General features: G+C 71.7%; 42 protein-coding genes (1 of these 42 running past the window's edge). 28 read left to right on the top strand and 14 right to left on the bottom strand.

The window, feature by feature from the left end; genetic code table 11:
• Positions 1 to 132: 132 nt before the first annotated feature.
• The 5 genes from rlmN to ACYUD3_RS34510 all read left to right on the top strand — a co-directional run bounded on the left by rlmN (position 133) and on the right by ACYUD3_RS34510 (position 5,983).
• Positions 133 to 1,239, top strand: coding sequence for a dual-specificity RNA methyltransferase RlmN (gene rlmN, locus ACYUD3_RS34490; protein ID WP_470979014.1), 1,107 nt, complete (start codon positions 133 to 135; stop codon positions 1,237 to 1,239).
• Positions 1,240 to 1,367: 128 nt separating this feature from the next.
• Complete coding sequence (locus tag ACYUD3_RS34495; RefSeq protein WP_470979237.1) at positions 1,368 to 2,444, top strand: thiamine ABC transporter substrate-binding protein; 1,077 nt, start codon at positions 1,368 to 1,370, stop codon at positions 2,442 to 2,444.
• Entirely contained in the window at positions 2,420 to 4,075 is a 1,656-nt protein-coding gene (locus tag ACYUD3_RS34500; RefSeq protein WP_470979017.1) for an ABC transporter permease, read from the top strand. Before ACYUD3_RS34495 ends, ACYUD3_RS34500 begins: the two co-directional genes overlap by 25 nt.
• Positions 4,076 to 5,092 carry an ABC transporter ATP-binding protein gene (locus ACYUD3_RS34505; protein WP_470979020.1) on the top strand — a complete coding sequence of 339 codons (1,017 nt, stop codon included), beginning with the start codon at positions 4,076 to 4,078 and terminating at the stop codon, positions 5,090 to 5,092.
• A 99-nt stretch (positions 5,093 to 5,191) separates the two neighbouring features.
• Complete coding sequence (locus tag ACYUD3_RS34510; RefSeq protein ID WP_470979023.1) at positions 5,192 to 5,983, top strand: maleylpyruvate isomerase N-terminal domain-containing protein; 792 nt, start codon at positions 5,192 to 5,194, stop codon at positions 5,981 to 5,983.
• Positions 5,984 to 6,022: 39 nt separating this feature from the next.
• Here the strand turns inward: ACYUD3_RS34510 and ACYUD3_RS34515 are convergent, their stop codons facing one another.
• The 6 genes from ACYUD3_RS34515 to ACYUD3_RS34540 form a co-directional block, all read right to left on the bottom strand.
• The gene (locus ACYUD3_RS34515; RefSeq protein ID WP_470979026.1) at positions 6,023 to 6,730 is read right to left on the bottom strand and encodes an LAETG motif-containing sortase-dependent surface protein; all 708 of its coding nucleotides are present in this window, start codon (positions 6,728 to 6,730) and stop codon (positions 6,023 to 6,025) included.
• A gap of 191 nt (positions 6,731 to 6,921) precedes the next feature.
• Positions 6,922 to 7,341 carry a VOC family protein gene (locus ACYUD3_RS34520; protein ID WP_470979029.1) on the bottom strand — a complete coding sequence of 140 codons (420 nt, stop codon included), beginning with the start codon at positions 7,339 to 7,341 and terminating at the stop codon, positions 6,922 to 6,924.
• A gap of 107 nt (positions 7,342 to 7,448) precedes the next feature.
• Positions 7,449 to 8,897 (bottom strand): hypothetical protein, encoded by a 1,449-nt coding sequence (locus ACYUD3_RS34525; protein WP_470979031.1) that lies wholly within the window; start codon positions 8,895 to 8,897, stop codon positions 7,449 to 7,451.
• On the bottom strand, positions 8,879 to 9,619 hold the full coding sequence (locus ACYUD3_RS34530; RefSeq protein ID WP_470979033.1) for an ABC transporter ATP-binding protein: 741 nt from the start codon (positions 9,617 to 9,619) through the stop codon (positions 8,879 to 8,881). The genes ACYUD3_RS34525 and ACYUD3_RS34530 overlap by 19 nt, the downstream gene beginning before the upstream one ends.
• Positions 9,620 to 9,808: 189 nt before the next feature.
• Positions 9,809 to 11,170, bottom strand: coding sequence for an aspartate aminotransferase family protein (locus ACYUD3_RS34535; protein ID WP_470979036.1), 1,362 nt, complete (start codon positions 11,168 to 11,170; stop codon positions 9,809 to 9,811).
• A complete protein-coding gene (locus ACYUD3_RS34540) occupies positions 11,167 to 11,655 on the bottom strand; it encodes an Lrp/AsnC family transcriptional regulator (protein ID WP_470979039.1) in 489 nt (162 codons plus the stop codon). The genes ACYUD3_RS34535 and ACYUD3_RS34540 overlap by 4 nt, the downstream gene beginning before the upstream one ends.
• A gap of 184 nt (positions 11,656 to 11,839) precedes the next feature.
• On the opposite strand from ACYUD3_RS34540, the gene ACYUD3_RS34545 reads away from it, so the two are divergent.
• On the top strand, positions 11,840 to 13,279 hold the full coding sequence (locus ACYUD3_RS34545; RefSeq protein WP_470979042.1) for a gamma-aminobutyraldehyde dehydrogenase: 1,440 nt from the start codon (positions 11,840 to 11,842) through the stop codon (positions 13,277 to 13,279).
• Complete coding sequence (locus tag ACYUD3_RS34550; protein ID WP_470979045.1) at positions 13,280 to 14,464, top strand: polyamine ABC transporter substrate-binding protein; 1,185 nt, start codon at positions 13,280 to 13,282, stop codon at positions 14,462 to 14,464.
• A gap of 15 nt (positions 14,465 to 14,479) precedes the next feature.
• On the opposite strand, the gene fahA is transcribed toward ACYUD3_RS34550, so the two are convergent.
• A complete protein-coding gene (gene fahA, locus ACYUD3_RS34555; protein WP_470979048.1) occupies positions 14,480 to 15,655 on the bottom strand; it encodes a fumarylacetoacetase in 1,176 nt (391 codons plus the stop codon).
• Positions 15,656 to 15,847: 192 nt separating this feature from the next.
• On the opposite strand from fahA, the gene ACYUD3_RS34560 reads away from it, so the two are divergent.
• From ACYUD3_RS34560 to ACYUD3_RS34585, 6 genes are all read left to right on the top strand, one after another.
• On the top strand, positions 15,848 to 17,041 hold the full coding sequence (locus ACYUD3_RS34560; RefSeq protein ID WP_470979050.1) for a sensor histidine kinase: 1,194 nt from the start codon (positions 15,848 to 15,850) through the stop codon (positions 17,039 to 17,041).
• On the top strand, positions 17,038 to 17,727 hold the full coding sequence (locus ACYUD3_RS34565; RefSeq protein ID WP_470979052.1) for a response regulator: 690 nt from the start codon (positions 17,038 to 17,040) through the stop codon (positions 17,725 to 17,727). The genes ACYUD3_RS34560 and ACYUD3_RS34565 overlap by 4 nt, the downstream gene beginning before the upstream one ends.
• An 85-nt stretch (positions 17,728 to 17,812) precedes the next feature.
• Positions 17,813 to 18,733 carry an SGNH/GDSL hydrolase family protein gene (locus ACYUD3_RS34570; protein ID WP_470979055.1) on the top strand — a complete coding sequence of 307 codons (921 nt, stop codon included), beginning with the start codon at positions 17,813 to 17,815 and terminating at the stop codon, positions 18,731 to 18,733.
• A 239-nt stretch (positions 18,734 to 18,972) separates the two neighbouring features.
• A complete protein-coding gene (locus ACYUD3_RS34575; protein ID WP_470979058.1) occupies positions 18,973 to 21,252 on the top strand; it encodes an MMPL family transporter in 2,280 nt (759 codons plus the stop codon).
• A gap of 92 nt (positions 21,253 to 21,344) precedes the next feature.
• Positions 21,345 to 22,076 (top strand): response regulator transcription factor, encoded by a 732-nt coding sequence (locus ACYUD3_RS34580; RefSeq protein WP_470979061.1) that lies wholly within the window; start codon positions 21,345 to 21,347, stop codon positions 22,074 to 22,076.
• 713 nt (positions 22,077 to 22,789) lie between these two features.
• Complete coding sequence (locus ACYUD3_RS34585) at positions 22,790 to 24,481, top strand: RNA polymerase sigma factor (protein WP_470979064.1); 1,692 nt, start codon at positions 22,790 to 22,792, stop codon at positions 24,479 to 24,481.
• A gap of 41 nt (positions 24,482 to 24,522) precedes the next feature.
• On the opposite strand, the gene ACYUD3_RS34590 is transcribed toward ACYUD3_RS34585, so the two are convergent.
• Positions 24,523 to 25,206: a glycerophosphodiester phosphodiesterase gene (locus ACYUD3_RS34590; RefSeq protein WP_470979067.1), complete on the bottom strand. Its 684-nt coding sequence runs from the start codon at positions 25,204 to 25,206 to the stop codon at positions 24,523 to 24,525.
• A 466-nt stretch (positions 25,207 to 25,672) separates the two neighbouring features.
• Positions 25,673 to 26,731 (bottom strand): adenosine deaminase, encoded by a 1,059-nt coding sequence (locus ACYUD3_RS34595; RefSeq protein WP_470979070.1) that lies wholly within the window; start codon positions 26,729 to 26,731, stop codon positions 25,673 to 25,675.
• 1,898 nt (positions 26,732 to 28,629) lie between these two features.
• Here ACYUD3_RS34595 and ACYUD3_RS34600 point away from each other — a divergent pair.
• Positions 28,630 to 28,893: a DUF4190 domain-containing protein gene (locus ACYUD3_RS34600; protein ID WP_470979072.1), complete on the top strand. Its 264-nt coding sequence runs from the start codon at positions 28,630 to 28,632 to the stop codon at positions 28,891 to 28,893.
• A gap of 889 nt (positions 28,894 to 29,782) precedes the next feature.
• On the opposite strand, the gene ACYUD3_RS34605 is transcribed toward ACYUD3_RS34600, so the two are convergent.
• Positions 29,783 to 30,340, bottom strand: a complete 558-nt coding sequence (locus ACYUD3_RS34605; protein WP_470979074.1) for an NADAR family protein — start codon at positions 30,338 to 30,340, stop codon at positions 29,783 to 29,785.
• 211 nt (positions 30,341 to 30,551) lie between these two features.
• Between ACYUD3_RS34605 and ACYUD3_RS34610 the strand changes: the two genes are divergently transcribed.
• The 7 genes from ACYUD3_RS34610 (at position 30,552) to ACYUD3_RS34640 (ending at position 38,133) form a co-directional block, all read left to right on the top strand.
• Positions 30,552 to 32,054, top strand: coding sequence for a gamma-aminobutyraldehyde dehydrogenase (locus ACYUD3_RS34610; protein ID WP_470979077.1), 1,503 nt, complete (start codon positions 30,552 to 30,554; stop codon positions 32,052 to 32,054).
• Positions 32,055 to 32,077: 23 nt separating this feature from the next.
• The gene (locus tag ACYUD3_RS34615) at positions 32,078 to 33,247 is read left to right on the top strand and encodes an ABC transporter substrate-binding protein (protein ID WP_470979080.1); all 1,170 of its coding nucleotides are present in this window, start codon (positions 32,078 to 32,080) and stop codon (positions 33,245 to 33,247) included.
• A 5-nt stretch (positions 33,248 to 33,252) separates the two neighbouring features.
• On the top strand, positions 33,253 to 34,398 hold the full coding sequence (locus tag ACYUD3_RS34620) for an ABC transporter ATP-binding protein (protein WP_470979083.1): 1,146 nt from the start codon (positions 33,253 to 33,255) through the stop codon (positions 34,396 to 34,398).
• Positions 34,398 to 35,303 (top strand): ABC transporter permease, encoded by a 906-nt coding sequence (locus ACYUD3_RS34625; RefSeq protein ID WP_470979086.1) that lies wholly within the window; start codon positions 34,398 to 34,400, stop codon positions 35,301 to 35,303. The genes ACYUD3_RS34620 and ACYUD3_RS34625 overlap by 1 nt, the downstream gene beginning before the upstream one ends.
• Positions 35,303 to 36,094, top strand: coding sequence for an ABC transporter permease (locus tag ACYUD3_RS34630; protein WP_470979089.1), 792 nt, complete (start codon positions 35,303 to 35,305; stop codon positions 36,092 to 36,094). Before ACYUD3_RS34625 ends, ACYUD3_RS34630 begins: the two co-directional genes overlap by 1 nt.
• A gap of 47 nt (positions 36,095 to 36,141) precedes the next feature.
• Positions 36,142 to 37,566 carry an NAD(P)/FAD-dependent oxidoreductase gene (locus ACYUD3_RS34635; RefSeq protein ID WP_470979092.1) on the top strand — a complete coding sequence of 475 codons (1,425 nt, stop codon included), beginning with the start codon at positions 36,142 to 36,144 and terminating at the stop codon, positions 37,564 to 37,566.
• Between the two features lie 114 nt (positions 37,567 to 37,680).
• Positions 37,681 to 38,133, top strand: coding sequence for a hypothetical protein (locus ACYUD3_RS34640; RefSeq protein ID WP_470979095.1), 453 nt, complete (start codon positions 37,681 to 37,683; stop codon positions 38,131 to 38,133).
• A 185-nt stretch (positions 38,134 to 38,318) separates the two neighbouring features.
• Here the strand turns inward: ACYUD3_RS34640 and ACYUD3_RS34645 are convergent, their stop codons facing one another.
• From ACYUD3_RS34645 to gabT, 3 genes are all read right to left on the bottom strand, one after another.
• Positions 38,319 to 39,764, bottom strand: a complete 1,446-nt coding sequence (locus ACYUD3_RS34645) for an aldehyde dehydrogenase family protein (RefSeq protein WP_470979099.1) — start codon at positions 39,762 to 39,764, stop codon at positions 38,319 to 38,321.
• 2 nt (positions 39,765 to 39,766) lie between these two features.
• Positions 39,767 to 40,561, bottom strand: a complete 795-nt coding sequence (locus tag ACYUD3_RS34650; protein WP_470979101.1) for a phosphatase PAP2 family protein — start codon at positions 40,559 to 40,561, stop codon at positions 39,767 to 39,769.
• Between the two features lie 507 nt (positions 40,562 to 41,068).
• Positions 41,069 to 42,403 carry a 4-aminobutyrate--2-oxoglutarate transaminase gene (gabT, locus tag ACYUD3_RS34655; RefSeq protein WP_470979104.1) on the bottom strand — a complete coding sequence of 445 codons (1,335 nt, stop codon included), beginning with the start codon at positions 42,401 to 42,403 and terminating at the stop codon, positions 41,069 to 41,071.
• Positions 42,404 to 42,715: 312 nt separating this feature from the next.
• On the opposite strand from gabT, the gene ACYUD3_RS34660 reads away from it, so the two are divergent.
• Together ACYUD3_RS34660 and ACYUD3_RS34665 are read left to right on the top strand one after the other, a co-directional pair.
• The gene (locus tag ACYUD3_RS34660) at positions 42,716 to 45,103 is read left to right on the top strand and encodes an ATP/GTP-binding protein (protein ID WP_470979107.1); all 2,388 of its coding nucleotides are present in this window, start codon (positions 42,716 to 42,718) and stop codon (positions 45,101 to 45,103) included.
• 88 nt (positions 45,104 to 45,191) lie between these two features.
• The gene (locus ACYUD3_RS34665; RefSeq protein WP_470979110.1) at positions 45,192 to 46,757 is read left to right on the top strand and encodes a PucR family transcriptional regulator; all 1,566 of its coding nucleotides are present in this window, start codon (positions 45,192 to 45,194) and stop codon (positions 46,755 to 46,757) included.
• Between the two features lie 34 nt (positions 46,758 to 46,791).
• Here ACYUD3_RS34665 and ACYUD3_RS34670 read toward each other — a convergent pair whose 3' ends face one another.
• Positions 46,792 to 49,623 carry a glycoside hydrolase family 3 C-terminal domain-containing protein gene (locus ACYUD3_RS34670; protein WP_470979112.1) on the bottom strand — a complete coding sequence of 944 codons (2,832 nt, stop codon included), beginning with the start codon at positions 49,621 to 49,623 and terminating at the stop codon, positions 46,792 to 46,794.
• 331 nt (positions 49,624 to 49,954) lie between these two features.
• Here ACYUD3_RS34670 and ACYUD3_RS34675 point away from each other — a divergent pair, with 331 nt between their 5' ends.
• The 5 genes from ACYUD3_RS34675 to ACYUD3_RS34695 form a co-directional block, all read left to right on the top strand.
• A complete protein-coding gene (locus tag ACYUD3_RS34675; RefSeq protein WP_470979114.1) occupies positions 49,955 to 51,649 on the top strand; it encodes an extracellular solute-binding protein in 1,695 nt (564 codons plus the stop codon).
• A 21-nt stretch (positions 51,650 to 51,670) separates the two neighbouring features.
• Positions 51,671 to 52,702 carry an ABC transporter permease gene (locus tag ACYUD3_RS34680; protein WP_470979117.1) on the top strand — a complete coding sequence of 344 codons (1,032 nt, stop codon included), beginning with the start codon at positions 51,671 to 51,673 and terminating at the stop codon, positions 52,700 to 52,702.
• A gap of 23 nt (positions 52,703 to 52,725) precedes the next feature.
• Positions 52,726 to 53,655 carry a carbohydrate ABC transporter permease gene (locus ACYUD3_RS34685; protein WP_470979239.1) on the top strand — a complete coding sequence of 310 codons (930 nt, stop codon included), beginning with the start codon at positions 52,726 to 52,728 and terminating at the stop codon, positions 53,653 to 53,655.
• 486 nt (positions 53,656 to 54,141) lie between these two features.
• Entirely contained in the window at positions 54,142 to 56,355 is a 2,214-nt protein-coding gene (locus tag ACYUD3_RS34690; protein WP_470979121.1) for a WD40/YVTN/BNR-like repeat-containing protein, read from the top strand.
• Positions 56,355 to 57,671, top strand: the 5' portion of a protein-coding gene (locus tag ACYUD3_RS34695; protein ID WP_470979124.1) for a beta-galactosidase. It continues 645 nt past the right edge of the window; only the first 1,317 of its 1,962 coding nucleotides appear in the window; its start codon is at positions 56,355 to 56,357; its stop codon lies off the right edge, out of view. The genes ACYUD3_RS34690 and ACYUD3_RS34695 overlap by 1 nt, the downstream gene beginning before the upstream one ends.

Genomic DNA, 57,671 nt, shown 5'->3' on the forward strand with positions numbered 1-57,671 from the left:
GTCCTTGCGGGTTTCGAACTCCATCGCATCCCCTGAGCTGGGGTGTTGCGACGACCACTAGAACGGAAGCCCGGGCGGGGGCTTTTCACGTCGGCGCGGGCATCGTCGTGCATCTGCGACACTGGACGGGTTATGCCTAAGCCCGGAGAACTCACTTTCATCGCCCCCCGCGGAGCCAAGAAGCCGCCGCGGCATCTCGCCGACCTCTCGCCCGCCGAGCGGAAGGAAGCGGTCGCGGAGATCGGTGAGAAGCCGTTCCGGGCCAAGCAGCTGTCGCAGCACTACTTCGCGCGGTACGCGCACGACCCCGAGCAGTGGACGGACATCCCGGCGGGCTCGCGCGGCCGGCTCCAGGAGGCGCTGCTGCCGGAGCTGATGACCGTCGTCCGGCATCTCTCCACCGACCAGGGCACGACCCGCAAGACGCTGTGGCGGCTGTTCGACGGGACGCTCGTCGAGTCGGTGCTGATGCGCTACCCGGACCGGGTCACCATGTGCATCAGCTCGCAGGCCGGCTGCGGGATGAACTGCCCGTTCTGCGCGACCGGGCAGGCGGGCCTCGACCGCAACCTGTCGACCGCCGAGATCGTGCACCAGATCGTCGACGGCATGCGCGCCCTGCGCGACGGCGAGGTGCCCGGCGGGCCCGCGCGGCTGTCCAACATCGTCTTCATGGGCATGGGCGAACCCCTCGCCAACTACAAGCGGGTCGTCGGCTCCATCCGCGCGCTGACCGACCCCAACCCCGACGGCCTCGGTCTCTCGCAGCGCGGGATCACCGTCTCGACCGTCGGACTCGTCCCCGCGATCCACCGGTTTGCCGACGAGGGCTTCAAGTGCCGGCTCGCGATCTCCCTGCACGCCCCGGACGACGAACTGCGCGACACCCTCGTCCCCGTCAACACCCGCTGGAAGGTCCGCGAGGTCCTCGACGCCGGGTTCGGGTACGCGGAGCGCTCCGGGCGGCGGCTGTCCATCGAGTACGCGCTGATCCGGGACATCAACGACCAGCGCTGGCGCGGGGACCGGCTCGGGCGGCTGCTCAAGGGGCGGCCCGTGCACGTCAACCTCATCCCGCTGAACCCGACGCCCGGCTCGAAGTGGACCGCGTCGCGGCCCGAGGACGAGAAGGCGTTCGTCGAGGCGATCGCGGCGCACGGGGTGCCGGTGACCGTCCGGGACACCCGCGGGCAGGAGATCGACGGGGCGTGTGGACAGCTCGCCGCCACCGAGCGGTAACCTGAGCCCGTACGGCTGTACGTACATCTGCATATCCGACAGGGGAGCGCATCAGCGCTGAGAGTGCGGCGAACGGGCCGCAGACCCTCTGAACCTCGCCCAGGTCATTCTGGGTAGGAAGTTCGGTCATCATCGTGAAGAAGTATTTCGCTGTTGTCGTAGGACTGGGTCTGATCTCGCTGTCCGCGTGCGGATCGTCCGACAGTCAGACCTCCTCCGGCAGCTCCAAGACGGTCACCCTCGTCAGCCACAGCTCCTGGGCCGTCTCCAAATCCGTCCTCGCCGACTTCGAGAAGACCTCCGGCTACAAGGTCAAGGTCCTCACCGACGGCGACGCGGGCCAGGCCGTCAACAAGGCGATCCTCACCAAGGACAACCCCCAGGGTGACGTCTTCTTCGGCGTCGACAACACCCTCCTCTCCCGCGCCCTCGACAACGGTCTGTTCCAGCCGTACGAGGCGAAGGGTCTGGCCGGTGTCGATGCCAAGTACCAGCTCGACGCGGCGAAGCACCGGGTTACGCCCATCGACTACGGCGACATCTGCGTCAACTACGACAAGAAGTACTTCGCCGACCACAAGCTGACCCCGCCCGCGTCCTACGCCGACCTGGCCAAGCCGGAGTACAAGAACCTCCTGGTCACCGAGAACGCGTCGACCTCCTCGCCGGGGCTGGGCTTTCTGCTCGGTACGGCTGCTCAGTACGGGGACGACGGCTGGCAGGGGTACTGGAAGAAGCTCAAGGCGAACGGCGTGAAGGTCGTCGACGGCTGGGAGCAGGCGTACAACGAGGAGTTCTCGGGGTCCGCGAGCGGCAAGAAGGCGGGCGGGGACCGGCCGTTGGTGGTGTCGTACGCGTCCTCGCCGCCGGCCGAGGTGATCTACGCCGATCCCAAGCCGGCGTCGGCGCCGACCGGGGTGGCCGCTGGGACCTGTTTCCGGCAGATCGAGTTCGCAGGGCTGTTGAGCAACGCGAGGAACACCGCCGGGGGCAAGGCGCTGATCGACTTCCTGATCGGCAAGGAGTTCCAGCAGGACATGCCGCTGAACATGTTCGTGTACCCGGTGCTGACCGGGGCCGCGGTGCCCGCGGAGTTCACCGAGTACGGGCCCGCGGCGAAGGACCCGGAGACGATGGCTCCGGCGAAGATCGCCGCGGATCGCGACAAGTGGGTCAAGGCGTGGAACGCGCTCGTACTCAAGTAGCGACGCGCGCCCAACTGGCCGCGCAGCTCGGGCTGTTGGCGGTGCCGCTGGCCTTCTTCGGCGTCTTCTTCGCCTACCCCGTCGCCGCGATCCTGCTGCGCGGGCTGCACGACGGCGGGACCTGGCATCTGGGCCGGCTCCGGGACGTCGTCGCGCAGCCCGACATCCGGCACGTGCTGTGGTTCACGACCTGGCAGGCGCTCGCGTCCACCGCGCTGACCCTGGCGGTCGCGCTGCCGGGCGCGTACGTCTTCGCGCGGCTCGACTTCCCCGGGAAGCGGGTGCTGCGGGCGGTCGTGACCGTGCCGTTCGTGCTGCCGACGGTCGTGGTCGGGACGGCGTTCCTGGCGCTGGTCGGCCGGGGCGGGCTGACGGACGAGCTGTGGGGGCTGCGGCTGGACACCACCGTGTGGGCGATCCTGCTGGCGCACGTCTTCTTCAACTACGCCGTGGTCGTGCGCACCGTCGGCGGGCTGTGGGGGCAGCTCGACCCCCGGCAGGAGGAAGCCGCGCGGATGCTGGGGGCGTCGCGGCTGCGGGCGTTCCGTACGGTCACGCTGCCCGCGCTCGGGCCCGCCGTCGCCGCCGCCGCGCTGATGGTGTTCCTGTTCACGTTCACCTCCTTCGGGGTGGTGCAGATCCTCGGCGGGCCCACCTTCTCCACGCTGGAGGTGGAGATCTACCGGCAGACCTCCGAGATCTTCGACCTGCCGACGGCGGCTGTCCTCACGCTGGTCCAATTCGCGGCGGTGGGAGCTGTGCTGGCGGTGCACGCGTGGACGGTGCGGCGCAGGGAGGCGGCGCTGAAGCTGGTCTCCCCGGTGCCGCGCCGGCCGCACGGGGCCGGTCAATGGGCTTTGCTGGGCGGGGTGTTGGCGAGTGTGGCGGTGCTGATCCTGCTGCCGCTCGCGGTGCTGGTCCAACGGTCGTTCGGGGGAACGGACTTCGCGTACTACCGGGCGCTGACGTCGGATACGTCGAACGTGTTCCTGGTGCCGCCGATCGAGGCGGTCGGCAACTCGCTGGAGTACGCCGTCGTCGCGACGCTCATCGCGGTGGCGGTCGGGGGGCTCGCCGCCGCCGCGCTGGCCCGGCGGGACGCGGGGCGGCTGGTGCGGGGGTTCGACGCGCTGCTGATGCTGCCGCTCGGGGTGTCGGCGGTGACCGTCGGCTTCGGGTTCCTGATCGCGCTCGACAAACCCCCGCTGGAGCTGCGCAGTTCATGGATCCTGGTGCCGCTGGCGCAGGCGCTGGTGGGGGTGCCGTTCGTGGTGCGGACGATGCTGCCGGTGCTGCGGGCGGTGGACCAGCGGCTGCGGGAGGCGGCGGCGGTGCTCGGGGCGTCGCCGTGGCGGGTGTGGCGGGAGGTCGATCTCCCGTTGGTGCGGCGGGCGTTGCTCGTCGCGGCCGGGTTCGCGTTCGCCGTGTCGCTCGGGGAGTTCGGGGCGACCGTGTTCATCGCGCGGCCGGAGAATCCGACGCTGCCGGTCGCCGTGGCCCGGCTGCTGGGGCGGGCCGGGGAGCTCAACTACGGGCAGGCGATGGCCCTTTCGACGATCCTGATGCTGGTGTGCGCGGCTTCCCTGCTGGTGCTGGAGCGGCTGCGGGCCGAGGGGAGCGGGGAGTTCTAGATGCTGGCGCTCGAGGGTGCGACGGTCCGCTTCGGCGGCCGGGCCGTGCTGGACGGGGTGGATCTGGCGGTCGCCGGGCACGAGGTGGTGTGTGTGCTCGGGCCCAGCGGGAGCGGGAAGTCGACGCTGCTGCGGGTGGTCGCCGGGCTCCAACCCCTCGACGCGGGGCGGGTGTTGCTCGACGGGCGGGATCAGGCCGGGGTCGCGGTGCACCGGCGTGAGGTCGGGCTGATGTTCCAGGACCATCAGCTGTTCCCGCAGAAGGACGTCGCCGGGAACGTGGCGTTCGGGCTGCGGATGCACGGGGTGGCGCGGGACGAACAGGCGTCCAGAGTAGGGGAGTTGCTGGAGCTGGTGGGGCTGCCGGGCGCGCAGCGGCGGGCCGTTGGTTCGCTGTCCGGGGGCGAGCAGCAACGCGTCGCGCTGGCACGGGCGTTGGCTCCCCGGCCCCGGGTGCTGATGCTCGACGAGCCGATGGGGCAGCTCGACCGCTCGCTGCGGGAGCGGCTCGTGGTCGAACTGCGGGAGCTGTTCGGGCGGTTGGGGACGACCGTGCTCGCCGTCACGCACGACCAGGGGGAGGCGTTCGCGCTCGCCGACCGGGTGGTCGTGATGCGGGAGGGGCGGATAGCCCAGTCCGGTACGCCACTTGAGGTGTGGCAGCGGCCCGCCGACGCGTTCGTCGCGCGGTTCCTCGGCTTCGACAACGTCGTCCGGGCGAGCGTCGAGGGGGAGACCGCGCTCACCCCGTGGGGCAAGGTGCCGGTGCCCGCCGGGTCGGCGCAGGGCGAGCGGGACGTGCTGGTGCGGCCGGCCGGGGTGCGGCTGGGGGAGGGGGTGCGGTGCGCCGTCGTGGGCAGGACGTTCAAGGGGACGCATGTCGCGGTGCAGCTGGAGCCGGCGGACGGGGGGCCGCGGCTGGAGGCGGCGGTCGCGCTGCGGGCGGCGCCTGAAGTGGGGGCGTCGGTGGGGGTGGGGTTCGAGGCGGAGGACGTGGTCGTACTGGGCTCGGAGTGAGGCGTCGGCTGCTTGAGGTGTCCGCCCCCTGCTGCTTGAGATACCCGGCGTCCGTCGCTTGAGGTGCTTGCCACCCGTGCCGCCCGTATCGTGAGAAGCGTGACGCTTCTCCCGTACGAGCGGTACTGCTCCGAAATCGGGCTCCGGGTCGGGGAGTTGAGGGAGCTGGTGGGCTCCGGCGCCGATCTGGACGTCCCCGTGCCGACCTGTCCCGGCTGGTCGCTCGGTGATCTGCTGCGGCATGTCGGGGGTGCGCTGCGGTGGGTCGAGGCGCTGGTGCGGGCGCGGGCCCAGGAGTATCCGCCGGCCGGCGCGGACGAGCGGCTGCTGGAGGACATCGGGGTCGTCGAGGCGCTGCTGGCGGCCGGGCCCGGGGTGCGGGTGTGGTCGTGGGCCGGGCGGCGGGACACCGGGTTCTGGGCGCGGCGGATGGCGGCCGAGGTGACCGTGCACGGCGCGGACGCGGCCTTCGCGGCGGGGCGGCCGTACGCGGTGGCGGCGGAGGTGGCCGCCGATGTCGTCGACGAGTGGCTGGACATCGTCGTGTGGGTGCAGCGGAACATGCCGCATCCGGCGGCGCGGGAGCTGTACGGGGAGCGGGTGCGGTCGGTGCGGCTGGTGACGCCCGAGGCCGAGTGGCTGGTGGGGTGGGGGCCCGGCGGGGTGGAGTGGCGGCGCGGGGGCGCGGACGCGGTGCTGTGCGCGGCGCCGGACGGCGTGCCCTGCGCGGCGGCCGTGCACCACGAGAGCGCGGACGTCGTCCTGCGCGGGCCGCTCACCGACGTGATGCTCGCCTTCTACCGCCGGCTGCCCCTGGACTCGCCCGGCCTCCGGATCTCCGGCGATCGGGCGGTGCTGGAGTACTGGCTGGAGCGGGCGCGGATGGGGTGAGCCGCCGGTGTCCGGCGGCTCACCCCTGCCGGCCGGGGGTCAGCGGTTGCTGCTGCCCCGGCGGCGCATACCGAAGAAGATGGCTCCGCCGCCTACGACGACCAGGGCCGCCGCGACGCCGGCGATGAGGCCGGTGTTGGAGTTGGCGCCGGTCTCGGCGAGGTGGGAGTCACCGACGGCCGGGGTCGGGGCGTTGCCGGTGACCGGGGTCGCGGAGTCGCTGCCGGAGGGCGCGGGGGTGGGCGTCTGCTCCGGGGCCGACTCGGAGGGGGCCGGGGACGGGGAGTCCTCCGCCGGCGCCGAGGGGGTCGGGGAGGGGCTCTCCTCCTCGGTCTTGCAGGCCTTCGACGGGGTCGTCAGGTTGGGGCTGATGTCCTCGTCGACCAGGACGCGGCTGCCCTGGGCGGCCTTCACGTGGACGCGGTAGACCGCGCCCGGCTGCCAGTCCTCGGAGAACTTCACGGTGACGCCCTCACGGGTGCCGGTCACCTGCTGCGTGTCGCCGACCTTGCGGACGTCGGCGTTGTTGTTCTCCAGGAAGACACTGATCTCGGCCGGGGTGCCGGAGGCGTCCTTGTCGACGACCGTGATGACACCCTGGTCGCCTTCGCATCCTGCGGCGGCCGAGAACTCACTGATGTTGCAGGCGAGAGCGCTGCCGGAAACGCTGACGACGATGGCCGCCGAAGCGGCGGCGACACCGAGGAGACGCGCCGTACGGGCGGTGGTGCGGCGGGATATGGACACTTTTGTCCTTACGGGAAGCGCAACTGCGGGGGGTTTTCGGGGAGTTGGGCGCCCCGGAGAGGGGAGCACCAAGGACCCCGTGAGGCTCACAGGTCTATAAGTGCGCCATAAGGAGTGTCAATGCGCGCATCCCATATGACCGTTGGCTTTGCCCGCTTATTAACCGGCCGCGTGTTTCAGGGAGTTGGGGGTCAGCCCTGGACCGCCGCCGGGTCCATCCAGACGATCTCCCACGTGTGGCCGTCCAGGTCGTCGAAGGCCCTGCCGTACATGAAGCCCATGTCCTGCGGGTCCCTCGGTTCCGTCGCGCCCAGGCTCAGCGCGCGGTCGACCAGTTCGTCGACCTTCTCCCGGCTTTCCGCGCTCAGCGCGACCAGGACCTCGCTGGTCTTCGTCGCGTCCGCGATCTGCTTCTTCGTGAAGGTCGCGTAGAACTCCTTCTTCAGGAGCATCGCGACGATCGTGTCGCTGATCACCACCGATGCCGCGTTGTCGTCGCTGAACTGGGCGTTCAGGGGGTAGCCCAGCTCCGTGAAGAACTTCTTCGTGGCGTCCAGATCGGCCACCGGGAGGTTCACGAAGATCATCTGCTGGTAGGGGGTGGCGGTCATGGGTGCTCCTTGGGTGTCGGGCTCGGTGTGTTCGGTGGGTAGACCTCGGGGGGTTCGCGGACTCATCGGCCCAGCGGGGATTTTTTCGTACAGGTTTTCCGGTCGGCTCAGTGGCTGAGGGGGAGGGTCGCCAGTTGGGCCACCAGCAGGGTCAGGGGGGTGAAGACCGCCGCCAGGGCCGCGCCGCGCAGTGCCGCCGCGCTGCGGAGGGTCGTCGCGGGGGCGCCCAGGCGGATCAGCGCCGCCGTCGTGTCCGCGCGGGACTGTCTCGCCTCCACCGCCGCCATCATGAGGGTGCCGATCGCGCAGCCGGTGACCAGGAGGGCGCCCAGGACGGAGAGGGGGCCTGAGGTCTTGTCGCCGCCGAGGGCCGTCATCGCGTAGACGCCGGAGGCCACCGCGCAGAGGATGCCCAGGGGGCGGCCGATCCGGGCGGACTCCTCCATCAGGCCCCGGCCCGCGAGGAGCCGTAGCGCACCCGGGCGGACGGCTTGGAGGAGGCGGCCGCAGAAGTGGGTGAGCCCGGGGCCGGCGAAGGCGAGGCCCACCGCGGTGAGGGTCCAGCCGAGGAGCACGGCGGCGGGGCCGGTGGGGAGGCCCGCGGGGAGGGTGAGGAGGGCTGAGGAGGGGGTGGTGCGGGCGGCGTAGGACTCGATCGCCAGTCCTGCGGCGAGGAGGGCGGCGCCCCAGGGGAGGGCGGTGGCGGAAGGGGGTTGGGGGTGCGAGTCGGTGGGGGCTGGGGCGGCGGGTGGCTCGGGACGCGTGGTCTGGTGCCGGCCGGTGGGGGCTGAGCTGGGCGGGGTTTCGCTTGCCCGCGCTTGCGGGGTGCCGTCTCTCTTTGGGTCGGTCGCCGCCCTTGCGGCACGAATGCCCGCAGGCTGGATGGGGTCCGGGTCGGCGGCGTCGCTGTCCGCAGACTGCGCCGGCTTCTCCTCCGGCTTCGCCTCCCGCCGCGCCCCGAACCTCCCGTACGACCCGAACGTCTCCCGCCCCCGCCCCCTCCCGAATCCCCCCAGCATCCGCGTCGCCCGCCCCGCCCCCCGCGTCTCCCTCGGGTGCAGCATCCACGCCACCGCCGCCGACGTCGTCACCGGGATCAGCGCCAGCAGTGTCAGCGCCGCCGGTAGCGGCAGAGGTTGCCCTGCTGCCAGGAAGTCCGATGCCGCCCCCGCCAGCGGGACGCCCGTCACGTCCCCCCGCAGGTGCAGGAACACCAGCAGTGCCAGACCCGAACCCGCCAGCGTCGACAGGGCCGTCGTCAGCGTCGAGATCGCCATCAGTTTCGCCGGGCCCAGGCCGATCGCCGAGAGGCCGGGGCGGGGGCGGGTCGACGGGTCGGTGCGGGCCACCGACATCGAGAAGTACGTCGTCGCCGCCAGCGGGATCGCGCACCAGGCCAGCCGCAGGGCCGAGTCCGCCGTGGAGTCGGGGTGGCTCAGTGCGTGGCCCAGGGTGGAGAGGAGGAGGAAGCCCGTGCCGGTCGCCGCCGCCGTCACCGCGAAGCGGCGTGCGTGGACCGCCGGGTGGGCGGCTCGGGTCAGGCGGAGAGCGAGCACGCGGGGCGGCCTTCCGAGTCGGCGGGCGGGGGGAGGTGGACGGTCTTCACCTGGCGGCCGTCCAGCAGGGTGACCGTGCGGTCCGCGAGCGCCGCCGTGTCCTGGTCGTGGGTCGCGAGGATCACCGTGATGCCGTGGGAGCGGGCCGCTGTCGTCAGGGTGCGCAGGACGTGCGCCCGGTCCGCGCGGTGCAGGGGGGCCGTCGGCTCGTCCGCGAAGAGGATCGACGGGGCGGGGGCCAACGCCCGGGTGATGCACACCCGTTGGCGTTCGGCCTGGGTCAGTTCCCGCGGGTTCTTCTTGGCCTTGTCGCCGACGTCGAGGCGGTCCAGCCACTCCAGGGCCGCCGCCTTCGCCCGGCGCCGGCTCGTGCCGCGCAGCATCAGGGGCAGGGCCGCGTTCTCCCAGACGTTCAGCTCGGGGACGAGCACCGGCGCCGGGTCGATCCAGGAGAAGCGGTCGCGGCGCAGCCGTTCGCGGGCCGTCGGGCCCATCGTGTGGACGGGGACGCTGTTGAACCAGACCTCGCCGCGCTGGGCGGGGACGAGGCCGGAGAGACAGTGCAGCAGGGTCGTCTTGCCGCTGCCGCGCGGGCCGCCCACGGCGAGGATCTCGCCCTCGCGCACCCCCATCGAGATACCGCCCAGGCCCGAGGAGCCGTCGCGGTGGGTGAAGTGGAGGGAACGTGCCCAGAGCACGTCGTTGTCCGGCGGGGCCTCCATGGGCGTACACCTTCGTTCTGATCCGTGATTCCCGTGCCGTTCGCTTCCCCCGAATTCCCCCGACCGGGGGAACGAAGGCAGGGGCTGTCGGTCACTGCACGCTAGGCAGCAATTCCACGGGGGCGGACGGCACACGGCCCCGGAGCGCCGATTCTCACTCGAACGGGCGGCTGCCGGGGCCGTCGTAGATCAGATTTTTGTCCATGCCTCCGTCAACGTCGTGCGCAGGATCGCCTCGATCTCGTCGAAGGTCTCCTGGGTGGAGATCAGCGGCGGGGCCAGCTGGACCACCGGGTCGCCGCGGTCGTCGGCGCGGCAGTACAGGCCGTTGTCGAAGAGGGCCTTGGAGAGGAAGCCGTAGATGATGTGCTCGGACTCCTCGGGGGTGAAGGTCTCCTTCGTGGCCTTGTCCTTGACCAGTTCGATGCCGTAGAAGAAGCCGCTGCCGCGGACGTCGCCGACGATCGGGAGGTCGTGCAGCTTCTCCAGGGTGGTGCGGAACGCCGCCTCGTTGTCGAGGACGTGCTGGTTGAGGCCCTCGCGCTCGAAGATGTCGAGGTTCGCCAGCGCGACCGCCGCGGAGACCGGGTGGCCGCCGAAGGTGTAGCCGTGCAGGAAGGCGTTGGAGCCCTGGTAGAAGGGCTCGGCGATGCGGTCGGAGATGACGCAGGCGCCGATCGGGGAGTAGCCGGACGTCATGCCCTTGGCGCAGGTGATCATGTCGGGGACGTAGCCGAACTTCTCGCAGCCGAACATCGTGCCGAGCCGGCCGAACGCGCAGATCACCTCGTCCGAGACGAGCAGCACGTCGTACTGGTCGCAGATCTCGCGCACCCGCTGGAAGTAGCCGGGCGGCGGCGGGAAGCAGCCGCCCGCGTTCTGGACCGGCTCCAGGAAGACGGCGGCGACGGTGTCGGCGCCCTCGAACAGGATCTGCTGCTCGATCTGGTCGGCGGCCCAGCGGCCGAACGCCTCCGGGTCGTCGCCGTGGATCGGGGCGCGGTAGAGGTTGGTGTTGGCGACCTTGTGCGCGCCGGGCACCAGCGGCTCGTAGGGGGCCTTCAGGCCCGGCAGGCCGGTGATGGACAGGGCGCCCTGGGTGGTGCCGTGGTAGGCGACGTGCCGGGAGATCACCTTGTGCTTGGTGGGCTTGCCGGTCAGCTTGAAGTACTGCTTGGCCAGCTTCCACGCCGTCTCGACGGCCTCGCCGCCGCCGGTCGTGAAGAACACCTTGTTCAGATCGCCGGGCGCGTGGTGCGCGATCCGCTCGGCCAGCTCGATCGCCTTGGGGTGCGCGTACGACCACACCGGGAAGAACGCCAGCTCCTGGGCCTGCTTCGCGGCGGTCTCGGCGAGTTCGGCGCGGCCGTGCCCGGCCTGGACGACGAAGAGGCCGGCGAGCCCGTCGATATAGCGGCGGCCCTCGCTGTCGTAGATGTCCGTGCCCTGGCCCCGCACGATCGTCGGCACGGGGGCGTGCTCGTACGACGACATGCGGGTGAAGTGCATCCACAGGTGGTCGTAGGCGGTGCGGCTGAGGTCCTTCGTCATCGGGTTCCCCACATGTAGGTCTGCTTCTTGAGCTTCAGGTAGACGAAGCTCTCGGTGGAGCGCACACCGGGGACGGCCCGGATGCGGCGGTTGATGACCTCCAGGAGGTGATCGTCGTCCTCGCAGACGATCTCCACCATCAGGTCGAAGGAGCCCGCGGTCATCACCACGTACTCGCACTCGGACATGGCCGCGATCGCGTCCGCGACGGCGTCGACGTCGCCTTCGACGTGCACCCCGACCATCGCCTGCCGGCGGAAGCCCACCGTCAGCGGGTCGGTGACCGCGACGATCTGCATCACGCCCTGGTCGAGCAGCTTCTGCACCCGCTGGCGCACGGCCGCCTCGGAGAGGCCGACGGCCTTGCCGATCGCCGCGTAGGGGCGGCGGCCGTCCTCCTGGAGCTGCTCGATGATCGCGAGGCTGACGGCGTCGAGGTGCCGGTCCTGCTTGTCGGGGGTCTTGTCGGTGCTTCGGTTGGCCACGCGCTTCACTGTGCATGACGTCTCATCCGTTTCGCAAGGCGTGGGCGATGAAATCCGTTGTTTACGCGCTCTTAGTCTGCGGATTTCGTAATCGGCTTAGGGTGCGGGGGTGTCGAAGATCCGATCACCCGACTAGGGTGGGTATCTCAGCAAGTGGACACCTGATGACCTTGGAGGAGTAGCCGTGAGCAGCGAGCCGCGCCGTCTGCGCAACTACATCGGCGGGGAGTTCAAGGACGCCGCCGACGGACGGACCACCGAGGTGGTCAACCCCGCGACCGGCGAGCCCTACGCGAGCGCCCCGCTGTCCGGGCAGGCGGACGTCGACGCCGCGATGGCCGCCGCCGCCGAGGCCTTCCCCGGCTGGCGCGACACCACCCCGGCCGACCGCCAGAAGGCCCTGCTGAAGATCGCCGACGCCTTCGAGGAGCGCGCCGAGGACCTGATCGCGGCGGAGGTCGAGAACACGGGCAAGCCGATCGGCCTGACCCGCACCGAAGAAGTGCCGCCCATGGTCGACCAGATCCGCTTCTTCGCGGGCGCGGCCCGGATGCTGGAGGGCCGTTCGGCCGGCGAGTACATGGAGGGCATGACGTCCTTCGTGCGCCGTGAGCCGGTCGGCGTCTGCGCGCAGGTCGCGCCCTGGAACTACCCGATGATGATGGCCGTGTGGAAGTTCGCCCCCGCGCTCGCGGCCGGCAACACCGTCGTCCTCAAGCCCTCCGACACCACCCCCGCCTCCACGGTCCTGATGGCCGAGATCATGGGCGCGATCCTGCCCAAGGGCGTCTTCAACGTCGTCTGCGGCGACCGCGACACCGGCCGCGCGATGATCGAGCACCCCATCCCGGCGATGGCGTCCATCACCGGCTCCGTCCGCGCCGGTATGCAGGTCGCCGAGTCCGCCGCGAAGGACCTCAAGCGCGTCCACCTCGAACTCGGCGGCAAGGCCCCGGTCGTCGTCTTCGAGGACACCGACCTGGCCAAGGCCGTCGAGGACATCTCGGTGGCCGGCTTCTTCAACGCGGGCCAGGACTGTACGGCCGCCACCCGCGTCCTGGTCCAGGAGAGCATCCACGACGAGTTCGTCACCGCCCTCGCCAAGGCCGCCGCCGACATCAAGACCGGCCGGCCCGACGACGAGGACGTCCTGTACGGGCCGCTGAACAACCCGGGCCAGCTCAAGCAGGTCAGCGGGTTCATCGAGCGGCTACCCGCGCACGCCAAGGTCGAGGCCGGCGGCCACCGGGTCGGCGAGCAGGGCTACTTCTACGCCCCGACCGTCGTCTCCGGGCTCAAGCAGGACGACGAGATCATCCAGAACGAGGTCTTCGGGCCCGTCATCACCGTCCAGTCCTTCACCGACGAGGACCAGGCCGTCGAGTGGGCCAACGGCGTCGACTACGCCCTCGCCTCCTCGGTGTGGACCAAGGACCACTCCCGCGCCATGCGGATGTCCAAGCGCCTCGACTTCGGCTGCGTGTGGATCAACGCCCACATCCCGCTGGTCGCCGAGATGCCGCACGGCGGCTTCAAGAAGTCCGGCTACGGCAAGGACCTCTCCGCCTACGGCTTCGACGACTACACGCGCGTCAAGCACGTGATGACCTCACTGGACGCGTAGTTGACGACCGACCACCGCGACGGGCGAGCCCGGCTCGCCCGCCGTTCACTGCTGCTGGGCACCCTGGCCACCACGCTGGCCGGGTGCGGGGTCAAGGCCGCGTACGTCGATCCCGGCGCCCGCGCCGCCGCCGACCGCTCCGCCGGGGAGCGGCGGCTGGAGTTCGCCAACTGGCCGCTCTACATCGACACCGACGACCACGACGCGACGAAGCGGCCGACGCTCGCCGCCTTCACCCGCGCGAGCGGGATATCCGTCGACTACGTCGAGGAGATCAACGACAACGACGAGTTCTTCGGGAAGATCAGCCCCGCGCTGATGAACCACCAGTCCACCGGCCGCGACCTCATCGTCATGAGCGACTGGATGTGCGCCCGCTTCGTGCGCCTCGGCTGGGTCCAGGAGATGGACCGCGCCCGCCAGCCGCACGTCGCCGCCGACCTGGACCCCCTGCTGCGCGACCCCGCCTTCGACCCCGGCCGCAAGTACACCGTGCCCTGGCAGTCCGGGATCACCGGCATCGCCTACAACCGGCGCAAGCTCGGCCGCGAGATACGGGCGGTGAAGGACCTCTGGGCGGGCGACCTCAAGGGCCGCGTCACCCTGCTCTCCGGGCTCGACGAGGCGTTCGCGCTGCTCATGCAGGGCAACGGCGTCGACGTCACCCGCTGGCAGGCGGCCGACTTCGACCTCGTCTGCGAGCAGGTCGAACGCGAGGTGCGGCGCGGCCAGATCCGCCGCTTCACCGGCAACGACTACACCAAGGACCTGGTCAGCGGCGACGTCCTCGCCTGCCAGGCGTACTCGGGCGACGTCATCCAGCTCCAGGCCGACAACCCCGACATCCGCTTCGTCGTCCCCGAGGAGGGCGCCGAGCTGTGGTCGGACTCGCTGATGATCCCCGACCTCGCCGCGCACAAGGCCAACGCCGAGGCGCTGATCGACTTCTACTACGAGCCGCAGACCGCCGCCGAACTGGCGGCCTGGGTGAACTACGTCTGCCCGGTCCCCGCCGCCCAGGCGGTCCTCGCGGCCTCGAAGGACAAGGACAAGGCCGCCCTCGCGGAGAACCCGCTGATCTTTCCCGACCGGCAGATGCGGGAGCGGCTCGTGATCGCCCGGGACATCACCTCGCGGGAGCGGGTGGGGTACGCGAAGCGGTGGAACGCGATCGTGGGGCTGTAGCCGTAGCCGTAGCCGTCATGGCTTCGGTACGACCCGCCCCCGTGCCTCCCCGAACCCGATCCGCCCCCCGTCCGCCCCCGGTGCCGTCGCCCGCAGGACCACCTCGTCGCCGTCCGCCACGAAGCTCCGCTCGGCGCCCGCCACCGTCAGCGGTTCGGCGCCGCCCCAGGACAGTTCGAGGAAGGAGCCCCGCTGGCCGCGCTCCGGGCCGGAGACCGTGCCGGAGGCGAAGAGGTCGCCGGTGCGGGTCGGGGCGCCGTTCACCGTCAGGTGGGCCAGCATCTGGGCCGGGGACCAGTACATGGTCGAGTACGGCGGCCGGGACACCACCTCGCCGTTCCACTCCACCTCCAGCGCGATGTCCAGACCCCAGGGCCGCTCCAGCGCCAAGTAGGGCAGCACGGCCGGGACCTGGGGCGGGGTGTCGACGCGGGCCGGGGCCAGCGCCGCCAGCGGGACCACCCACGCGGAGACCGTCGACGCGAACGACTTGCCCAGGTTGGGGCCCAGCGGGACGTACTCCCAGGCCTGGATGTCCCGCGCCGACCAGTCGTTGAACAGGACCGCGCCGAACAGGTGCCGCTCCGCCTCCGCCACCGGGATCGGGGTGCCCTGCGCATTGCCCGTGCCGACCACGAAGCCCACCTCGGCCTCGATGTCCAGCCGTTGCGTCGGACCGAACACCGGCGCCGGGTCCTGCGGGCCCTTGCGCTGGCCCGACGGGCGGATCACGTCCGTGCCCGAGACCACCACCGACGCCGCCCGGCCGTGGTAACCGACCGGCAGATGACGCCAGTTGGGCAGCAGCGGCTCCGCCGCGTCGGGGCGGAAGAGACGGCTCGCGTTGGTCGCGTGGTGCTCGGAGGTGTAGAAGTCGACGTAGTCGGCGACCTCGAAGGGGAGATGGAGGGTCACCTCGGAGAGGGCGTGCACCGCCTCCCGCGGGACCTCTTCCGTCAGCGCCGCCGCGATCGCCGACCTGACCTCCGCCCAGCGGTCGTACCCCTGCGCCATGAACGGGTTCAGCGCCGGCTCCGCGAAGACGTCGTCGCCGAGGAGGAGGGCGAGGTCGACGACATGGCCGCCGTAACGGGTGGCGACCCGGGGGGACGTGCCCGGGGTCGAGTACACGCCGTAGGGGAGATTGGCGAGGCCGAAGAGGTCGGTGGGGGAGACGGTCAGGCGGGGCATGCGGGCTCCTGGAGGGGGCGGCGACGGCGGAGTGCGGCCGGCGCGTACGCCGGCGTACCGCAACCGATCTTCGGCCTACCACAGCCGCAGTACAAGAACCGCTCGTGAACGCCTCTCCCGCAGGATGACCTGCGGGTACCCGGGGCGGCATCGTTCACTGCGGAGATCTCACCCGGACCCGGAAGCGAGCAGATGGCCCCCAGCCTGGAGCGGTACTCGGAGCGCTACCCGCGTGCCACGGACACGGTGACGGTCGTGGCGCTGTACGCGTGCGTCGTCTTCGGCGCCTCGCTCACCACCCCCGGCTTCCAGCAGCCCGACACCCGCTGGGTGCCCAAGGTGCTGGCGGTCCTCTCCTGCGCGGCGGTGATGCTGTGCCGCACCCGCCCGCGCTCGATGCTCGCGCTCACCACGGGCTGCACCACGGTCCTCGCCGTGCTCGGCTACCTGCCGAGCCCGCTGCTCATGGCACCGGTGATGGCCGCCCTGTACTGGCTGGCCGCGCTCACCGACTCCCGCACCACCCGGATCTGGGGCCGCGCCACGGCGGCCGTACTCATCCTGACCTGGGTGTTCGCCGACCCCGTCGCCGATCTGTTCCTGCTGAAGACCGTCGGCACCGGGCTGTGGCTGCTGCTGCCCATCGCCGTCGGCAGCCGCTCCCGGCTGCGCCGCGCCTACCTGGAGTCCGTGCAGGCCCGCGCCGCGCACGCGGAACGCACCCGGGAGGAGGAGGCCCGGCTCCGGGTCACCGAGGAGCGGATGCGGATCGCGCGCGAGCTGCACGACGCGGTCGCCCACCACATGGCCGTCGCCAACGCGCAGGCCGGCACCGCCGCCCACCTCGCCGTCTCGCACCCCGAACAGGCCCGCAAGATCCTCGCCGAGCTGGCCGGCACCACCTCCGCCGCCCTCCTCGAACTGCGCGCCACCGTCGGTGTCCTGCGCCGCCCGGACGAACCCGACAGCCTGGAGCCCGCGCCCGGCCTGGAACGGCTGCCCGAGCTGATCGCCGGCTGCCGCTCGGCCGGGCTCGACGTGCACGTCCACACCGAGGGCCTGCCCCGCCCGCTGCTGCCCGGCGTCGACCTCACCGCGTACCGGATCATCCAGGAAGCCCTGACGAACGTCACCAAGCACGGCGACGGGAACGCGGCCGAGGTCCGGCTCGCCTACCAGCGCTCCCGGCTGGTCGTCACGGTCACCAACGAGGGCGGCGGCGCGCAGGAGCGGCCCGGCGGCTTCGGGCTCATCGGGATGCGCGAGCGCGCCCACTCCGTCGGCGGCGACCTGTGCGCGGGCCCCCGCCCCGAAGGCGGCTTCGAGGTCACCACCGCGCTGCCCCTGCACCCCCACCCGCACACCGAGGACGAGGCCCCCGAGTGACCAGCCCAGTGATTCGTGTCCTGCTCGCCGACGACCAGGCCCTCCTGCGCGGCACGTTCCGGCTGCTCATCGACTCCTGCCCGGACCTGGAGGTGGTCGGCGAGGCCGCCAACGGCCAGGAGGCCGTCGAGCTGGCCCGCCGCCACCGCCCCGACGTCGTCCTCATGGACATCCGCATGCCCGGCTCCGACGGGCTCGCCGCGACCGCCGAGATCTGCGCGGACCCGGCCCTCGCCGGGACCCGCGTCCTGGTCCTGACCATGTTCGAGACCGAGGAGTACGTCGCCCACGCGCTGCGCGTCGGCGCCAGCGGCTTCCTCGGCAAGTACGTCACCACCGACGTCCTCCTCTCCGGCATCCGTGTCGTCGCCTCCGGCGAGTCCCTGCTCTCCCCGGGCGCCACCCGCGCCCTCATCACCCGTTTCCTCACCACCCCCGCCGCCGCCGCGAACCTCCTCGCCTCCCCCGACCGGCTCGCCGAACTCACCCCGCGCGAACGCCAGATCACCACCCTGGCCGCCGAGGGCAGGTCCAACGACGAGATCGCCGAGGACCTCACCCTCAGCGTCCTGACCGTCCGCACCCACGTCCACCGCGCCATGACCAAACTCGGCGCCCGCGACCGCGCCCAGCTTGTCGTCATCGCCTACCAGACCGGCCTGGTCCGCCCCGCGGGCCACCGCTGACTACCGCGTCCGCAGTACACGGCCCCCTCCAGATGTCGGCAGCCGCACGACGACGCGGCCCGCCTCCGCCGGGGACCCTGGACCGATGAGGACGATACGGACGACGGGTACGGGGACCAAGCTGGGCATCGCGGGCGCCCTGTCCTGCGCGGCACTGGTGACGGCGGTCGCCGTGGGACGCGGCGACGGGGGCTCCACCGCGCCGGAGACCGGCCCGTACGTCGCCCTCGGCGACTCCTACACCGCCGGCCCGAAGATCCCCGGCCAGGCCGCCGCCCCCGCCGGATGCGAGCGCTCCGACCGCAACTACCCGGCGCTGGTCGCCCGCCAACTCGGCCTGTCCGGAGCCGAGTTCCGCGACATGAGCTGCACGGGCGCGACCACCGCCGACCTCACCGCCGCCCAGAAGACCGACTCCGGCACCAACCCGGCCCAGCTGTCCGCGCTGACCGAGGACACCCGGCTGGTGACCCTCGGCATCGGCGGCAACGACATCGGGTTCAGCTCGATGATCACCACCTGCGTGAAGGCGGGCGTCCGCTACCAGCTGGAGAAACTGCTGGGCGGCACGGACGACTCGCCGTGCCGCGACTCCTACGGCTCCGGCGAGGTCGAGTCCCGCATCGACAAGGCCGGCGGCAAGCTCACCGCCGCGCTGAAGGAGATCCGCCGCCGCTCGCCCGAGGCCCGCGTCCACGTCGTCGGCTACCCCTCGATCCTGCCCGCGAAGGGCGACTGCACCGAGATGGGCCTCGCCCCGGGCGACGTGGGCTTCCTGCGGGAGCAGGAGGAGCGGCTGAACTCCGTGCTGCGGACGGCGGCGAAGGACGCGGGGGCGGCGTACGTCGACACGTACGCGCCGTCCGCCGGGCGGGACGCCTGCTCCGATCCGGGCACGCGCTGGGTCGAACCGCTGCTGCCCAAGGCGCCGGCCGCCCCCGTGCACCCCAACGAGCGGGGCGAGGCGGGGATGGCGCGGGCGGTCCTGGACGGCATTTCCAAGTAAGGGGCCCTTTAAGTAAGGGACGTCATCCCCAGGTAGGGGGGCCTGTGGTCCTCGGGGACCGGTCCCGCTCGTCCCCCGGGAGGAGCAGGCACCCCGCCCGGATACCGCGATCCCGGTACACGGAGGGCCGCTCCTTCCACCGTTTCAGCAGGGCGAAGTGTCCACAGCGGGACGACGACTCGGCAGGGGTCCTGCCGGGAGGCTTGAGCGGTACCCGAGACCCTGACCTGGAGCGCCACGTGGCCACCTTTTTGTACCGACTGGGCCGACTGGCCTTCAGACGACGCTGGTACGTCGCCCTCATATGGGCCGCCGTCCTCGGCTGCGTGGGCGCCGGCGCCCTGAGCGCGTCCGGCACCACCGACGAACAGTTCTCGATGCCCGGCATCGAGTCCCAGAAGGCCTTCGACCTCATGGAGCAGCGCTTCCCGGGGACGACCGCCGACGGCGCGAGCGCGCGGATCGTCTTCGTCGCCCCCGGCGGACAGAAGGTCACCGCGAGCGGCAACAAGAAGACCATCGAGGAGACGGTCACCGCGCTCGCCGACGGCTCCCAGGTCTCGGGCGCCGCCGACCCGTTCAAGGCCGGCACCGTCAGCAAGGACGGCTCCACCGCCTACACGACCGTCAATTACAAGGTCACCGCCACCGACGTCAGCGACGCCAGCCACCGCGCCCTGGAGAAGGCCCTCGGCGCCGCCCGCGACGCCGGGCTGACCGTCGAGGCGGGCGGTACCGCCATGGACAGCGGCGCCGGACCCGGCGGCACCGCCGAGATCGTCGGCATCGCCGTCGCCGCCGTCGTCCTCCTCGTCACCTTCGGCTCCCTCGCCGCCGCCGGGCTGCCGCTGCTCACCGCGCTCATCGGCGTGGCCCTGACCATGCTCACGATCACCCTCCTCGGCAGCGCGCTCGGCCTGTCCAGCAGCACCGGCACGCTCGCGATGATGCTGGGGCTCGCCGTCGGCATCGACTACGCGCTGTTCGTCGTCTCCCGCTACCGCGAGGAGCGGGCGCGGGGGCGGGCGCCGCAGGAGGCGGCGGGGCTCGCCGTCGGCACGGCGGGTTCGGCGGTCGTCTTCGCGGGGCTGACCGTCGTCATCGCGCTCGCCGGTCTGATGGTCGTCGGCATCCCGATGCTCACGAAGATGGGGCTCGCGGCGGCGGGCGCGGTGGTCGTGGCGGTGTTCGTCGCGCTGACCGTCGTCCCCGCGCTGCTCGGGTTCTGGCCGGACGCGGTGCTGCGGCGGGCCGAGCGAAAGGGGGCGCGGGTGCGGCGGGACCGTACGCAGCTGGTGCGCGGGAAGTCCGGGGTGGCCGGGCGCCGTGTGCTCGGCGTGGTCCCGTCCGCCGGGGAGGAGACGGCGCCTTCCGTCAACATGGGCACCCGCTGGGCCCGCTTCGTCCTGCGCCGCCCGCTGCCCGTCCTGATCCTCGGCGTCGTCGGACTCGGCGCGCTCGCGCTGCCCGCGACCGGGCTCCAGCTCGGGATGCCCGGTGACGAGGCGAAGCCGACGTCCACCACCGAGCGGCGGGCCTACGACGCGCTCGCCGAAGGGTTCGGGCCCGGGTTCAACGGGCCGCTGACGATCGTCGTCGACGCGAAGGGCGCGACCGACGCCAAGGCGGCCGTGACGAGGATCAGCGACGAGATCGGCGCGACCGAGGGGATCGTGTCCGTCTCCCCGGCCCGCTTCAACTCCGCCGGTGACACGGCCGTGTTCAGCGCCACACCGGCCACCGCGCCGACCGACGAGAAGACGAAGACGCTGGTCAAGACGGTCCGCGCGGAGCGGCCCGCGATGGAGCGGCAGGCCGGGGCGACCTTCGAGGTGACCGGGACGACCGCGCTGAACATCGACATCGCCGACAAGGTGCAGGGCGCGCTGTTCCCGTACCTGTTCACCATCGTCGGGCTGGCCGTCGTCCTGCTGCTGGTCGTCTTCCGGTCGGTGCTCGTGCCGCTGAAGGCCGCCGCCGGGTTCCTGCTGTCGGTGCTCGCGGCGCTCGGCGCGGTCGTCGTGGTGTTCCAGGAAGGCCACCTGGCGAGCCTGTTCGGGGTCGACCAGACCGGGCCCATCATGAGCCTGATGCCGATCTTCCTGGTCGGGATCGTGTTCGGGCTCGCCATGGACTACGAGGTGTTCCTGGTCTCCCGGATGCGCGAGGGGTACGTCCACGGGGACAGCGCGGCCGAGGCCGTCGTCAGCGGGTTCCGGCACAGCGCCCGGGTGGTGGTGGCCGCCGCGCTCATCATGATCGCCGTGTTCGCCGGGTTCATCGGCGAGAACGACTCGATGATCAAGATGATCGGGTTCGGGCTGGCGGGCGCGGTGCTGCTGGACGCGTTCGTCGTCCGGATGGCGCTCGTGCCGGCCGTGCTCGCGCTGCTCGGGGACAAGGCGTGGTGGCTGCCGGGCTGGCTGGACCGGCGGCTGCCCAAGGTCGACATCGAGGGGGAGTCGCTGCGCAAGGAGGAGCCGGCGGCGCCTGCCGTCCCGGACCTCGCCAGCGTGTAGCTCCCCGGCAGCTGAGGGCCGCCTGTGATCCCACTGGGCGGCCCTCAGGGTTTTCGTGGGGAACTCTCAGCCGGGCGAGGGATGTCGAAGGTATGACAACCGTCCGGGTCCTGATCGTCGACGCCGAGCCCGAGCTGACCGACGTGCTGTCCCTCGCCGTCACCGGGGCGGGCCGGCAGCCCTTCCCGGCGCCCGACGGGCACACCGCGCTGACCCCGGCCCGCGGCTGCGCCCCGCACGCGGTGATCCTCGACGGCATGCTGCCCGACCTCGACGGCCTCCAGGTGCTGCGTTGGCTGCGCCGGCTGCGCTACGAGCACGCCGGCCTGCCCGTGCTGATGCGCACCGCGCGCGACGCCCTCGAACACCGCCTCGACGGCCTCGGCGCGGGCGCCGATGACTACGTCACCAAGCCGTTCTCCCTTGAGGAGGTCATGCTGCGGCTGTGCGGGCTGCTGCGCGGGCTGCTGCGCCGCTCGGGCGCGCGGGCGGCGGCGGCTGACGGGTCCGTGCACGTTCTCGGTGTCCTCGGTGACCTCGGCGTCCTCGGTGACCTCGTCCTCGCCGAGCGCACCCGTGTCGTGCGGCGCGGCGGCGATCCCGTCACGCTCACCGCCAAGGAGTTCGACCTCCTGCGCTTCCTGATGAGCCGGCCCCGGCAGGTCCTCAGCAAGGCCGAGATCCTGGGCCATGTGCGGAACAGCTCGTTCGAGAGCGAGGGCAATCTGGTCGAGGTGTACGTCTACAGCTTGCGCGGCAAGCTCGACAAGGGCCACACCGTGCGGGGCGCGGGCTATGTGATCCGGGCGGCGGGCGGGAGATGAGAACCCTGCGGGCCCGGCTGGTCCTCTTCGTGACCGCCGCGCCGGCTGTGGTCTGCACGGCGACGGTGGTGGCGACCGTCCTGGTCCAACGGGCCCACCTCCAGCACGAGTTGGACGTACGCGTCCGGGACGAGGGAGGTTCGCAGAGCCGCGCCGGGGGCGCGACCGACCTAGGGTTCCTCAACGAGCGCGGGCAGCCCGCCGGGACGGTCGCCGCGCGGCTGACGGACGGGAGGACGGTCGCGGGCATCAACGTGGCCCACGGCGCTGAGTTCCGAGCAACGGGCCGCACTGGACGGCATCACCGCCGACGGCTGCCTGTACACCCGGACCATCCCCGGCCTTGGCACGTACCGTCTGACCGCAGCGCGGGGCGAGGGACCGGCGGTCGTCGCGGGCCTGCCCACGGCCGTCATACGACGCCGGCTCCGGCCGCTCGGACGGGTCGCCGGGGTCGCCATCGCGTCGGCGATCGTGGCGGTGCGATGGGGGGTGGATCGGGGTGGAGAGTGTGCCGGGGCGGACGGAGTTCAGGGTGGAGTTGCCGGGGCCGGGGCCGGGGCCGGGGCCGGGGTTGGGGTTGGGTTCGGGGGCCGGAGTGTCTTTCGGGGCGGTGCTGTGAGAAAAGTGTTATCGCTCTGCCCCTCCCTCCGTCCCCGCCATGTGACCCCCGACATTGCCAACAGCCGCCCCCTGGCTGAAAAGGTGCACGTATGACGACGGACGTGGCGGATCAGGCGGGGCGGCGGCTGCGGGCCGTGATCGCCGCCGCGCAGGGCGGTGACCGCGCGGCGATGGACGAGCTGGTGGCGGGGTGGCTGCCGCTGGTCTACAACATCGTCGGGCGGGCGCTGAACGGGCACGCGGACGTCGACGACGTCGTACAGGAGACCATGCTGAGGGCCGTCGGCAACCTCGGCTCGCTGCGGGAGCCGGACAGCTTCCGGTCCTGGCTGGTCGCGATCACGATGCGGCAGATACGGGAGCGGGCCCGGCGCCGGGCCGCGCCGCAGGAGCTGGACGAGAACGCGGCGCACGGAACCTCGGACTTCGCCGAACTCACCGTCCTGCGGCTCCAGTTGGAGGGCCAGCGGCGTGAAGTCGCCGAGGCCGTGCCTTGGTTGGACGCCGAGGACCGGCAACTCCTTTCCCTGTGGTGGCTGGAGGTGGCCGGCGAGCTGAGCCGGCGCGAGCTGGCCGAGGCGCTCGGCATCAGCAGGCAGCACGCCGCCGTACGCGTCCAGCGGGTCAAGGAACGGCTGGAGGTGTCCCGGGGGATTGTCCGCGCCCTCGACGGGGCGTGCCCCGACTTGCGGGAGCTGACCGCCCGTTGGCCCGGCCGCCCGGACTCCGTGTGGCGCAAGCGGCTGGCCCGGCACATCAGGGGCTGCGCCTACTGCGGCGGGGCCCGCGAACCCGTCGTACCGGCCGAACGCCTGCTGGTGGGGCTCGCGTTGGTGCCCGTCCCGGCCGGGTTCACGCTCTCCCTCGCACTGGGCGGCAAGACGGCCGCCGCGGCCGGCTGGTCCGCGAAACTCGCCGGCGCCCTGACCAAACCGGCGGTCGCGGTGACGGCCGGGGCGACGCTGGTGGCGGGCGGCGCGTACGTCGTCGTAGGCACCCCCGGCGACCCGCAGCCCCGGCACGCGGTGATCGCGCCCACGGTCGAGACGGCCCCGTTGACCACCCCGACCCCGGTCAACTCCCCTTCGCCGAGCGCCAGTTCATCACCTTCCGCTGTTCCCTCGCCGTCCGCTCCGGCGAAGAAGGCGGCGGTGTACGGGAGTGTCGTCGACGCGGCCGACAGCGCGCCCGACCCCAACTCCCCTCCCGGGAGCCTGCCTTACCGGCCCGCCGCCGGGGTCACCAGCAGCGGGGGCGCCAAGGCGGTCATGCAACACCGGGGCGATCACGTCGACTTGAGCGGGCAGGGGTACGTCCTCGTCCGCTGGCAGATCTCACCGAAGTCGCGGCCCGGGGCGCTCGTCATGCCGAGCTGGACCGGGCTCGAAGGCAAGCTCTTCCACGTCGCTTCCGGCGGCGGCCGGCGGATGGACGACGCGCTGCCGGGCGCGCCCGACGGCTACGCGACCGGCATGGGCGGACCCGAGATCGGCTACACGGTGCTGCCCGAAGGGGCCCAGCAGATGTGGCAGAACGAGTACTTCTACCTCGCCGGGTCCGTCACGCTCACCGTCAACGAGCGGGGCGCGGACTACGGGCTGATCGTGTTCCCGTCCACGCGGGAGGCGGTCGTCGAGGACGTGGAGTACGGTCCGCCGGCCGGGGCGATCCGGTACGGGCTGGTGCGGGACACCGGCGGGGATGACACGCCGGTGCCGCAATATGTCAGCAGGGGCAGGCCGGTTGATCCGGCGACGGTGGCGCAGAGGTCGGTCGTATAGAGGGCGCTGCTGAACGGGGGGTCGCTTGCTGTTATTTGCTGCTATTGGCTGCGCAACTCGTGCAGGACGTCGACCCTGTTGGTGGTGATCGAGTCGACGCCGAGGTCGATGAGGCGGCGCAGGGAGCGGCGGGTGTCCGGGGTCCAGACCGAGACGAGGTGGCCCGAGCGGTGGACGCGGTCGGCGAGGGGGCGGTCGACCAGGGAGAAACGGTAGTTGAGCCAGCGCGGCGCGATCGCGGCGAGCAGGGTCGGGCGGACCGGGGCGAGGGAGGTGTGCGTCAGGGCGATCTCCGCGCCCGCGTCGGCCGCGCGCACCGCGAGCATCGCCTGGGCGTCCGCGCAGTAGTAGACCCGCTCCCCGGCCCCGGCCTCCCGTACGACGTCCACGACCCGCCGCGCGGCCCGCTCCTCGCGCATCCCCGGCAGGTCCACCATCACCCGGGCCCCCTCGGTGGCGGCCAGCGCCTCGGCGAGCGTGGGGACTGCGCCCTCCGTGAGCCCGCGCACCTCGGCGGCCGACAGCAGCGCGAGCGGGCGGTCGCGGCCCCACAGCCGGGCCAGCGTCTCGTCGTGCAGCAGGACCGGCACGCCGTCCTTCGTCAGCCGCACATCGATCTCGACCGCGTCGGCGCCTCGGGAGAGGGCGGAGCGCAGGGAGTCGAGGGTGTTCTCGCGGAACCGGTAGGGGTCGCCGCGGTGGGCCACGGCTGTCAGGGTCTGCATGGGGTCATTGTGGTGGGGGTGGGGGGATGGCGCTTGGGGTGGGGGGATGGGGAGGGGTGGGGGAGGGGGTAGGGCGAGGCGGGTTGGGGGTGCCGGGTGCGGGCTGGGGCGCCGGGGTTCTGCGGTTGCGGTTGCGGATGCGGATGCGGCTGTGGCGTTGGCGTCGGGTGAGGTCTGGGGGCGCCGGAGTTTTGCGGCTGCGGCGCCGGGCGGGCTCGGGGGGCGGCGAGTCTGGGGGCCGGGGTGGCCGGGGGCCGGGGTGGCCGGGCGGCCTGGGGCGGCCTGGCGGTTTGACGGCCTTGGGGTGATCGGTGACCGGCGATCTGCGGCCCGGGGTGAGCGGTGACCTGGCGGCTTCACGGCCTGGGGTGAATGGTGACCCGGCGGTTTGACGGCCTGGAGCGACCGGTGACCGGCGGTTTGCGGCCCGGGGTGCCCCGGCGGCTGACGGCCCCCGCCGCCGCGCTCACCTCGCCAGCCACGCCCCCGTGTACGCGTCGATCTCCCCGCTGATCGCCGTCTTCCCCGCGCTGTCCAGGAACGACGCCTCGACCGCGTTCTTCGCCAGGTCCGCCAGGCCTCGCTCGTCGAGGTCCAGGAGGCGGGCGGCTACCGCGTACTCGTTGTTGAGGTCGGTGCCGAACATCGGCGGGTCGTCGGAGTTGATCGTGACCAGTACGCCGGCCTTCACGAACTCCTTGACCGGGTGCTCGTCGAGGGTCGCGACCGCGCGGGTGGCGATGTTCGACGTCGGGCAGACCTCCAGCGGAATCCGCTCCTGCGCGAGGTGCTCCAGCAGCTTGGGGTCCTGGGCGGAACTCGTACCGTGTCCGATGCGCTCGGCGCGCAGATAGGTCAGCGCGTCCCACACCGTCCCGGGCCCGGTCGTCTCCCCGGCGTGCGGCACCGACCGCAGCCCCGCGGCGATCGCCTGGTCGAAGTACGGCTTGAACTGCGGCCGGGGCACCCCGATCTCCGGACCGCCGAGCCCGAAGGAGACCAGCCCCTCGGGCCGCAGCCGGTCGTCGGTCGCGAGCCGCGCGGTCTCCTCGGCGGCCGCGAGACCGGCCTCGCCGGGAATGTCGAAGCACCAGCGCAGAACCGTCCCGAACTCCTTCTCCGCCGCCTTGCGCGCGTCCTCGATCGCGTCCATGAACGCCCGCGGGTCGATGCCCCGCGAGGTCGACGAGTACGGCGTGATCGTCAGCTCCGCGTACCGCACCTGCTGGCGCGCCAGCTCCCGGCCCACCTCGTACGTCAGCAGCCGGACGTCCTCCGGGGTCCTGATCAGGTCCACGACCGACAGATAGACCTCGATGAAGCGCGCGAAGTCCGTGAAGACGAAGTAGTCGGCCAGGGCCTCGGGGTCGGTCGGCACCTTCGAGTCCGGGTGGACGGCGGCCAGCTCCGCGACGATCCGGGGGGAGGCGGACCCCACGTGATGCACATGCAGCTCCGCCTTCGGCAGCCCCGCGATGAAGGCGTGCAGGTCATGTCCGGCGGCTGCGGAACGGCTCTCGCTCAAGGTCCCTCCCAGGGACGGCACCCTCCCCGACGCGGCGACGAGGGCGCGGATGATCGGCTGATCGTTGCGCCGATCATCCTAGGCCGGACGGGGCCTCGGGGCCGATCCCATTTAGCATGGGCGGAACATACGGCGATGGGGGGCGACGAATGTCCGAGCAGGGTTGGGGCATGGGGATATCCGGGGAACGACGGGTAGGGGACGGGCGGGACCGGCGGGCGGGGGCGGCTGGGGCCGAGGGGGCTGCGGAGATGGCTGGGGCGTCTGGAGCTGAGGGTGCTGCGGCTGAGGGGGCGCGGGTTTTGGGGGAGCCCGAGGGCTTCGCGGGTGAGGGGACGCGGTTCGGGCGGGAGTCTGGGGAGGCTGTGGGGATGGCTGGGGTGTCTGGGACCGAGGGGGCTGCGGGGGCGGCGGCTGAGGGGACGCGGGCTCAGGGGGAGCCTCGTGATTCGGCCGGCGAGGAGACGCAGGTTCTGGGGGAGTCCGGTCGCTTGGTGGGTGAGGGGGTGCGGGGTGGGCGTGAGCTTGGGGAGGTTGCTGGAGCACAGGTTCAGGAGTCCGAGTCCGAGTCCGGGGAGGTCTCCGGCGTGCAGGCTCAAGGGGAGTCCGGTCGCTTGGTGGGCGAGGGGGTGTGGGCTGGGCGTGAGCCCGGAGAGGCTGTCGGAGCACGGGCTCAGGAGTCTCAGGCCGGGGAGGTCGTCGGCGTGCAGGTTCTGGGGGAGTCCGGTCGCTTGGTGGGTGAGGGGGTGTGGGCTGGGCGCGAGCCCGAAGGGACTGCCGGCGCGCTGGCTCAGGGGGAGTCCGAGGGCGCGGCTGACCGAGTCGCCCTCGGCAAGAAGACCGGCACTCCTGATCCTTGGGCTCCGCCTGCCGAGGGCACGTTCGGTGCGGGCGTAGCGCTGAGTCCGCCGCCGGCGGTGGGGGAGGAGGCGCGGGGTGAGGGCGTGGAGCGGGTGGCGCGGGACGGGGAGGCCGAGGGTTGGCCGTCGCTTGAGGCTTCGGCGCATTCGACTGCCGGTTCGGTGGCTTCGGGTTCCGATATCCCGGGGCTGGCGGCTTCGGGTCATCCTGCCGACCTCGCAGCTCCGAGTCCCGCCACTCCTGGTCCTGCGGCTTCGGGTTTCAGCACCTCCGGTCCTGCGGCTTCGGGTTCCGTGACTGTCGGTTCCGCAGCTCCAGGTTCCGCGGCCCCCGGTCCGGCTGCTTCGGATTCCGGCACCCCCGGTCTTGCGGCTTCGGGTTCCGTGACTGTCGGTTCCGCAGCTCCAGGTCCGGCGGCCCCCGGTCCGGCTGCTTCGGATTCCGGCACCCCCGGTCTTGCGGCTTCGGGTTCCGTGACTGTCGGTTCCGCAGCTCCAGGTCCGGCGGCCCCCGGTCCGGCTGCTTCGGATTCCGGCACCCCCAGTTCCGCAGCTTCGGATCCCGCGACTCCCGGTCCTACGACTCTTACTCCCGAGGCCCCCGGTTCCGCGCCCCCCAATCCTGCGGCTTCGGATCATCCGACCGACCCCGCCACTCCCGGTCCCGCTACCCCCACAGCAGCCGACAACTCCGGCCGGCCCCCACAGACTTCCCACACGGCCAGTGACACGTACGGCCCCTCCACCCCGCCAACCCCCCAGACCTGGGCCAACCCCTACACGGCACCGCTCGCTCCGGGCGCCCCGCAGGGCACTTACCCGCCCCCGCCGAACCCCTTCACCCCGCCCCACCCCGCCGGCAACCAGGTCCCCCCGCCCCCGATCGCCCCGGACGGCCCCGGCCAGGTCCCGTACGGCTACCCGGGGCCGCAGGGCAACCCGGCGTACGCGTACCCGGCGCCGGGCCAGCAGCCTTATGGGGCACCGGGCCAGCCCTACGGTGCCCCGCCCGGCGGCCCCGGCTACTACGGCTGGGGCATGCCGCCGGTGCAGAGCAACGGGATGGGCACGGCAGCCCTGATCACCGGCATCTTCTCGGCCGTCGGGTTCTGCCTGTGGCCGGTCGCCCTGATCCTCGGCATCCTGGGCATCGTCTTCGGCACGATCGGCCGCCGCAAGGCGAAGCGGGGCGAGGCATCCAACGGTGGCCAGGCCCTGGCCGGCATCATCTGCGGCTCGGCGGGCCTGGTACTGGCGATCGCCTTCGTCGTCCTGATCACGTTCGCGTCGTCTACAGGCTGACACGACCGGCTGCTGGCCACCCAACTGCTTGGCCAGCAGCCGCTTCCTGGCCGGTAGCCGACCCCCGGTCCGGCAGCCGAGCCGGCTCCTGACCCGCAGCCACTTCCCGGCCGCCAGCCGGCTCCCGGTCAGCAGCCGGCTCCTGCCTGGCAGCCGATCCTTGGTCCGGCAGCCGAGCCGACTCGTGGCCCGTAGCCACTTCCGGCCGACAGTTGCCTCCTGGCCAGTAGCCGGCCTCGGTCCGACAGCCGCCCCCGGCTAGCAGCCAATCCCTGATCGACAACCGGCTCTCGGCCGACAGCGGGCTCCCGATCAGCAGTCGGCTCCTGTCCGGCAACAGACCCCCGGTCCAGCCGCCGAGCCGACTCCTGGTCCCTAGCCACTTCCTGGCTGACAGCTGCCCCCCGGCCAGTAGCCAGGCCCTGACCGACCGCTGGTTCCCGGCCGCCAGCCAGTTCCTGACCCGCAGCCATTTCCCGGCCGACAGTCGCCCCCGGCCAGTAGCCAGGCCCTGACCGACCGCTGGCTCCCAGCCGCCAACCGGCTCCCGATCCGCAACCGTTCCCCGACCGACAGCCGCCCCCCGGTCCGCAGCCGGCTGCTGGCCGCCAGCCATCTCCCGGCCGGCAACCAGCCCCAGACCGACAACCGCCCCCCGCTCACCGAAACACCCTCCAGCGACCGCAGACCCGCCCCACCACCTCCGCTCCGCCCGCCACCCAGCCTTCCGGCGACCAAGAACCCCCGCCACCTCCGCCCCCGCACGCCCCCCGCCCTCCAGCGACCGAAAACCCGGCCCGCCCCAGCATCTCCACCCGCCCAGCCACCACCCCCGCCAGCCACACCCCCCCCGCACCCCCGCCCCAATCACCCCCGCCCAACCACCCCCTCACCCCACCCCCAACCTCCCCCGAGCCACCATCAACGCGAACCCCAGCAAATTCTCCCCCCGCCACCGCTCAGGATCCCCCGCCCCCTCATCCCGGGCGCCCAGCCCGATCCCCCACACCCGGTCCACCGGACTCGCCTCCACCAGCACCCGATCCCCGGTCCCCAGCAGAAACTCCCGCAGCGCCGGATCGGAGGCGAACTTGTGGACGCTGCCCTCGACGACCGTCCGGAACCGCTCCCGCTCCCAGACCTCTTGGTCGAAGCCCCGCACCAGCCGGCCGGCCTTCTTCGCCTCGGCGGGGTGGGCGGCGGCGAGCGCCTGCCGCTCGGCCTCCGGATCGTCGAAGAGGCGGGCTTTGCGGGCCATCATCCAGTGCTCGGCGGTCGCGTACGTGACGCCGTCGACGGTGAACGGGGACGGCCACCACTGACTCAGACAGCTCGCGCCGACCCGGCCGTCGGCCCGAGGAGTGTGGCCCCAGAAGCAGAGATACTTGACGCCCGCCCCCGCCCGGACCGCCTCGATCAGCGCTTCCCGGGAATCGATCTTCTCCATGCCCGACAGCATCGCAGCCGGCACTGACAACGCGCCCCGCCATTCCCGCTCCAGCCGGCCGCCAGAATACAGATTTCGTCGCGTAACCAAAAGGCAACAACGGAATCCCTTGTTGCGGACATCCAGCTCTGTCAGGATCAGCGCTCAAATCCACCTGAAGCCACGCCCGCCCCGGTCCGCCGGGTCCGGGACGAAGGCGGAGGAGAGCGACATGCCCGACCGGTTCCCCGCCGCGGAACGTTTCGCCGAAGGCGCCCAGTACATCGGCGGCCGTCTCACCGACGGCACGTCCCCGCACACCCACACGGTCGTGGACCCCGCCACCGGCGCCCCCGTCCTGACGTACACCCTCGCCGCCCCGGCGGACGTGGACGACGCCGTGGCCGCCGCCCGCGCCGCGTTCCCGGCGTGGGCCGCCGCCACCCCGGGCGAGCGCTCGGAGGTGCTGAACCGGCTCGCGGCGACCCTCGCGGACCGCTCCGAGGAACTGGCCCGCGCCGAGTCCCTCCAGTGCGGCAAGCCCCTGAAGCTGACCCGCGAGTTCGACGTCCCGGGCACGGTCGACAACACCGCCTACTTCGCGGGCGCCGCCCGCCACCTCCAGGGCCAGTCGGCCGGCGAGTACTCCGCGGGCCACACCTCGTACGTCCGCCGCGAGCCCATCGGCGTCATCGGCTCGATCGCCCCCTGGAACTACCCGCTCCAGATGGCCGCCTGGAAGATCCTCCCGGCGATCGCGGCGGGCAACACGATCGTCCTGAAGCCCTCCGAGCTGACCCCCCTGACCGCCCTGCTGTTCGCCCAGGCGGCCACGGACGCGGGGCTGCCCGACGGCGTCGTCAACATCGTCAGCGGCACCGGACCCGAGGCGGGCGCGCACCTGGTCGCGCACCCGGACGTCGCGATGACGTCGTTCACCGGATCGACGGCCGTGGGCAAACAGATCGCCGCGACCGCCGCCGCGACCGTCAAGCGCGTCCACCTCGAACTCGGCGGCAAGGCACCCTTCGTGGTCTTCGACGACGCCGACCTGGAGGCCGCCGCCCAGGGCGCCGTCGCGGGCGCGCTCATCAACGCCGGCCAGGACTGCACGGCCGCCACGCGCGCGTACGTGCAGCGCCCGCTGTACGAGGCGTTCGTGGAGCGCACGGCCGCCCTCATGGAGACCGTCCGCGTCGGCGACCCCTTCGCCGAGGGCACCGACCTCGGGCCCCTGGTGTCGTACGCGCAGCGGGACCGGGTCGCCGGGTTCGTCGACCGTGCGCGCGCGTACGCGTGGGTCGTCACCGGCGGGAAGGCGCCCGACGACCCCGGCGCCTACTACCTGCCGACCCTGGTCGCCGACGCGCCCCAGGACAGCGAGATCGTCCAGGCCGAGATCTTCGGGCCCGTCCTCGCCGTGCTGCCGTTCGACTCCGACGACGAGGGGCTGCGGCTCGCCAACGACACGCCCTATGGTCTCGCCGCGTCCGCGTGGACCCGGGACGTGTTCCGCGCGGGGCGCGCCTCCCGGGAGATCGAGGCCGGGTGCGTGTGGCTCAACGACCACGTCCCGATCGTCAGCGAGATGCCGCACGGCGGCTACAAGGCGTCCGGTTACGGCAAGGACATGTCCCCGTACTCGTTCGAGGAGTACACCCGGGTCAAGCACGTCATGACCGACATCACCGCGGTCGCCCGCAAGCCCTGGCACCGCACCGTCTTCGGCGACTGACCAGGAGAAGGGCACCACGCGCCATGCGACACAACCTCTCACCGACCCGCCGTTCCCTGCTGCGCGCCTCGGCCGCCGGGACGCTCGCCCTGACGGCCGGCTGCGGCATCCCCGCGGCCGGCAAGGCCCAGGGCGGCACGTCCGCCGAGGACCACTCGGCGAAGGAGAAGACCGTCAACTTCTCCAACTGGACCGAGTACATGGACGTCGACAGCAGCGGCAAACGCCATCCCACCCTGGACACGTTCACCAAGCGCACCGGGATCTCCGTCAAGTACACCGAGGACATCAACGACAACGGCGAGTTCTTCGGCAAGCTCAAGCCGCAGCTCGCCGCCGGCCAGGACACCGGCCGCGACCTCATCGTCCTCACCGACTGGCTCGCCGCCCGCCTGATCCGCCTGGGCTGGGTCCAGAAGCTCGACGCGTCCCTCCTGCCGCACGCCTTCGCCAACCTCTCCGAGCAGTTCCGCAGCCCCGACTGGGACCCCGGACGCGCCTACTCGTACCCCTGGCAGGGCATCTCCACGGTCATCGCGTTCAACAAGAAGGCCCTGGACGGCGTCCAGGTGCGCTCGGTGTCCGACCTCCTGGACGTCAAGAAGCTCAAGGGGCGCGTCGGGTTCCTCACCGAGATGCGCGACACCATGGGGATGACCCTCCTCGACATGGGCAAGGACCCCGCGCGGTTCACCGCCGACGACTACGACGCCGCGATCGCCCGCCTCCAGAAGGGCGTCGACAACGGCCAGATCCGCCGCTTCACCGGCAACGACTACACCGCCGACCTCACCAAGGGCGACCTCGCCGCCTGCGTCGCCTGGGCCGGGGACGTCGTACAGCTCAAGGCGGACAACCCGGACGTCGACTTCGTCATCCCGGACAGCGGTTACATCACCTCCAGCGACAACCTGCTGATCCCCAACAAGGCGCGCCACAAGGAGAACGCGGAGCGGCTGATCGACTACTACTACGAGCCGGAGCCGGCCGCGCGGCTGGCCGCCCACATCAATTACGTCTGTCCGGTGGACGGGGTGAAAGAGGCACTTGCGAAGATCGACCCTGATGCGGCGGCGAACCCGCTGATCATCCCCGACAAGGCCATGCAGGCCAAGTCGCACTCCTTCCGCTCGCTGAGCGCGGCGGAGGACACGGCATTCGAAGCGAAGTTCGCGAAGCTCACAGGGGCGTGACGACCATGACGGACCACAGCGGAGACGTGCGCCTCTCCGGCATCGGCAAGACCTACGGCGCCTTCACAGCCGTCCACCCGCTGGACCTGACCGTCCCGCAAGGGTCGTTCTTCGCGCTGCTCGGCGCCTCGGGCTGCGGCAAGACGACGACCCTGAGGATGATCGCCGGCCTGGAGGAGCCCACCTCGGGCACCGTCCACCTCGGCGACCAGGACGTCACCCGGCTGCCGCCCTACAAGCGGCCCGTGAACACCGTCTTCCAGTCCTACGCGCTCTTCCCGCACCTCGACATCTTCGAGAACGTCGCGTTCGGCCTCAGACGGCGCGGGATCAAGAGCGTCCGCAAACAGGTCGAGGACATGCTGGAACTCGTCCAGCTGGGCGAGCAGGCCCGTAAACGGCCCCACCAGCTCTCCGGCGGCCAGCAGCAGCGCGTCGCCGTCGCCCGCGCCCTCATCAACCACCCCAAGGTCCTCCTCCTCGACGAGCCCCTGGGCGCCCTCGACCTGAAGCTGCGCCGCCAGATGCAGCTGGAGCTCAAGCGCATCCAGACGGAGGTCGGCATCACCTTCGTGCACGTCACGCATGACCAGGAGGAGGCCATGACGATGGCCGACACGGTCGCCGTGATGAACGCCGGCCGCGTCGAGCAGCTCGGCGCCCCGGCCGACCTGTACGAGAACCCGCGCACGACGTTCGTCGCGAACTTCCTGGGCACCTCCAACCTCATCGAGGCGGAGGCCGACACCAAGAGCGGCGGCGACGTCATCCTCAAGGTGGACGGCGGCGGGAAGCTCGTCCTGCCCGGCGCCCGCTGTCCCGTCCCGGTCCGCGCCGGCGGCAAGGTCCTCGTCGGCGTCCGCCCGGAGAAGGTCGCCCTCCTCCACGCGGACGACACGGCCGGCGTCCCCGAGGGCCGCAACCGGCTCACCGGGACCGTCGTCGACGCCAGCTACATCGGCGTCTCCACGCAGTACGTGATCCGTACGGCCGTCTGCCCCGAGTTCGCGGTGTACGTCCAGAACGTCGACCGGGACGTACGCCTGGTGCCCGGCGCCGACGTCGTCCTCCACTGGGCGCCCGGTCACACCTTCGGCATGGACGCCGCCCAGGACATCGATGCCGGCACCGAGGAAGAGGCGGCCGTCTGATGGCGGCGACGCTCACCGAAGAGCCTCCCGCGCGCGTGCGCAGGAGAGGCCGCTGGACGCCTTACTGGCTGCTGCTGCCCGGCATCCTCTGGCTGATCGTGTTCTTCGCGCTGCCGATGATCTACCAGGCCTCCACGTCCGTGCAGACGGGCTCCCTGGAGGAGGGCTACAAGGTCACCTGGCACTTCGCGACCTACTGGGACGCGTTCCAGGAGTACTGGCCGCAGTTCGTGCGCTCGGTGCTGTACGCCGCCGCGGCGACCGCCCTGTGCCTGCTGCTGGGCTATCCGCTGGCCTATCTGATCGCGTTCCGCGCGGGACGCTGGCGCAACCTGATCATGATCCTGGTGATCGCGCCGTTCTTCACCAGCTTCCTGATCCGCACCCTCGCCTGGAAGACGATCCTGGCCGACGGCGGACCGGTCGTCGGCGCCCTCAACACCCTGCACGTCCTGGACGTCACCGGCTGGCTCGGCTGGACCTCCGGCGACCGGGTCCTGGCGACGCCCCTGGCGGTCGTGTGCGGGCTGACGTACAACTTCCTGCCGTTCATGGTGCTGCCGCTGTACACGTCCCTGGAGCGCATCGACGGGCGCCTGCATGAGGCGGCCGGCGACCTCTACGCGCGCCCGTGGACGACGTTCAGGAAGGTCACCTTCCCGCTGTCCATGCCGGGCGTGGTCTCCGGGACGCTGCTGACGTTCATCCCCGCCGCCGGCGACTACGTCAACGCCGAACTCCTCGGCTCCACCGACACCAGGATGATCGGCAACGTCATCCAGACGCAGTTCCTGCGCGTCCTGGACTATCCGACGGCCGCCGCCCTGAGCTTCCTCCTCATGGCCGCGATCCTGGTCATGGTCACGTTCTACATCCGCCGCTCCGGGACGGAGGACTTGGTCTGATGTCCTGGCTCAAGCGCAACCTGGTGGTCATCGCGGGCCTGCTGACGCTCGCCTATCTGCTGCTGCCCAATGTCGTCGTCACCGTCTTCTCGTTCAACAAACCCAAGGGCCGCTTCAACTACGCGTGGCAGCAGTTCTCGCTCGACGCCTGGAAGGACCCCTGCGGGGTCGCCGGCATGTGCGGCTCCCTGTCGATCAGCCTCCAGATCGCCTTCTGGGCGACCCTGGGGGCGACCGCCCTGGGCACGATGATCGCGTTCGCCCTGGTGCGCTACCGCTTCCGCGCGCGGGGCGCCGTCAACTCGCTGATCTTCCTGCCGATGGCGATGCCCGAGGTCGTCATGGCGGCGTCCTTGCTGACGCTCTTCCTCAACATGGGCGCGCAGCTCGGCTTCTGGACGATCCTCATCGCGCACATCATGTTCTGCCTCAGCTTCGTCGTGACGGCCGTCAAGGCGCGCGTCATGTCGATGGACCCGCGCCTGGAGCAGGCCGCCCAGGACCTCTACGCCGGACCGGCGCAGACGTTCCTGCGCGTCACCCTGCCCATCGCGGCCCCCGGAATCGCCGCGGGCGCGCTGCTCGCCTTCGCGCTCTCCTTCGACGATTTCATCATCACCAATTTCAACGCCGGTTCCACAGTCACGTTCCCCATGTTCGTCTGGGGATCGGCCCAGCGCGGCACCCCCGTGCAGATCAATGTCATCGGCACGTCGATGTTCCTGATCGCCGTTCTTCTGGTGCTGGTCTCCATGGCGGTAGGGAACCGGCGCCGCAGGCAAAAGGCATAATCCTTAACCGCACCTGTCCCGGGAAACCCTTGAGGGAGTTGGAAATCATGGCCCCTAGCGCCATGAGCCGTGGCACACACACCCGATCGCTCTCCGCGGCCCAGCCGGTCGTGTACTGGCTGGAAGACCCCGGCAGGCCCCGCCCCGAGCCCGCGCTGACCGCCCCCGAGTCCTGCGACCTGCTGGTCGTGGGGGGCGGCTACAGCGGCCTGTGGACCGCGCTCGTCGCCAAGGAGCGCGACCCCGCGCGGGACGTCGTCCTGCTGGAGGCCCGCGAGGTGGGCTGGGCCGCCTCGGGCCGCAACGGCGGCTTCTGCGCCGCCTCCCTCACCCACGGCCTCCCCAACGGCCTCGCCCGCTGGCCGGACGAGATCCATAAGCTCCAGGAAATGGGCGCCCGCAATCTCGACGAGATAGAGAAAGCGCTCACAACCCACGGAATAGACTGCGATTTCGAGCGCACCGGAGAGATCGAGGTCGCCACCGAGACTTATCAGGCGTGGGAACTGCGCGACTGGTACCAGGAACTGGAGGAAAAAGGCCTCGCGACCGGAATGCAATTCATGACCGGTGACGAGGTCCGCGAACACGTCGACTCCCCGACCTTCGAGGCCGGCATCTGGGACCGCCGGGGCGTCGCCATGCTGCACCCCGCGAAACTCGCCTGGGGCCTGAAACGGGCCTGTATGCGCCTGGGCGTCCGCGTCTACGAGCACACCCCCGCGCTCGGCCTCGAACCCTACGGCGCCGGAATGGCCGTGAAGACGCCGTACGGCCGCGTACGGGCCCGCCAGGTCGCCCTGGGCACGAACATCTACCCCAGCCTCGTCAGGCGCGTACGCGCCTACACAGTGCCCGTCTACGACTACGCCCTGATGACCGAGCCGCTCACCTCCGCGCAGCTCGCGGAGATCGGCTGGCGGGGCCGGCAGGGCCTCGGCGACTCCGCGAACCAGTTCCACTACTTCCGCCTGACCTCCGACAACCGCATCCTGTGGGGCGGCTACGACGCGATCTACCCCTACGGCGGGCGCGTCCGCGCGGAGTACGACGACCGCCCCGCGACCTACGCCAAGCTCGCGGCGCACTTCTTCACGTGCTTCCCGCAACTGGAGGGGACCAACTTCACGCACGCGTGGGGCGGCGCCATCGACACCTGCTCCCGCTTCTCCGCCTTCTTCGGTACGGCCCACCGCGACCGGGTGGCGTACGCCGCCGGGTACACCGGTCTGGGCGTCGGCGCCACCCGCTTCGGCGCCGAGGTCATGCTGGACCTGCTCGCCGGGGAGCGCACGGAACGGACGTCCCTGGCCATGGTCCGCAAGAAGCCCCTGCCGTTCCCGCCCGAGCCGTTCGCCTGGACCGGGATCGCGCTCACCAAATGGTCACTGGCGCGCGCGGACGCGCGCGGCGGGCACCGCAACCTCTGGCTGAAGACCATGGACCGCCTCGGCCTGGGCTTCGACAGCTGACGGTGTGATCGGCTTCACTCCATAGAGCGCCCGCAACCCGCGTAATGCCGGCAAGGGACCTCCCTCTCCCTCGTGACGCGCCCGCGTCGACGACTGAAAGGGAGGTCTCTTCTGATGACTGGGGCGAAGACCGCGGTCGAATGGCTGGCATCCGTCGCACCCGACCCCGACTCCTGCCGCTGGGAATGGGAGCGCAACCCCCTGGGGGTCGCCCTCCTGCCCGCCGGCAAGGCCTGGGACGTGCTCATCCTGCCGGGCGACCTCGGCTATCCCACCCTCGACATCCTCACCCGCATCCTGGACCGCCCCGGCCCGGTCCTGGTCGACTTCGGCGACAGCCGCATGGGCTTCTTCGTCCCCCCGGGCACGGCGGCGCGCTGGCTGGGCACCGGGATCCGCGCGGCCGGCTCCGGCACCTGGATCGTCGTCCCCTACCCCGGCCGCGCCACAGGGGGCGTCCGCTGGCTGGTCGCCCCGGACGGCACCGGCACCCTGACGGACCCGGCCCTGCTGGAGCTGGCCCTGCACGAGGCGGCGGCGGGGCTGGCACAAGGGGGCGAGGACTGAGCCCGGGGGGCTCCCGCGCGGAGGCGGCCGGCCGGGTACGCACGCAGAAGGAGCCCGGCACCGGAAGGCATCGGTGCCGGACTCCTTCATGGGACGGCGGGTCAGCGCCGAGGCAGACGTTACATGAAAATGGTTCCCATTAGCTAGACCCCATTTTCCCGTCCCGCACCTGCGGCCCCGCGCGGCTAGAGAGCCAGCCCCGTCAGGACCAGCACCCGCTCGTACGTGTAGTCCTCCATGGCGAACCGCACACCCTCGCGGCCCACCCCCGACAGCTTGGCGCCGCCGTAGGGCATCTGGTCGGCGCGGTAGGACGGGACGTCGCCGATGATCACACCGCCCACCTCCAGCGCGCGGTGGGCGCGGAAGGCGGTCCGCACGTCGTGCGTGAACACGCCCGCCTGGAGGCCGTACTTGGAGGAGTTGACGGCGGCGAAGGCCGCTGCCTCGCCGTCGACCCTCTGGACCGTCAGGACCGGCCCGAAGACCTCCTCACAGGCCAGCGTGGCGTCCGCGGGGACGTCCGTGAGGACGGTCGGGGCGTACGCGGCGCCGTCGCGCTTGCCGCCGGTCAGCAGCGCGGCGCCGGACGCCACCGCCTCGTCCACCCAGGACTCGACGCGCTTCGCCGCGTCCTCGCTCACCAGAGGGCCGACGTCCGTCGCCGCGTCGGACGGGTCGCCCGTCACCTGGGCCTCGACGGCGGCGACCACGCGCGGGAGGAGGCGGTCGTACACGGACGCGTCCGCGATCACCCGCTGGACGGAGATGCAGGACTGGCCGCCCTGGTAGTTGGAGAAGGTGGCGATCCGGGCCGCCGCCCAGTCCAGGTCGGTGTCGGACGCGTAGTCCCCGAGGACGACCGCCGCGCCGTTGCCGCCGAGCTCCAGCGTGCAGTGCTTGCGCGGCACCGAGTCCATGATCGCGTAACCGACCTTCTCGGAACCCGTGAAGGAGATCACCGGCAGGCGCTCGTCCTGGACCAGGGCCGCCATCCGGTCGTTGGGGACCGGGAGGATCGACCAGGAGCCCGCCGGGAGGTCCGTCTCCGCCAGCAGCTCACCGAGGAGCAGACCCGACAAGGGCGTCGCCGGTGCCGGTTTCAGGATGATCGGGGCGCCCGCCGCGATCGCGGGAGCGACCTTGTGCGCGCACAGGTTCAGCGGGAAGTTGAACGGCGCGATGCCCAGGACGACCCCCTTGGGGAAGCGCCGGGTCAGCGCCAGCCGGCCCTGGCCGCCCGCGTCCGTGTCCAGGCGCTGCGCCTCGCCGCCGTTGAAGCGCCGGGCCTCCTCCGCCGCGAACCGGAACACCGACACCGCGCGGCCGACCTCGCCGCGCGCCCACTTGATCGGCTTGCCGTTCTCCGCGGAGATCAGCTGGGCGATCTCCTCCGTGCGCTCCGCCAGCCGCTTGCTGACGTGGTCCAGCGCCGCCGCGCGCACGTGCGCGGGGGTCGCCGCGAACTCCTCGCGCACCGCGTACGCGGCGGCCACCGCCTCCTCGGTCTGCGCGTCGGTCGGCACACTCACCGACCCGACCGGCCGCCCGTCCCACGGGGACGTCACCTCGAACGTGTCCGTACCGGTGGCCTGGCGCCCGGCGAGCCAGAAGGCATAGGTGGAAGTCATCGTCAGGGCCCTTCCCGCGAAGTCGAACGGTCGCTGTCCACCGTAGAGGCGCCCACCCCGTCCGGCGTTTGTCCTGTGCGTCCCATTGGGGGCCGCTCCCACTCCGCTTTGGCGCTCTCCCGCGCGCGGGAGGCCGGGGGAGGAGGGGGCGTCGGCGTGCGGGCGGCTGAGGGCGGCGGAGGCGCCCACCCCGCGCGGGCCACCGCCAGCCGCAGCGCCCCCAGCAGCACCCCCGCCAGGCACCAGCTCGCGAACACGTCCAGCGGCCAGTGGTACCCCCGCCTGACCAGCCCGTACGACACCCCCGCCACCAGCGCCCCGGCCAGCCGCACCGCCGCCCGCCGCGCCCGCGCCGACAGCCACGGCAGCAGGATCAGTACCGCGCCCCCGTACGCGATCGCCGCCGTCGCCGTATGCCCCGAAGGGAAGTACCCCGTCGCCGGCGGGACGGCCGGAGTCCCCGGGCGGTCCGTCCACACCTTCAGCGGGACGACGGTCAGCGGCACCAGGACCATCGCCGCCAGGGCGGCCAGCGGCGCCGCCCACCAGCGCGGCAGCCCGGCCCGCCGCCCCCGCCACGCCACCCACCCCGCGGCCAGCGCCAGCACGGGCACCGCCACCGGCGCGTTGCCCAGGTCCGACAGCAGCTCCGAGAACCGGTCCGGATGCCGCAGCACCGCACTCAGCCGCGCGTCCCACCGCAGCAGCGGGCCGGCCACCACCACCTGCCAGGTGGCCAGAGCCAGAAGCAGCAGAGGCACGGCGAAGGCCCCCGCACGGCGTGCGCTGATCGACATGGCCCCAGCTTCTCAGGCGCCACTGACAATCGTGCGGCTCCTCCCGGCGGCTGCCCCAGCCGCACCGGCTCCACCCGCGCGCGGGTTCGCGTGAGACGAGACGTGCCGTATCGCAGCCGGGGCAAAAAGAGACCCCGGATTGCGCCGGGGTCCGCTCTCTTGTGTGGTCCGCACCTCTGAAGGAGGCCGGCCGCCCCGGAACAGGGGGGGTGGTTCCGGGGCGGCCGATCAGATCGGGGTGCCGCCGCCCCGGGGGGTTTGGGGCGGGCGGCTGTCCGATCAGTGAGGAGATCCGGGGCCGAGACCCCGTTCCTGTGCGCGAGGCACGACCAGGAGAAGCTGGGGAGGCCCCGCCTGGCGTCGCTCACGGTCTCCCGTGAGCGGGTGTATCTCTCATCACGAGAGAAACTACGGCAGCGCCCGCCCCGAAAACAGGCCGCTCCCGGAGCCGCCATCCTCCCCGCACACCTTCTTCACAAGGGGAGCGGCAAGGGGGCGCCGGGAGGGTCAGACGCCCGCCAGCGCGCCCTCGATGATGTCCAGGCCCTCGGCCAGCAGGTCCTCGCCGATGACCAGCGGCGGCAGGAAGCGCAGCACGTTCCCGTAGGTGCCACAGGTCAGGACCAGCAGCCCCTCCTGGTGACACGCCTTGGCCAGCGCCGCCGTCGCCTCCGGGTTCGGCTCCTTCGTCGTACGGTCCTTCACCAGCTCGATCGCGATCATCGCGCCGCGGCCCCGGACGTCGCCGATGATGTCGAACTTGTCCGCCATGGCCAGCAGGCGGGTCTTCATGGTCGTCTCGATCGCCCGCGCGCGGGCGTTGAGGTCCAGCTCCTTCATGGTCTCGATCGCGCCCAGCGCGCCCGCGCAGGCGACCGGGTTGCCGCCGTAGGTGCCGCCCAGGCCGCCCGCGTGCGCGGCGTCCATGATCTCCGCGCGGCCCGTGACGGCCGCCAGCGGCAGCCCGCCCGCGATGCCCTTGGCGGTCGTGATGAGGTCCGGGACGATCCCCTCGTCCTCGCAGGCGAACCACTGGCCGGTGCGGCAGAACCCGGACTGGATCTCGTCGGCGACGAACACGATCCCGTTGGCGGCGGCGAACTCGCTCAGCGCCGGCAGGAACCCGCGCGCGGGCTCGATGAAACCGCCCTCGCCCAGCACCGGCTCGATGATGATCGCCGCCACGTTGTCCGCGCCGACCTGCTTGCTGATCTGGTCGATCGCCTGCGCGGCGGCCTCGGGTCCGGCGTTCTCCGGGCCCGTGGGCCAGCGGTAGCCGTACGCCAGCGGCATCCGGTAGACCTCCGGCGCGAACGGCCCGAAACCGTGCTTGTAGGGCATGTTCTTGGCCGTCAGAGCCATCGTCAGGTTCGTCCGGCCGTGGTAGCCGTGGTCGAAGACGACGACCGCCTGGCGCTTCGTGTACGCCCGCGCGATCTTCACCGCGTTCTCGACGGCCTCCGCGCCCGAGTTGAACAGCGCGCTCTTCTTCGCGTGGTCCCCCGGCGTCAGCTCCGCGAGCGCCTCGGCGACCTCGACGTACCCCTCGTACGGCGTGACCATGAAGCAGGTGTGCGTGAAGTCCGCCAGCTGCGCGCCCGCGCGGCGTACGACGGCCTCTGCGGACGCGCCCACGCTGGTCACCGCGATGCCCGAGCCGAAGTCGATCAGCCGGTTGCCGTCGACGTCCTCGATGATGCCGCCGCCCGCGCGCGCGGTGAACACCGGCAGCACCGAGCCCACGCCCTGCGCGACGGCGGCGAGGCGGCGGGCCTGAAGCTCCTGCGACTTGGGGCCGGGGATGGCGGTGACGATCCGGCGCTCCTGCGGAAGGTCGGTCATGAGGGCTCCTTGGGGTGTGGCGAACCGGGGCGTGACGACAAGGGATGCACCGAGAGGCGTGCCAGGGGACGGACCTCGGGAGTTCCTGTCGTCACCGGGACCTTTCTCGCAGGTTAGGACGGGCCCGACAGGCTGGGCATGCTCCATGTGGGCGCTTTCCGGGCGGCGCGTTGTCCGCCGTGGACAGTGGCGGCGTACGACGCTTGCACCGCTGCCGGGCGCGGGGTCGGTGAACTCCCCTTGCGGGGGCGTTAGATTGACCGCTGACGGTGGACAGAGGCTGGATGGAACGGCTGGTCAGGGGGCAGGGCGATGAACAGCGACGGGACGCAGGACGCGCGCGGCACGCACACGAGCCCGGTGCCGCGCCCCACCACCCCTCCCCACGTGCCGGGCGCGCCCGGAGTTCCCGGAACGTCCGGCGCCCCCGGTCTCCCGCCCAAGCCCGCGCACGCGCCCGGCGCCGCCGTCGCCGACTGGCTCGACACCCCGCGCCCCGAGGCCTGCCCCGGCATCTGGCGCCTCGGTTTCCGCCCTCCTAGGACGGCCGCCCCCAAGAGTGAACGCCTCGCCCCCGTCACGGTCGTCGGCCTGCTCATCCCCCTGGCCGTCGCCCTCCTGCTGTGGTCCCTGTGGCGGCGCGGCGGCGTCCCCTACCAGTTCGAGGTGCTGCGGCTGTTCACCCCGGGCGACTGGTGGTGGGGCGGCACCCTGGCCTCCGCGAAGACCATGGAGGGCGCCGAGGCGCGCGTGGTCTACGACGGGCTCTTCTTCGCCGCCCTGATGTACACCATGGGCCGCCTGGGCAGCTGGCCCGACGCCGTACGGCACTTCATCGGGCGCCGCCCGCAGCCCGCGCGCGCGGGACTCGCCGCCGTCGCCGCGCTCGCCGCCCTGAGTCTCGTCTTCCCCAGCGCCTTCCCCGGAGCCGGCTGGGACGCGCTGCCCGTCGTCGACCCCCTGTTCTCGCTGATCGCCCTGATCGCCGGCAGCTACGAACTGTTCACGTCCGTCCTGTTCACCGACGCCCTGTACGCCCTCATCACCGCTCTGGTGCTGTGGCCGTTCGCCCGGCTCGGCGGCTGGCTGCCGTACGCCAGGCAGCTGCTCGCCGCGCGCAAGGGCGGCGTCCAGGCGCCGGTGGCCGCCCCGCGCCCGCGCGCGCAGTGGCCCGCCCTGCACGACGCCGGACAGGCCGAGGCCGCCGAACGGCTGACCGCGGACGTCGCGGCCGGGCGGATGAACGACGTCGACTGCGCGCGCGTGGAGCACGCCTTCACCACCGCCCGCGCCCAGGCCGCGCTCACCGGATTCCGCGACACCGTGCTGCGCCAGGGCGCCGCCGCCTGGGCCCACCCCTCCGGCGCCCGCGACCTCCCCAGGCGCACCGCCCGCCACGACCTGCTCACCGCCCAGGTCCGCATCGGCCGCTGGACCGACACCGAACGCGCCCCCGAGACCTACCGGGGCGCGGGCGCCGCCCTCGGCCCCGACGTCCTCGGCACCTCCCTGCTGGCGGTCGGCCCCTCCGGATCGGGCAAGACCCGCACCCTCGTCGAACCCGTCACCGAAGCGCTCGCCCTCCAGGCGCTCACCGGAAGCTGCGCCGTCGTCGCCGTCTCCTCGGCCGGCAGCCCGCTCGGCGCCGACGGCTCCTTCGACGTCGTCGTCCGCATCGGCGACCCCGCCTCCGTCCACGACCTCGACCCCTACGCCGAGGCCGACGACCCCGACGAGGCCGCCGCGATCCTCGCCGAAGCCCTCGCCGGCGACCTCGCCGCCCCGCAGGCCGCCACCGCCCTCGCCCAGCTGCTCGGCCCCTACAAGGCCGTGCACGGCCGTTTCCCGGCCCTTCCCGTCCTGCGCGAGCTGCTGGAGGGCGCAGGGCCCCTCCAGGCCCTCAGGGACGCGCTGGCGGACGACGAGCCGATGCGCCGCGAACTCGACGCCCGCGTCCGCCAGACCGGCACCCCCGGCGACGTCGGCCGCGCCCTCGCCGACCGGCTCGCCCTGCTCAGCCGGCCGGTGTTCGCCGAATTCCTCGGCGGCGGCTCCACGCGCGCGCGGGCCTTCTCCCTGCGCGCCCTCGCCCACCACCCCCTGCGCGTGCGCATCGACCTCCCCGAACGCGGCCACGAAGAAGCCGGCCGCCTCCTCACCCGCCTCGTCCTCGCCCAGTTCCACGCCGTCGTACGCCAGGGCCCGCGCGCGCACTTCGCCTGCCTCGTCCTCGACGACGCCACCGGCACCGTCACCCCCGAGTCCGTACGCCACCTCCAGAGGCTGCGCTCCCGCAACGCCGGAGTCGTCCTCGCCCTGCGCACCGTCGGCGACGTCCCCGAAGCCCTCCACGGGCCCCTCTACGGTGCCGTCGGCTGCCGGATGGCCTACGCCGGCGTCACCACCTGGGACGGCAACCGGTTCGCGCAGACCTGGGGCACCGAGTGGATCGAGACCACCGAGGTCGCCAAGCACACCGTCTTCGCCGACCAGCCCATGACCCGCGCGATCCACGCCCTGCGCAAGCTCGTCACCGGCAAGGCCGTCACCACCGACGCCGTCACCGTCCGCCAGGTCGAACGCGAACGCTGGTCCGCCTCCCAGCTCGCCCACGAGGTGCCGCCGGGACACGCCGTCCTCTCCCTGACCAGCGTCCAGGGCGACCACACGCCCCCCCTGCTGGTCGACCTGCGGGGCTGAACCCGCGCGCGGGAGCCCCTCGCGCGCCCTGAGGCAGAATCGGCACAGGCCCCTGGGCCCACCACCGGCCCACCGACCTGAAGGCGCCATGCCACCGACCCTCGCCTCCCTCGTCCACCACTCCGCGCTGAAACTCGTCGTGCGCGCGGGCGGGGACCGGCTCGGCGTCCCGGTGCGCTGGGCGCACGTCAGCGAACTCCCCGACCCCGTGCCCTACCTGGAGGGCGGCGAACTCCTCCTGGTCACCGCGCTGAAGCTGGACACGGACAACCCGGCCGAGATGCGCCGCTACGTACGCCGCCTCGCCGCCGCCGGAGTCGTCGGCCTGGGGTTCGCCGTCGGCGTCAACTACGAGGACATCCCCCAGGCCCTCCTCGACGCCGCCGACGCGGAGGACTTCCCCCTCCTGGAGGTCCCCCGCCGCACCCCCTTCCTCGCGATCAGCAAGGCCGTCTCCGCCGCCATCGCCGCCGACCAGTACCGCGCGGTCACCGACGGATTCGCCGCCCAGCGCGAGCTGACCCGCCAGGCCCTCGCCACGGGCCCTGAAGGCCTCCTGAGCGCCCTCGCGGCCCAGGTCGACGGCTGGGCCGCCCTGTACGACGCCTCGGGCGCCGTGGTGGCCGCCGCGCCCGACTGGGCCGGCCGCCGCGCCGCCCGCCTCACCGCCGACGTCGAGCGGCTGCGCGAACGCCCCGCGCCCGCCTCCGCGGTCGTCGACGGACCCGACGGCGACGACCGCGTCGAACTGCACTCCCTGGGCACCGGCCGCCGCGCGCGGGCCGCCCTCGCCGTCGGCACCGCCGCCGCCCCCGGCACCGCCGCCCGCTACGCCGTCCACTCCGCGATCGCCCTGCTGACCCTCACCACCGAACGCTCCCGCTCCCTGCACGCCGCCGAACAGCGCGTCGGCAAGGCCGTCCTGCGCATGCTCCTGGCGAACGAACCCGCGCACGCGCGCGAGGTCGCCGCCGACCTCTACGACGGCCTCCTGGACGCCCCCTTCCGCGTCCTCGCCGCCGAACCCGGCGCACCCGCGCGCGAGCGGGCCGCCGAGAAACTGGAGAAGTTCGCCGAAGCCCTGGAGAGCGCCGCCGCGCGCGCGGGAGAGCCGGTCCTGGTCGTCCCCGAGGACGACGGCCTCCTCGTCCTCGCGGCCGACGGCGGCACGGTCCTCGCCGAAGCCGTCGCCCAGGCCCAGGCGCTCGACTCCGAACGCCCCCAGGACGGCCACGAACTGATCGTCGGACTGTCGGGGCCGGCCGGGCCCGCGACCGCCGCGACCGCCCACCAGCAGGCCCGCCAGGCCCTCTCCGTCGCCCGCCGCCGGGGCCGCGCCCTCGCCGAGCACGAGCACCTGGCGGCCGGCTCGGTCCTGCCCCTGCTCGCCGACGACGCCGTCAGAGCCTTCTCCGACGGCCTCCTGCGCGCCCTGCGCGAGCACGACGCGACCGGCCGGGGCGACCTCGTCGCCTCCCTGCGCGCCTGGCTCTCCCGCCACGGCCAGTGGGACGCCGCCGCCGCCGACCTCGGCGTCCACCGCCACACCCTGCGCTACCGCATGCGCCGCGTCGAGGAGATCCTCGGCCGCTCCCTGGACGACCCGGACGTCCGCATGGAGCTGTGGCTGGCGCTGAAGGCGACGGGGGAGTAGCCGGAGGGGAGCCGGCACCCTCCGGCGCGCACCCTCACCCGGTGAACCCCACGTGCGCGACCCGCACCGCCCCCCGCAGCCGCACCCGCAGCTCATGCACCCCGGACGCGGCGAACGGCGCCTCCAGCGAGACGTACGTATAGACGTCCTCCGTCGGCGTCACCAAACGCAGCGCGGCGAGCGGCCTGTCCCCGTCCAGGGACAGCTCCACCTCCCCCTCGCCCGCCACCGTGACCGACACCCCGGCCGTCCCCGCGCCGAAGTCGCAGGCCCGGTAGACGAGTTCGGCCGCTCCGGAGGAGCCCGGCGTCACCGCGTCCCCCGACTCCTTCGCCCGGTCGACCAGCTCCGCGCCGCTCTGCTCGTCGAAGTCGGCGACGGACAGCCTGAGTTGGGCGACGGCGCGCGGCGCGGCCGGCTCGCCGTCCAGCTTCAGCGTCGTCCGCAGCCGGACGTCCTCGCTCGACGCGCCCAGGAGGAGGTCGTACGGGCCCGGTTCCAGGCGCCAGCCCGGGCGGGTCACGTCCCAGAACTCCAGCGCGCTCAAAGGGACTTGGAGGAGGAGTTCGCGGCGTTCGCCGGGGGCTAGGGTCACGCGGGCGTGGGCGAGGAGTTCACGGCGGGGGCGGGGGACCGAGGGGTCGGCCGCGCGGGCGTACAGCTGGGGGACCTCGTCGGCGGTGACCTCGCCCGTGTTGGTGAGCGTGAACGTCACCGTCAGGGTGTCCTCGGTGACCTCCGTCCTCAAGTCCGTGTAGGAGAAGGCCGCGTAGGACAGTCCGTGGCCGAAGGGGTAGAGCGGGCGGCCCTCGAAGTAGAGGTAGGTCTGGCGGCTGCCGATGACGTCGTAGTCGAGGAGGTCGGGCAGGTCCGCGTCGGACTCGTACCAGGTCTGCGGGAGCCGGCCGGCGGGGGAGACGTCGCCGGCGAGGACGCGGGCGAGCGCGGTCCCGGCCGCCTGGCCGCCGTGCGCGGTCCACAACACCGCGCCCAGCGGGCCGGGTTCGACCGTGTAGGGGTACGACGACGTCAGCGCGAGGACCGTGCGCGCGTTCGCCGTGCGGGCCGCCGTCAGCAGGCGCTGCTGGTGCGGGGGGAGGGCCAGCGTCGAACGGTCTTCTGTCTCACGGCCGTTGATGTGCGGATCGTTGCCCGCGACGACCAGGACCACGTCCGCGTGCGCCGCGACCCGGGCCACCGCCTCCTCGCCGCGCTCCACCACCACGAGTTCGAAGACTTCCGGATCCGCCTCGGCAACCTTCACCCCGTCGGCGGCGACCGTGACATGACGGCCCGTGCCCAGATGCCGCAGGAGGTGACCGCCCGGATGGGGTTCGAGACGGAACGTCTCCTGCACGACCCAGCCGCCGGGCTGCCCGGCCGAGGCGCGGACGTACCCGTCCTCGGCGACCGACAGATAGCGGCCGTCGGACGCGCGCAGGGTCAGCACCCCATGTCCCCAGTCCACCAGGGCCAGTTCGGTGCCCGCCGCCGACACCGTCAGCGGCGGCAGATCCGTCCGCCCCTTCAACAGGGCCGGATCCAGGGCCGCTTCGGCGTCCTGGGCGTCGTCCAGCTCAACCGCCGTCACATGCAGGTGAGTTCCCGAAGAGGTGCGCAGCAGGACGCGGTCGACGCCCTCCGCGAACTCCACCTGGCCGGCGCCGAAACGCTCGTACAGGCCCTCCAGCGGGGTCGAGCGGTGCAGCAACGAGCCGCTGTACCAGTCGAGTTTGCACTCGTCGGCGAGCAGCCCGACCACCGCGAGCCGGGTGCCGGCCGGCAGCGGCAGCACCCCGTCGTTGCGCAGCAGGACGACCGCCTGCTCCGCCGCCTCCCGCGCCAGCTCGCGGTGCGGCGGGGTGTCGAAGTCCCGCACGCCCGCGTGCGGGTCGTACCGGGGGTCGAACTCCCCGAGCCGGAACCGCACCGAGAGCTGCCGGCGGACGGCCGTGTCGATGTCGTCCTGCGTCAACAGCCCTGCGGACAAAGCCCCCTTGAGCCGCTGCACGATCTTCGAGGAGTCCGTGCCGTGGTCGGTGAAACTGTCCACACCGGCCCGTACGGACGCCGCCGTCGCCTCCTCGTGCGTCCCGAAGTAGGCTTCCGAATCAACCAAGTTGGAGGGCGCGCCCGCGTCCGAGCAGACGAACAGCTCCTCCTGCGTCCACGTCCGCAGGTGCTCCCGCAGATACGGGGAGACGTGATTGGGGCGGCCGTTGACCAGGTTGTAGGCCGGCATCACCCCGGCCACCGCGCCCGCCTCGACCGTCTCGCGGAAGGCGCGCAGGTCGTACTCGTTGAGGACGCGCGGGCGCACGGACGACGAAGTGACGTCCCTGCCCGTCTCGTTGTTGTGCGCCAGCCAGTGCTTGAGGACGGGCGCCGTCCGCCAGTACGTGGGGTGGTCGCCGCGCAGCCCGTGCGTGTACGCGGTCGCGATCGCCGACGTCAGCCTCGGGTCCTCGGAGTAGCCCTCCTCGTTACGGCCCCACAGCGGATGGCGCAGCAGATTCACCACCGGCGCCCACACGTTGAGGCCGACCTTCGCGTCGTCGGCGGCCATCACCCGCGCCTCCTTCGAGACGGCCTCGCCGACGCGGCGCACGAGTGCGGTGTTCCAGGTCGCGGCCAGCCCCACCGCCTGCGGGAACACGCTCGCGCGGCCCATCCAGGCGACGCCGTGCAGGGCCTCCTGGCCGGTGCGGAACGCGGCGATCCCGAGCCGTTCCACGGCGGGCGCGAACTGGTGCAGAAAAGCGATTCTCTCGTCCGGCGTCAGCCGCTGGAGCAGATCGTCGACGCGCTTCGCGAACGGGAGCTGCGGATCGCGGAAAGGCGGCACGGGGGGCGTGGATGAGGTCACGTGGAGTTCCCTTTGCGGTGGACCTTGCGGGCGGCTGCGCGGCACTTTCGAAGCGCTTCGATGCTCGTTCGACGTCCCCTCGGATGTCAAGACGCCGCCCGCCGCCAACTGCGCCGCTCCGCCGCGATGTCAAGCGGCGTACGAGGCGCTGCGCATCCTCGAACACCTCCGAGGAATCTTGGAATCGACCCTTGTGCGCCCCCATGCTGTCACTTAACCTCACACCACATCGAAGCGCTTCGACTCCATCGATAAAGGGCCCGCTCCACTCACGACACCGCAGCCGACGGCCACCGCCGGGTGTCCTGGTGCGCCACGAAGGGTTGACGCAATGACGCCTCACGCCGCTTCCGCCTCCTCCGGACCCAGCCGGAGAAGCTTCCTCGCCTCAACGGCGGTCGCCACGGCCGCCGTTGCGGGCGGCATGCCACTGCTCGCCGCCTGCGGCGGCACGGACAGCGGCTCGGGCGCCGGCACCACCTCGGGCAAGAACGCGAAGAAGATCCTCCCGGCGTACGTGGCCAGCAACGTCGTGACCCCCGACATCCCCTCGAAGAACGGCTCCGCGGCCGGCTTCATCAGCAAGGTCGACCTCGCCACCCTCAAGACGTCGGTGCCGAAGAAGCTCGGCAAGGGCGGCAAGGTCACCGTCATGTCCCCGTTCTGGGGCTCCCCGCCCAAGGACGGCAACGCCTACTACAAGGCGATGAACGACCTGATCGGCGTCGACGTCGCCTGGCAGAACCAGGACGGCAACACCTACGACCAGAAGCTCGGCGCGGTCCTCGCCTCAAGTGACGTACCGGACATGGTCGTTATCCCCGGCTGGAACATGGGCGGCAAGATCCCCAGCGCCATCATCGGCAAATTCGCCGACCTGGGGCCCTACTTGTCCGGCGACGCCGTCAAGGAGTACCCGAACCTCGCCGCGATCCCCACCGACGCCTGGCAACGCGGCATCTTCGGCGGCAAGTTGCGCGGACTGCCCATGCCGTCGCCGTTCATCACCAACATCGTCCCCTTCTACCGCAAGGACCTCTTCGACAAGGAGGGGTACCAAGTCCCCACCTCCACCGACGAGTTCATGGCCCTCGCCAAGGAGATCACCAACGCGCGGGCCAAGCGGTGGGCGTGCGGTGACATGAAGTGGACCGCGTTCAACGCCTTCGGGGTCCTCTCCGGCAGCGAGAAGGCGCTCGGCTGGAACCTCACCGACGGCAAGATGATCTACCGCGTCGAGACCGAGGAATACCTCGAAGCCCTGGAGTGGACAAGGAAGTTGTTCGCCGCCGGCGTCGTCCACCCCGACGCCCGGCTCGGCAAGAGCCAGGCCGTCGACCCCAGCACCAAGTTCGCCGCCGGGGAGTTCCTCATCTACAACAACGACATCTCCAGCTGGTGGGGCCAGCAGGCCATCCAGCAGGGCCACAACCCCGGCTTCCAGATCTGGGGCATGGACATCTTCGGGCACGGCGCGGGCGCCCCCAAGCTGTGGGCCGCCAACCCCGCCAACATCTTCTCCTTCGTCAACAAGGGCGCCTCCGAGTCCGTCGTCCGCGACGCGCTCGCCGTCGCCAACGTGACCGCCGCCCCGTACGGGACGAAGGAGTACATGCTCACCAACTACGGTGTGGACGGCACGCATTACACGGTCAAGGACGGCGTCCCCATCAAGACCGACCAGGGCAACATCGACGTCGCCAACGCCTACGTCATGATCGCGAGCCCCGCCCCGGCCATCGCCCGCCCCGACTTCCCCGGCATCGGCCGCGGCGCCGTCGAGTGGCAGCAGCGCATGGGCGCCCTCACCCGCAAGTCCACCTTCTACGGCATGCAGATCACCGAGCCCACCCAGTACACCAACCTCTCCAACGACATGGAGCAGTTGGAGGACGACATCGTCCGGGGCCGCAAGAAGATCAGCGACATGCAGCAGTGGGTCACCGACTGGAGGAAGAAGGGCGGCGACGGACTGCGCGGCTGGTACCAGAAGCTGCACGACGACAACGCCGCCGCGAGCAGCTGACCCGAGGCGAGGAGAACGGCCGTGTCCCACAGCACGGTGCCTCGGAGCAGGGCCGAGGCCGACGAGAAGCGTCCGGCAGCCCCCCACAGCCGCCGCCCCCCGCGTAAAAAACGTTCCACAGCAGGCAAGTTGAGCCTGGGCCGGCGCTTCCGCCGCGACCGCGTCCTCATCCTCATGACCCTGCCGGCGATCGCGCTGGTCCTGCTCTTCAACTACCTCCCGATCCTCGGCAACGTCGTCGCCTTCCAGAACTACGACCCCTACGTCAGCTCCAACGGCGTCGTCGCCATCCTCCACAGCCCCTGGGTCGGCCTGGAGAACTTCCAACGCCTCTTCGAGGACTCCGCGTTCTGGGCCGCCGTACAGAACACCCTCGTGCTGTTCTTCCTCCAGCTGATCCTCTACTTCCCGATCCCGATCCTTCTCGCGCTGCTCATCAACAGCGTGGTCAGGCCCCGGATCAGGGCCGTCTCGCAGGCGATCCTCTACCTGCCGCACTTCTTCTCCTGGGTCCTCGTCATCGCCGTGTTCCAGCAGCTCTTCGGCGGCGCCGGCCTGCTCTCGCAGCTGCTGCGCGCCCACGGCTACGACGGCATCGACATCATGACCGACCCCGACACCTTCAAGTTCCTGGTCACCGCGCAGAGCGTCTGGAAGGACGCCGGCTGGGGCATCATCGTCTTCCTCGCCGCGCTCGCCTCCGTCAACCACGATCTGTACGAGGCCGCCGCGATGGACGGGGCCGGCCGGTGGCGGCGCATGTGGCACGTCACGCTGCCCGCGCTGCGGCCCGTCATCGCGCTGCTGCTGGTCCTGCGCGTCGGGGACGCCCTGACCGTCGGCTTCGAACAGATCCTCCTCCAGCGCGACGCCGTCGGGCCCGGCGCCTCCGAGGTCCTCGACACCTTCGTGTGGTGGAACGGCGTCCGCAACCAGGACTTCGGGTACGCCGCTGCCGCCGGGCTCGTCAAAGGCGTCGTCAGCCTCGGGCTCGTTCTCATCGCCAACAAAGTGGCCCATCTCATGGGCGAGCAGGGGGTGTACAAGAAGTGAGCGCGATTCTGGATAAGCGGGGAATGGAAGCTTCGGTTCAGCCGAAGAGACCCGGGCGGTGGGCCGCACCTCCCCGGCCCAGGTGGGAGGAGGAGCCGAGCAAAGCGGGTATCGCCGGGAAAGGGCTCGTTCTCGCTCTCGCCTGCCTCACGATCCTTTTCCCGCTGTGGATCGTCCTCGTCACCAGTCTTTCCTCCCGCGAGACCATCGACAAAGCGGGCGGGCTCGTCATGGTGCCGAAGGGGATCACTTTCATCGCCTACCGTGAACTGCTCAGCGGGGGGCAGGTCACTCGGGCCGTCGTCATCAGTGTCGCGATCACTCTTGTCGGTACGTTGTTCTCGATGGGCGTTTCCGTTCTGTGCGCGTACGGGCTTTCGCGGAGTGGGTCGCTCGGGCATCGGTGGATGCTGATGGTATTGCTGGCGACGATGTTCTTCAGCGCCGGGCTCATTCCTACGTATCTGCTGGTGCAGTCGCTGGGGCTGACGGACACGTATCTCGCTCTGATCCTCCCCAGCGCCGTCAGTGTGTTCAACATTCTTGTGCTGCGGGGGTTTTTCCAGGGGATCTCGCAGGAGCTGATCGACAGTGCGCGGATCGACGGGGCCGGGGATTTCCGGATTCTCTGGCAGATCGTGATGCCGTTGTCGCGGGCGGTGCTGGCTGTCATTACTTTGTTCTACGCGGTGGGTTATTGGAGTGCCTGGTTCAATGCGTCGTTGTACTTGAACAATCAGGACATGATGCCGTTGCAGAACGTGATGATCCAGCTGGTGCAGAAGCAGGAGGCGCCGGTGGGGTTGGGGCAGGCCATCAAGACCGGGGAGTTGTCCGGGCTGGCTGTTCAGATGGCGGTGATGGTGATGGCGTTGCTGCCGGTTGCTGTGCTTTCGCCGTTTGTGCAGAAGCATTTCAAGAAGGGGATGTTGACGGGGGCGGTCAAGGGGTAGGGGGCGCCTTTTGGGGAGGGGGTGTTGGAGCGTCGGCGGGTGCGGGTGGAGTGTGGCTGGTCGCGCAGTTCCCCGCGCCCCTGGGGAGGTGCAGTCGCGTCGGTCGAGAGGTTCGGGAGGTCTGACTGGGAGACGAGCGGTAACCGGAGTGGCGGGTAGGAGCCCCCCCGCAGCCGGCAGACGACGGATCCGCAGCCCGTGTCAGCCAGCCCAACCTCCCCAGCCTGCGGGCATGCGTACCGCTAGGGCGGCTCCCTCCCCAAGCGGGCGGCACCCCGCAAGCGCGGGTAAGCGACATCCCCCAGCCCCGACAGGCAGCACCCCGCAAGCGCGGGCAAGCGACACCCCCCAGCCCCGACAGACGGCCCCTCCCCAACCCCGCCCAGCGACACCCCCCAAAGCGACAGCCCCCCGAACCCCGGACCACGCACCCCACCCCCGCCAACCCGCACCCGCACCCGCACACCCCACCCCCAAGGACCCCCAATGCACCCCACCCGCCGCACACTCCTCACCACCACCGCAGCCACCGCAGCCCTCACCACCCTCCCCCTCACCCCGGCCCACGCCCGATCCCCCCAACCCCCACCCCACCCCGAACCGGCCTCCCCCTCACCCCCCTACCGCTGGCGCAACGCGACCATCGGCGGCACCGGATTCATCACCGGCGTCCTCTTCCACCCCACCGCCACATCCCTCGCCTACGCCCGCACAGACATCGGCGGAGCCTACCGCTGGGACGAACACCCCGCCCGCTGGACCCCGTTGACCGACCACCTCGGCTGGGACGACTGGAATCTCCTCGGCGTCGAGGCGATAGCCGTCGACCCCGCCCACCCCAGCCGCCTCTACCTCGCCCTCGGCACCTACGCCCAACCCTGGGCCGGAAACGGCGCGATCCTCAGATCCGAGGACCGGGGCGAGACATGGACCCGCACCGACCTGACCGTCAGACTCGGCGCGAACGAAGACGGCAGAGGAACGGGCGAACGCCTGCTGGTCGACCCCCGCCACAGCGACACCCTCTGGCTGGGCACCCGCCACGACGGACTCCTCAAGTCGACCGACAGAGGCGCGACTTGGAGCGCGGCGACGACCTTCCCGGCCACCCCGAACCCCACCGGCCAGGGCATCACCCTCCTCGTCGCGGCCGGCCGCACCCTCTACGCCGGCTGGGGCGACAGCGACGGCACGGCGACCACCCCCAACCTGTACCGCACGACCGACGGCACCACCTGGACCCCGGTCCCGGGCCAGCCCACCGGCACCGCCGCCAAGATCCCGATCAGAGCCGCGTACGACTCCCACACCCGCGAGTTGTACGTGACGTACGCCAACACCCCAGGACCCAACGGCCAGTCGGACGGCAGCGTCCACAAACTCTCGACCACCACCGGCACTTGGACGGACGTCACCCCGGCGAGACCGGCCGCCTCGGACACCTTCGCGTACGGCGGTGTGGCCGTCGACGCCCGCCGCCCCGGCACGGTGACGGTGTCGACCAACAACCGCTGGTCGGCGGTGGACACGCTGTACCGCACCACGGACGGCGGTCACAGCTGGACCTCCCTGAAGGACACGGCGGTGTTCGACGTCTCGGAGACCCCGTTCCTCAACTGGGGAGGAACGCAACCGAAGTTCGGGTGGTGGATCCAGGCGCTGGCGGTCGATCCGCACGACGGGCGCAACGTCGTGTACGGGACCGGCGCGACGCTGTACGGGACACGGGACCTGACCCATTGGGCGCCGCGCGTCAGGGGGTTGGAGGAGGCGTCGGTCGTCCAGCTGCTGTCACCCCCGGCCGGCGAGGCCCATCTGCTCAGCGGGTCACGGGACATCGGCGTCATGTACCACGAGCGGCTGACGTCGTCCCCGTCGCGCGGGATGGCCACGAACCCGGTGTTCTCATCGGCGACAGGCCTCGCGCAGGCGGCGGCCCGGCCGTCGTACGTGGTGCGCAGCGGCTGGGGGGACACCGGCAACGGGGCGTACTCCCTTGACGGCGGCCGGAGTTGGGCGCCCTTCGCGGCGCAGCCCGCGATCGCCAAGGACGCGCCGGGGCCGATCGCCGTCAACTCCGACGGCAGCGTGGTGATTTGGTCGTTCGTGCACTGGGACGGCACCAAGTACCCCGCCCACCGCTCGGCGGACGGCGGCGCGACCTGGACCGAGATCCCCGGCTTCCCCAAGGGCGCCACCCCGGTCGCCGACCCCGTCGACCCGGCCCGCCTCTACGCCTACGACCCCGACACGGGCACGCTGTTCGCCAGCACCGACAGCGGGCGCACCTTCACCGCCCGCGCGAGTGAACTGCCCGCAGGGGACAGCCAGTTCAAGCTGACCGCAGCCCCGGGCCGCACCGGCGACCTGTGGCTGAGCGCCAAGGAGAACGGCCTCTTCCGCTCCACCGACGGCGGCGGCACCTTCACCGAGGTCGCCGGCTGCCGCGCCGCGTACACCCTCGGCTTCGGCAAGGCCGCTTCCGGCGCCCGCTATCCGGCGCTCTACCTCGTCGGCGCCGTCGGGAGCGGCCCGGCCGTCCACCGCTCCGACGACGGGGCGAAGACCTGGACCCGCATCAACGACGAACGCCACCAATGGGGTTGGACCGGCGAGACCATCACAGGCGACCCGCGCGTATACGGCCGGGTCTACCTCGCCACCAACGGGCGAGGCATCCAGTACGGGGAGCCCATCTGATGCCCGACCTGAACGACGCCACCCGGGGCCGCATCCTCTTCGGCGGCGACTACAACCCCGAACAGTGGCCGGAGGAGACCTGGCGGGAGGACGTACGCCTCATGCGCGAGGCCGGCGTCAACTCCGTGACGCTGGGCGTCTTTTCCTGGTCCAGGCTCGAACCGCGGCCGGGGGAGCGGGACTTCGGCTGGCTCGACAGGCTGATGGACCTGATGCACGACCACGGCATCGGCGTCGTCCTCGCCACCCCCACCTCCTCGCCCCCGCCCTGGCTCGGCCGCCTCCACCCCGACACCCTGCCCCGCACCGAGGACGGCCGCACCGAATGGTGGGGCGGGCGCCAGCACTTCTCCCACTCCAGCGCCACCTACCGCCGCTACGCCGCCGCCATCACCGAAGACCTCGCGGCCCGTTACGGCGGCCACCCGGCCCTGCTGATGTGGCACATCAACAACGAGTACTGCACCTTCGACCACGGCGACGAAGCAGCCGCCGCCTTCCGGATCTGGCTGCGCGAGCGCTACGGCACCCTCGACGCCCTCAACTCCGCCTGGGGCACGGCGTTCTGGAGCCAGGAGTACGACGCCTGGGACGGCATCCTGCCGCCGCGCACCCCGCACTACCTCAAGAACCCCACCCAGGTACTGGACTTCAGGCGCTTCACCTCCGACGCCCTCCTGGAGTGCTACCGCGCCGAACGCGACATCGTCGCCCGGCACACCCCGCACATCCCGGTGACCACCAACTTCATGCCCCTGTGGAGCGGCCAGGACGCCTGGCGCTGGGCGGCGGAGGAGGACGTCGTCTCCGTCGACCTCTATCCCGACCCGCGCGACCCCCTCGGCGCCCAACACGCGGCGCTCGTCCAGGACTTGACCCGTTCGCAGGCCAAAGGCCCCTGGATGCTGATGGAACAGGCCGCGGGACCGGTCAACTGGCGGGGCGTGAACCACCCCAAACCCCGTGGCCTGAACCGCCTCTGGTCCCTCCAGGCCGTCGCCCGGGGCGCCGGCGCCGTCTGCTACTTCCAGTGGCGCCAGTCCCGCCAGGGCGCCGAGAAGTTCCACTCCGGCATGGTCAGCCACGCGGGGGAGCAGGGGCGGACCTATCAGGAGGTACGCCAGATCGGCGGCGAACTCCCGCTCATCGCCGAGCACTTGACGCACCCTCACAAAGCGGAGATCGCCGTCCTCCACGACTGGCACTCCTGGTGGGCCGGCGCCCAGGACGCCCGCCCCTCCGCCCGCGTCGACCTCCCCGACCTCCTCCACGCCTGGCACCGCGCCCTCTGGCAGGAAAACCTCACGACCGACTTC

This window comes from Streptomyces sp. AMJ-169 (assembly GCF_055597585.1).

Bases quoted from the DNA above. Each gene is read 5' to 3' on its own strand.
- ACYUD3_RS34520 (WP_470979029.1), bottom strand. From the start codon at position 7,341: ATGACCGCCACCCCCTACCAGCAGATGATCTTCGTGAACCTCCCGGTG.
- ACYUD3_RS34690 (WP_470979121.1), top strand. From the start codon at position 54,142: ATGCACCCCACCCGCCGCACACTCCTCACCACCACCGCAGCCACCGCA.
- ACYUD3_RS34635 (WP_470979092.1), top strand. From the start codon at position 36,142: ATGGCCCCTAGCGCCATGAGCCGTGGCACACACACCCGATCGCTCTCC.
- ACYUD3_RS34610 (WP_470979077.1), top strand. From the start codon at position 30,552: ATGCCCGACCGGTTCCCCGCCGCGGAACGTTTCGCCGAAGGCGCCCAG.
- ACYUD3_RS34620 (WP_470979083.1), top strand. From the start codon at position 33,253: ATGACGGACCACAGCGGAGACGTGCGCCTCTCCGGCATCGGCAAGACC.
- ACYUD3_RS34625 (WP_470979086.1), top strand. From the start codon at position 34,398: ATGGCGGCGACGCTCACCGAAGAGCCTCCCGCGCGCGTGCGCAGGAGA.
- gabT (WP_470979104.1), bottom strand. From the start codon at position 42,403: ATGACCGACCTTCCGCAGGAGCGCCGGATCGTCACCGCCATCCCCGGC.
- rlmN (WP_470979014.1), top strand. From the start codon at position 133: ATGCCTAAGCCCGGAGAACTCACTTTCATCGCCCCCCGCGGAGCCAAG.
- ACYUD3_RS34685 (WP_470979239.1), top strand. From the start codon at position 52,726: ATGGAAGCTTCGGTTCAGCCGAAGAGACCCGGGCGGTGGGCCGCACCT.
- ACYUD3_RS34650 (WP_470979101.1), bottom strand. From the start codon at position 40,561: ATGTCGATCAGCGCACGCCGTGCGGGGGCCTTCGCCGTGCCTCTGCTG.
- ACYUD3_RS34505 (WP_470979020.1), top strand. From the start codon at position 4,076: ATGCTGGCGCTCGAGGGTGCGACGGTCCGCTTCGGCGGCCGGGCCGTG.
- ACYUD3_RS34560 (WP_470979050.1), top strand. From the start codon at position 15,848: ATGGCCCCCAGCCTGGAGCGGTACTCGGAGCGCTACCCGCGTGCCACG.
- ACYUD3_RS34660 (WP_470979107.1), top strand. From the start codon at position 42,716: ATGAACAGCGACGGGACGCAGGACGCGCGCGGCACGCACACGAGCCCG.
- ACYUD3_RS34590 (WP_470979067.1), bottom strand. From the start codon at position 25,206: ATGCAGACCCTGACAGCCGTGGCCCACCGCGGCGACCCCTACCGGTTC.
- ACYUD3_RS34615 (WP_470979080.1), top strand. From the start codon at position 32,078: ATGCGACACAACCTCTCACCGACCCGCCGTTCCCTGCTGCGCGCCTCG.
- ACYUD3_RS34535 (WP_470979036.1), bottom strand. From the start codon at position 11,170: ATGACGAAGGACCTCAGCCGCACCGCCTACGACCACCTGTGGATGCAC.
- ACYUD3_RS34665 (WP_470979110.1), top strand. From the start codon at position 45,192: ATGCCACCGACCCTCGCCTCCCTCGTCCACCACTCCGCGCTGAAACTC.
- ACYUD3_RS34600 (WP_470979072.1), top strand. From the start codon at position 28,630: ATGCCGCCGGTGCAGAGCAACGGGATGGGCACGGCAGCCCTGATCACC.
- ACYUD3_RS34640 (WP_470979095.1), top strand. From the start codon at position 37,681: ATGACTGGGGCGAAGACCGCGGTCGAATGGCTGGCATCCGTCGCACCC.
- ACYUD3_RS34580 (WP_470979061.1), top strand. From the start codon at position 21,345: ATGACAACCGTCCGGGTCCTGATCGTCGACGCCGAGCCCGAGCTGACC.
- fahA (WP_470979048.1), bottom strand. From the start codon at position 15,655: ATGCCCCGCCTGACCGTCTCCCCCACCGACCTCTTCGGCCTCGCCAAT.
- ACYUD3_RS34570 (WP_470979055.1), top strand. From the start codon at position 17,813: ATGAGGACGATACGGACGACGGGTACGGGGACCAAGCTGGGCATCGCG.
- ACYUD3_RS34675 (WP_470979114.1), top strand. From the start codon at position 49,955: ATGACGCCTCACGCCGCTTCCGCCTCCTCCGGACCCAGCCGGAGAAGC.
- ACYUD3_RS34530 (WP_470979033.1), bottom strand. From the start codon at position 9,619: ATGGAGGCCCCGCCGGACAACGACGTGCTCTGGGCACGTTCCCTCCAC.
- ACYUD3_RS34645 (WP_470979099.1), bottom strand. From the start codon at position 39,764: ATGACTTCCACCTATGCCTTCTGGCTCGCCGGGCGCCAGGCCACCGGT.
- ACYUD3_RS34585 (WP_470979064.1), top strand. From the start codon at position 22,790: ATGACGACGGACGTGGCGGATCAGGCGGGGCGGCGGCTGCGGGCCGTG.
- ACYUD3_RS34605 (WP_470979074.1), bottom strand. From the start codon at position 30,340: ATGGAGAAGATCGATTCCCGGGAAGCGCTGATCGAGGCGGTCCGGGCG.
- ACYUD3_RS34630 (WP_470979089.1), top strand. From the start codon at position 35,303: ATGTCCTGGCTCAAGCGCAACCTGGTGGTCATCGCGGGCCTGCTGACG.